48 protein-coding genes (1 of these 48 only partly in view) are annotated in these 56,607 nt (G+C 71.4%); 25 read left to right on the plus strand and 23 right to left on the minus strand.

Annotated elements, in window-relative coordinates; all coding sequences use genetic code 11:
• Window positions 1-151: 151 nt before the first annotated feature.
• Window positions 152-970: a phosphatase PAP2 family protein gene (locus tag ASG87_RS01225; RefSeq protein ID WP_082582674.1), complete on the minus strand. Its 819-nt coding sequence runs from the start codon at window positions 968-970 to the stop codon at window positions 152-154.
• Between the two features lie 152 nt (window positions 971-1,122).
• Here ASG87_RS01225 and ASG87_RS01230 point away from each other — a divergent pair, with 152 nt between their 5' ends.
• From ASG87_RS01230 to ASG87_RS01255, 6 genes are all read left to right on the plus strand, one after another.
• A complete protein-coding gene (locus ASG87_RS01230; protein WP_055999570.1) occupies window positions 1,123-2,211 on the plus strand; it encodes an AraC family transcriptional regulator in 1,089 nt (362 codons plus the stop codon).
• 149 nt (window positions 2,212-2,360) lie between these two features.
• Window positions 2,361-3,602, plus strand: coding sequence for a parallel beta-helix domain-containing protein (locus ASG87_RS01235; RefSeq protein ID WP_055999573.1), 1,242 nt, complete (start codon window positions 2,361-2,363; stop codon window positions 3,600-3,602).
• A gap of 5 nt (window positions 3,603-3,607) precedes the next feature.
• On the plus strand, window positions 3,608-4,759 hold the full coding sequence (locus ASG87_RS01240; RefSeq protein WP_055999576.1) for an SO2930 family diheme c-type cytochrome: 1,152 nt from the start codon (window positions 3,608-3,610) through the stop codon (window positions 4,757-4,759).
• A 72-nt stretch (window positions 4,760-4,831) separates the two neighbouring features.
• Window positions 4,832-7,297, plus strand: coding sequence for a TonB-dependent receptor (locus ASG87_RS01245; protein ID WP_055999579.1), 2,466 nt, complete (start codon window positions 4,832-4,834; stop codon window positions 7,295-7,297).
• Between the two features lie 3 nt (window positions 7,298-7,300).
• Window positions 7,301-8,710, plus strand: coding sequence for a coniferyl aldehyde dehydrogenase (locus tag ASG87_RS01250; protein ID WP_055999583.1), 1,410 nt, complete (start codon window positions 7,301-7,303; stop codon window positions 8,708-8,710).
• A gap of 453 nt (window positions 8,711-9,163) precedes the next feature.
• Window positions 9,164-9,613, plus strand: a complete 450-nt coding sequence (locus ASG87_RS01255) for a hypothetical protein (RefSeq protein ID WP_157510821.1) — start codon at window positions 9,164-9,166, stop codon at window positions 9,611-9,613.
• A 180-nt stretch (window positions 9,614-9,793) separates the two neighbouring features.
• Here the strand turns inward: ASG87_RS01255 and ASG87_RS01260 are convergent, their stop codons facing one another.
• A complete protein-coding gene (locus tag ASG87_RS01260) occupies window positions 9,794-11,218 on the minus strand; it encodes an outer membrane protein transport protein (protein ID WP_055999587.1) in 1,425 nt (474 codons plus the stop codon).
• A 243-nt stretch (window positions 11,219-11,461) separates the two neighbouring features.
• On the opposite strand from ASG87_RS01260, the gene ASG87_RS01265 reads away from it, so the two are divergent.
• Both ASG87_RS01265 and ASG87_RS01270 read left to right on the plus strand, forming a co-directional pair.
• Complete coding sequence (locus ASG87_RS01265) at window positions 11,462-11,755, plus strand: YcgL domain-containing protein (RefSeq protein WP_055999589.1); 294 nt, start codon at window positions 11,462-11,464, stop codon at window positions 11,753-11,755.
• A 68-nt stretch (window positions 11,756-11,823) separates the two neighbouring features.
• A complete protein-coding gene (locus ASG87_RS01270; protein WP_055999592.1) occupies window positions 11,824-15,285 on the plus strand; it encodes an ankyrin repeat domain-containing protein in 3,462 nt (1,153 codons plus the stop codon).
• Between the two features lie 66 nt (window positions 15,286-15,351).
• Here the strand turns inward: ASG87_RS01270 and ASG87_RS01275 are convergent, their stop codons facing one another.
• Entirely contained in the window at window positions 15,352-17,184 is a 1,833-nt protein-coding gene (locus ASG87_RS01275) for a monovalent cation:proton antiporter-2 (CPA2) family protein (RefSeq protein WP_056000237.1), read from the minus strand.
• Between the two features lie 248 nt (window positions 17,185-17,432).
• Window positions 17,433-18,314 carry a LysR substrate-binding domain-containing protein gene (locus tag ASG87_RS01280; RefSeq protein ID WP_055999595.1) on the minus strand — a complete coding sequence of 294 codons (882 nt, stop codon included), beginning with the start codon at window positions 18,312-18,314 and terminating at the stop codon, window positions 17,433-17,435.
• Between the two features lie 105 nt (window positions 18,315-18,419).
• On the opposite strand from ASG87_RS01280, the gene ASG87_RS01285 reads away from it, so the two are divergent.
• The 3 genes from ASG87_RS01285 (at window position 18,420) to ASG87_RS01295 (ending at window position 19,900) form a co-directional block, all read left to right on the plus strand.
• Window positions 18,420-18,749, plus strand: coding sequence for a carboxymuconolactone decarboxylase family protein (locus tag ASG87_RS01285; protein WP_056000240.1), 330 nt, complete (start codon window positions 18,420-18,422; stop codon window positions 18,747-18,749).
• The gene (locus tag ASG87_RS01290; RefSeq protein ID WP_055999598.1) at window positions 18,746-19,321 is read left to right on the plus strand and encodes a DUF4865 family protein; all 576 of its coding nucleotides are present in this window, start codon (window positions 18,746-18,748) and stop codon (window positions 19,319-19,321) included. Before ASG87_RS01285 ends, ASG87_RS01290 begins: the two co-directional genes overlap by 4 nt.
• Window positions 19,322-19,519: 198 nt before the next feature.
• Window positions 19,520-19,900: a tautomerase family protein gene (locus ASG87_RS01295; protein ID WP_055999601.1), complete on the plus strand. Its 381-nt coding sequence runs from the start codon at window positions 19,520-19,522 to the stop codon at window positions 19,898-19,900.
• A gap of 192 nt (window positions 19,901-20,092) precedes the next feature.
• On the opposite strand, the gene ASG87_RS01300 is transcribed toward ASG87_RS01295, so the two are convergent.
• Entirely contained in the window at window positions 20,093-21,010 is a 918-nt protein-coding gene (locus ASG87_RS01300; RefSeq protein WP_055999604.1) for a cyclase family protein, read from the minus strand.
• Window positions 21,011-21,102: 92 nt separating this feature from the next.
• On the opposite strand from ASG87_RS01300, the gene ASG87_RS01305 reads away from it, so the two are divergent.
• On the plus strand, window positions 21,103-21,960 hold the full coding sequence (locus ASG87_RS01305) for a LysR family transcriptional regulator (protein ID WP_055999607.1): 858 nt from the start codon (window positions 21,103-21,105) through the stop codon (window positions 21,958-21,960).
• Window positions 21,961-21,963: 3 nt separating this feature from the next.
• Here the strand turns inward: ASG87_RS01305 and ASG87_RS01310 are convergent, their stop codons facing one another.
• The 11 genes from ASG87_RS01310 to ASG87_RS01360 form a co-directional block, all read right to left on the minus strand.
• A complete protein-coding gene (locus ASG87_RS01310; protein ID WP_055999610.1) occupies window positions 21,964-22,902 on the minus strand; it encodes an alpha/beta hydrolase in 939 nt (312 codons plus the stop codon).
• 137 nt (window positions 22,903-23,039) lie between these two features.
• Window positions 23,040-24,032, minus strand: coding sequence for a porphobilinogen synthase (gene hemB / locus ASG87_RS01315; protein ID WP_055999613.1), 993 nt, complete (start codon window positions 24,030-24,032; stop codon window positions 23,040-23,042).
• A gap of 357 nt (window positions 24,033-24,389) precedes the next feature.
• Window positions 24,390-25,211 (minus strand): heme ABC transporter ATP-binding protein, encoded by an 822-nt coding sequence (locus ASG87_RS01320; protein ID WP_082582675.1) that lies wholly within the window; start codon window positions 25,209-25,211, stop codon window positions 24,390-24,392.
• Window positions 25,208-26,269 (minus strand): iron ABC transporter permease, encoded by a 1,062-nt coding sequence (locus ASG87_RS01325; protein WP_055999616.1) that lies wholly within the window; start codon window positions 26,267-26,269, stop codon window positions 25,208-25,210. The genes ASG87_RS01320 and ASG87_RS01325 overlap by 4 nt, the downstream gene beginning before the upstream one ends.
• Complete coding sequence (locus ASG87_RS01330; RefSeq protein ID WP_162258288.1) at window positions 26,266-27,135, minus strand: ABC transporter substrate-binding protein; 870 nt, start codon at window positions 27,133-27,135, stop codon at window positions 26,266-26,268. Before ASG87_RS01330 ends, ASG87_RS01325 begins: the two co-directional genes overlap by 4 nt.
• A gap of 169 nt (window positions 27,136-27,304) precedes the next feature.
• On the minus strand, window positions 27,305-28,387 hold the full coding sequence (locus ASG87_RS01335) for a ChuX/HutX family heme-like substrate-binding protein (RefSeq protein WP_200948961.1): 1,083 nt from the start codon (window positions 28,385-28,387) through the stop codon (window positions 27,305-27,307).
• Between the two features lie 14 nt (window positions 28,388-28,401).
• Entirely contained in the window at window positions 28,402-30,726 is a 2,325-nt protein-coding gene (locus ASG87_RS01340; protein ID WP_055999621.1) for a TonB-dependent hemoglobin/transferrin/lactoferrin family receptor, read from the minus strand.
• A 179-nt stretch (window positions 30,727-30,905) separates the two neighbouring features.
• A complete protein-coding gene (locus tag ASG87_RS01345) occupies window positions 30,906-32,138 on the minus strand; it encodes an ABC transporter permease (protein WP_055999623.1) in 1,233 nt (410 codons plus the stop codon).
• On the minus strand, window positions 32,135-33,367 hold the full coding sequence (locus tag ASG87_RS01350) for an efflux RND transporter periplasmic adaptor subunit (RefSeq protein WP_055999627.1): 1,233 nt from the start codon (window positions 33,365-33,367) through the stop codon (window positions 32,135-32,137). Before ASG87_RS01350 ends, ASG87_RS01345 begins: the two co-directional genes overlap by 4 nt.
• Window positions 33,364-35,256 (minus strand): HlyD family efflux transporter periplasmic adaptor subunit, encoded by a 1,893-nt coding sequence (locus tag ASG87_RS01355; protein WP_055999630.1) that lies wholly within the window; start codon window positions 35,254-35,256, stop codon window positions 33,364-33,366. The genes ASG87_RS01350 and ASG87_RS01355 overlap by 4 nt, the downstream gene beginning before the upstream one ends.
• Window positions 35,243-35,908 (minus strand): ABC transporter ATP-binding protein, encoded by a 666-nt coding sequence (locus ASG87_RS01360; RefSeq protein WP_235499535.1) that lies wholly within the window; start codon window positions 35,906-35,908, stop codon window positions 35,243-35,245. Before ASG87_RS01360 ends, ASG87_RS01355 begins: the two co-directional genes overlap by 14 nt.
• A 147-nt stretch (window positions 35,909-36,055) precedes the next feature.
• On the opposite strand from ASG87_RS01360, the gene glk reads away from it, so the two are divergent.
• The 4 genes from glk to ASG87_RS01380 all read left to right on the plus strand — a co-directional run bounded on the left by glk (window position 36,056) and on the right by ASG87_RS01380 (window position 39,248).
• Window positions 36,056-37,078, plus strand: coding sequence for a glucokinase (gene glk / locus ASG87_RS01365; RefSeq protein WP_055999636.1), 1,023 nt, complete (start codon window positions 36,056-36,058; stop codon window positions 37,076-37,078).
• A gap of 69 nt (window positions 37,079-37,147) precedes the next feature.
• Window positions 37,148-37,831 carry an HAD family hydrolase gene (locus ASG87_RS01370; protein ID WP_056000249.1) on the plus strand — a complete coding sequence of 228 codons (684 nt, stop codon included), beginning with the start codon at window positions 37,148-37,150 and terminating at the stop codon, window positions 37,829-37,831.
• A 129-nt stretch (window positions 37,832-37,960) separates the two neighbouring features.
• The gene (locus tag ASG87_RS01375) at window positions 37,961-38,293 is read left to right on the plus strand and encodes a hypothetical protein (RefSeq protein ID WP_055999639.1); all 333 of its coding nucleotides are present in this window, start codon (window positions 37,961-37,963) and stop codon (window positions 38,291-38,293) included.
• A 202-nt stretch (window positions 38,294-38,495) separates the two neighbouring features.
• A complete protein-coding gene (locus ASG87_RS01380) occupies window positions 38,496-39,248 on the plus strand; it encodes a hypothetical protein (protein ID WP_157510823.1) in 753 nt (250 codons plus the stop codon).
• A gap of 44 nt (window positions 39,249-39,292) precedes the next feature.
• On the opposite strand, the gene ASG87_RS01385 is transcribed toward ASG87_RS01380, so the two are convergent.
• The 3 genes from ASG87_RS01385 to secB all read right to left on the minus strand — a co-directional run bounded on the left by ASG87_RS01385 (window position 39,293) and on the right by secB (window position 44,001).
• Window positions 39,293-42,319: a DEAD/DEAH box helicase gene (locus ASG87_RS01385; RefSeq protein WP_056000252.1), complete on the minus strand. Its 3,027-nt coding sequence runs from the start codon at window positions 42,317-42,319 to the stop codon at window positions 39,293-39,295.
• A gap of 128 nt (window positions 42,320-42,447) precedes the next feature.
• Window positions 42,448-43,482 (minus strand): NAD(P)H-dependent glycerol-3-phosphate dehydrogenase, encoded by a 1,035-nt coding sequence (locus ASG87_RS01390; RefSeq protein ID WP_055999645.1) that lies wholly within the window; start codon window positions 43,480-43,482, stop codon window positions 42,448-42,450.
• A gap of 9 nt (window positions 43,483-43,491) precedes the next feature.
• A complete protein-coding gene (gene secB, locus ASG87_RS01395; protein ID WP_055999649.1) occupies window positions 43,492-44,001 on the minus strand; it encodes a protein-export chaperone SecB in 510 nt (169 codons plus the stop codon).
• A gap of 319 nt (window positions 44,002-44,320) precedes the next feature.
• On the opposite strand from secB, the gene rpmB reads away from it, so the two are divergent.
• The 3 genes from rpmB (at window position 44,321) to ASG87_RS01410 (ending at window position 45,995) form a co-directional block, all read left to right on the plus strand.
• Window positions 44,321-44,557 (plus strand): 50S ribosomal protein L28, encoded by a 237-nt coding sequence (rpmB, locus tag ASG87_RS01400; protein WP_055999652.1) that lies wholly within the window; start codon window positions 44,321-44,323, stop codon window positions 44,555-44,557.
• A 10-nt stretch (window positions 44,558-44,567) separates the two neighbouring features.
• On the plus strand, window positions 44,568-44,735 hold the full coding sequence (gene rpmG, locus ASG87_RS01405; protein WP_017463578.1) for a 50S ribosomal protein L33: 168 nt from the start codon (window positions 44,568-44,570) through the stop codon (window positions 44,733-44,735).
• A 327-nt stretch (window positions 44,736-45,062) separates the two neighbouring features.
• Window positions 45,063-45,995: an NAD(P)/FAD-dependent oxidoreductase gene (locus ASG87_RS01410; protein ID WP_055999655.1), complete on the plus strand. Its 933-nt coding sequence runs from the start codon at window positions 45,063-45,065 to the stop codon at window positions 45,993-45,995.
• 130 nt (window positions 45,996-46,125) lie between these two features.
• On the opposite strand, the gene ASG87_RS01415 is transcribed toward ASG87_RS01410, so the two are convergent.
• Entirely contained in the window at window positions 46,126-47,322 is a 1,197-nt protein-coding gene (locus ASG87_RS01415; protein WP_055999658.1) for a fatty acid desaturase, read from the minus strand.
• A 163-nt stretch (window positions 47,323-47,485) separates the two neighbouring features.
• On the opposite strand from ASG87_RS01415, the gene ASG87_RS01420 reads away from it, so the two are divergent.
• From ASG87_RS01420 to mutM, 6 genes are all read left to right on the plus strand, one after another.
• A complete protein-coding gene (locus ASG87_RS01420; protein ID WP_055999662.1) occupies window positions 47,486-48,229 on the plus strand; it encodes an ABC transporter ATP-binding protein in 744 nt (247 codons plus the stop codon).
• Window positions 48,226-49,011: an ABC transporter permease subunit gene (locus ASG87_RS01425; protein ID WP_055999665.1), complete on the plus strand. Its 786-nt coding sequence runs from the start codon at window positions 48,226-48,228 to the stop codon at window positions 49,009-49,011. The genes ASG87_RS01420 and ASG87_RS01425 overlap by 4 nt, the downstream gene beginning before the upstream one ends.
• The gene (locus ASG87_RS01430) at window positions 49,011-50,366 is read left to right on the plus strand and encodes a Gldg family protein (RefSeq protein ID WP_055999668.1); all 1,356 of its coding nucleotides are present in this window, start codon (window positions 49,011-49,013) and stop codon (window positions 50,364-50,366) included. The genes ASG87_RS01425 and ASG87_RS01430 overlap by 1 nt, the downstream gene beginning before the upstream one ends.
• On the plus strand, window positions 50,366-50,857 hold the full coding sequence (locus ASG87_RS01435) for a hypothetical protein (protein WP_056000254.1): 492 nt from the start codon (window positions 50,366-50,368) through the stop codon (window positions 50,855-50,857). The genes ASG87_RS01430 and ASG87_RS01435 overlap by 1 nt, the downstream gene beginning before the upstream one ends.
• A gap of 66 nt (window positions 50,858-50,923) precedes the next feature.
• Complete coding sequence (gndA, locus tag ASG87_RS01440) at window positions 50,924-52,333, plus strand: NADP-dependent phosphogluconate dehydrogenase (protein ID WP_056000257.1); 1,410 nt, start codon at window positions 50,924-50,926, stop codon at window positions 52,331-52,333.
• A 155-nt stretch (window positions 52,334-52,488) separates the two neighbouring features.
• Window positions 52,489-53,316, plus strand: a complete 828-nt coding sequence (gene mutM, locus ASG87_RS01445; protein ID WP_055999671.1) for a bifunctional DNA-formamidopyrimidine glycosylase/DNA-(apurinic or apyrimidinic site) lyase — start codon at window positions 52,489-52,491, stop codon at window positions 53,314-53,316.
• A gap of 30 nt (window positions 53,317-53,346) precedes the next feature.
• On the opposite strand, the gene ASG87_RS01450 is transcribed toward mutM, so the two are convergent.
• From ASG87_RS01450 to ASG87_RS01460, 3 genes are all read right to left on the minus strand, one after another.
• The gene (locus ASG87_RS01450) at window positions 53,347-55,038 is read right to left on the minus strand and encodes a sulfatase-like hydrolase/transferase (RefSeq protein WP_235499550.1); all 1,692 of its coding nucleotides are present in this window, start codon (window positions 55,036-55,038) and stop codon (window positions 53,347-53,349) included.
• 343 nt (window positions 55,039-55,381) lie between these two features.
• The gene (locus ASG87_RS01455; protein ID WP_055999678.1) at window positions 55,382-56,152 is read right to left on the minus strand and encodes a hypothetical protein; all 771 of its coding nucleotides are present in this window, start codon (window positions 56,150-56,152) and stop codon (window positions 55,382-55,384) included.
• A 60-nt stretch (window positions 56,153-56,212) separates the two neighbouring features.
• Window positions 56,213-56,607, minus strand: partial view of a thymidine kinase gene (locus tag ASG87_RS01460; RefSeq protein ID WP_055999682.1) — the 3' portion only. It continues 235 nt past the right edge of the window; the window shows 395 of its 630 coding nt (coding positions 236-630); its start codon lies beyond the right edge, outside the window — the gene reads right to left on this strand; the stop codon is at window positions 56,213-56,215.

The following is a 56,607-nucleotide window of genomic DNA, read 5'->3' on the forward strand; positions in this document are numbered from 1 at the left end:
GGAGGCAGCGCGTTTCCATGCCGTGGTCGAAGCGTCGGCACCGCAGTTGCGTCGCGTGCATCCGTGCGCTCGGTAGCACGAATGGGTCGCCCGGTTTCCGAGGTGGCAGCGCGAATGTAGTCATCCGCCGCGCTCCTGCCGGAGCAGCGCGTCAGTAAGGCGCCCGGACGATCAACGCCTTCTCCGCCGCACACTTCGCGCCATCCATCGGCGGTGCCGACCGGCGATACGCCGCCAGCTCGTCGCGGGCCGACTCGACGTCGCGCTCGAACGCCGGCTCGCCGTGCAGGGTCGCCACGATGGTCGCCGCGTTCATCGCGCCGGCCTCGATCGCGCTGAAGTTGTGTGCGCCGCAGACCACCCGGCTGTCGGCGAAGGCGCGGGCGCGCAGGGCGACGTCGGTGGCGCGGTCGGGCGCCAGCTCGGCGAGGATCAGGCCGACGGTCCAGCCCCAGGTGGCATGGCCCGAGGGGTAGTCGAAGCTGTGCGCCAGCTTGTCCTTCGGCTGGCACACCGCGCCGTCGTCGATCTGGAACGGCCGCAATCGATGATTGGCCCGCTTCGCCGGCGCGGTGGCGCGATCCGCGTCCTCGCCGGCCCGTTCGAGCAGGCCGGCCAGCCGCGGCAGCTTCGCCGCGTCCAGCGGCACGCCGACGGCGCAACTGAAGTGGCGCAGCATGGCCGGCGTGCCGCCTTCCACGTCGCCGGTCGCCAGCGCCCAGCGCGGCGTGCCCTCCAGCCGGCGGGTATCCCTGAAGATCCGCCGGTCCGCCTCGTAGCGGGCGGAACCCGCCTGCGGCGCCTGCGGAAGCACGTCGACCACCCGCGGCAACGCTGCCGGCGCCAGATAGCCCGCCGGCTCGCCGGAAGCGGCAGGCGCCGATGCGACGGGTTGACCGGCGGTCGAGCAACCGGCGAGGAGCGCCCCTGCCAGCAGCAGGACCGGACAAGTCAGGAATGCGTGGCGCATGTGATTCGGCATGACCGTTTCTCCCGGGGCATCGGCGGCTCGGAACGCGAGCGGTGTTGTGCAGCGCGCAAACGGCGCGGCGCCTACGCATGCTATAGAAACTCCCTCGCCGCCGGCCCGTGCCGGTCGGCCCACGTTGGAGCGTTCGCAGCATGGCACGTCCCGCCGGCATGATCGGCCTGTCACACGGCGTCGGCCCGTCGCTGGCCTGCGCCGACGATCCGCGCTACACCGCGGCGGAGTTCCCCTCGAACAAGCTGTTGTACCTGATGCAGCTCGCCGATGCGCGCGGCATCGACGCGCGCGCATGGTTCGCCGGCCTGGCGCTGTCCCGCGCGCAGATCGCCGACCCGGCGCTGCGCGTGTCCTACCGCCAGGCCAGCACCTTCGTGCGCCGCGCGCTGGCCGCGCTGGACGTGCCCGACGCCGGCCTGCGCATCGGCAGCGAGGGCACCATCGGCGGCTTCGGCCTGCTCGGCCTGGCGATGATGACCTCGCGCAGCTTCGGCGAGGCGATGCAATCGGGCATCCGCTACCACAAGATCTGCGGCTGCCTGCTCGACCTATCCTTCGAGGTGGTCGACGCGCACGCCGTGGCGCTGGTCGCCTCGCCGCAGTTCGGCGACACCGCGCTGCTGCCGTTCTTCTGCGAGGAGCTGTTCGCCAGCTCGCTGATGATCTCGCGCGAGCTGGTCGGCCCCGAGCTGCGGCCGCTGCGGGTCGAGCTGAGCTACCCGCGGCCGGACTACGCCGACGCCTACGCCGGGCTGTTCCAGTGCGAGCTGCGCTTCGGGATGCCGCAGAACCGCCTGCTGATCGATGCCCGCTGGCTGGCGCATCCGCTGCCCGGCTACAACCCGCTCACCGCGAAGCAGGCGCTGGCGCTGTGCGCGCAGCAGCGCACCCCGGACGGCGGCGAGCCGCACCAGGAGATCGTCGCCGCGGTGGAGCGCCTGCTGCGCAGCCAGTTGCGCCAGCAGCCCAAGCTCAACGACGTGGCGCGCACGCTCAACCTCAGCGAACGCTCGCTGCGCCGCAAGCTGGCCGAGAGCGGGCGCATCTTCCGCGAGATCCACGACCGCGTGCGCGCCGAGCGCGCGCTGCAGCTGCTGCAGGCCGGCACGCTGAGCGTGGCCGAGATCGGCAGCGAGGTCGGCTTCAGCGACCCGCGCGAGTTCCGCCGCGCGTTCAAGCGCTGGACCGGCATGCCGCCGCAGGATGCCCGCCGCGCGGCCACCTGAGCGGCCGGCGGCAGCCATGCTGGCCGCGCTGCCCCCCGTCGGGTGGCCGTTCTGCCCTCCCCAGCCGCGGCGGTTTGCGTGACAGTCCCATCCAGGCCGCGCCATGCGCGGCATCCGCAGATTCCGTTCGAATGGGGAGTTCAACGATCATGCGCAAACTCGTTCTCGCCGCCGCGCTGGGCGCGGCCCTCGCCGGTTGCGGCAAATCCGAAGCGCCGCCGCAGAATGCCGCCGACGCCAGCTTCGAGGCCAAGCTGCAGGAGCAGTTGCTGGACGCCAAGCCCGGCAGCGTGATCGATATCCCGGTCGGCCACTACACGCTCAAGCGCGGCCTCAGCCTGCGCACCGACGGCGTCACCCTCAAGGGCGCCGGCATGGACAAGACCGTGCTGTCGTTCAAGGGCCAGGTCGTCGGCCCCGAGGGGCTGCTGGTGAACGCCAGCGACTTCACCATCGAGAACCTCGCGCTGGAAGACACCAAGGGCGACGCGCTGAAGATCAACCAGGGCAGGAACATCACCATCCGCGGCGTGCGCGTGGAATGGACCGGCGGCCCGAAGACCACCAACGGCGCCTACGGCCTGTACCCGGTGAAGACGCAGAACGTGCTGATCGAGAACTCGGTGGTGATCGGCGCCTCCGACGCGGGCATCTACGTGGGCCAGTCGGACAACATCGTGGTGCGCAACAACCGCGCCGAGCACAACGTGGCCGGCATCGAGATCGAGAACTCGACCCGCGCCGACGTCTACGGCAACACCGCCACGCAGAACACCGGCGGCATCCTGGTGTTCAACATGCCCAACCTGTCCAAGGCCGGGCACAGCACGCGCGTGTTCAAGAACAAGGTGTTCGACAACAACCTGGGCAACTTCGCCGCCAAGGGCGCGGCGGTGGCCAGCGTGCCGGCCGGCTCGGGCGTGGTGGTGAACTCCAACGACAAGGTGGAGATCTTCGACAACGACATCGCCGACCACAAGACCACCAACATCATCATCTCCAGCTACTTCTCGACCAACTACTACAACACCCGCGGCGTGGCGGCCGACTACAACCCGTACCCGAAGGGCATCTTCGTCTACGGCAACCGCCTCAAGGGCGGCGGCGACTCGCCCGACGGGGTCGACTTCAAGATGCTCAAGACCGCCGTGTACGGCCTCACCGGCCACTTCCCCGACGTGCTGTGGGACGGCTACTTCGACGCCAAGGACATCGTCGGCGGCCTGCCGCCGCCGGCCGACCGCATCTGCATCCACGACGTCAGCGGCGTACTGAACGCGGACGGCCCGCACGGCTACAAGAACCCCAGCACCGACACCAAGCCGTACGACTGCACGCTGCCGAAGCTGCCGCCGGTCGTGCTGGACCCCGAGCCCAAGGCGCAGGGCTGAGATCGATGACGTTCGCGAAACACGCATGGCCGGCGCTGGCCCTGTTGCTGCTGGCCGGCTGCCATCGCGGCATGGAGCCGGTGGCGTTCCACGCCGAGGGCCGCCCGACCACGCTCGCCGAATGGCACGTGGTCGAAGCGCGCGGCGGCAAGCTAGAGCTCAACGACGGCGTGGTGCCGTACGACCTCAACACGCCGCTGTTCACCGACTACGCGCACAAGCTGCGCACGATCTGGATGCCCAAGGGCACCACGGCGAAATACCACCCCACCGACACCTTCGACTTTCCGGTCGGCACGGTGATCAGCAAGACCTTCTATTACCCGCGCGCCTCCGGCGGCCAGCCCGGCGACGTGATGCGCACCGGCGACTACTCGCACGACTTCGCCGGCGAGGGCCTGGACCTGTCGAAGGTGCACCTGGTCGAGACGCGCATCCTGGTGCACCGCCAGGACGGCTGGGCGGCGATCCCCTACGTGTGGAACGAGGCGCAGACCGAGGCCACCCTGGCGCGCACCGGCGCCGTGCTGCCGCTGACCCTGGTCGACGACGCTTCCGGACAACCCGCCCGCGAGGACTTCAACTACGTGGTGCCCGACGAGAGCCAGTGCCAGAGCTGCCACGCGCAGGACTGGATCGACCGCAGGGTGCACCCGATCGGCCCGAAGGCGCGCCACCTCAACAAGGACTACCACTACGCCGGCGGCGACGAGAACCAGCTCGCCCACCTGGCGAAGCTCGGCTACCTCGGCGGCCTGCCCGCACCGGCCGAGATCCCGCGCGACGCGAACTGGGAAGACCCGCACGCGCCGCTCGACGCGCGCGCGCGCGCCTACCTCGACATCAACTGCGGGCATTGCCACAACGCCAACGGCGCGGCCAACACCACCGGCCTCACGCTCGACTACGGCACGCCGGAAGACCGCCACCTGGGCATCTGCAAGCCGCCGACCGCGGCCGGCCAGGGCACCGGCGACCACTTCTTCGACATCGTGCCGGGCCAGCCGGACGAATCGATCCTGCCCTACCGGCTCGCCTCGAAGGAGCCGGGCGTGATGATGCCGGAGATCGGCCGCAGCACCGTGCACCGCGAGGGCGTGGCGCTGATCAAGGCATGGATCGCGGCGCAGTCGGGGAGCTGCACGACGATCCACTGAGGCAACCGTTACCGCGACACGACCTGCGTGCGGCCACGGCCGCACGATCCGATGCAAGGGGAGAGCAACGGCATGAGCATGCGTCAACGTCCATTATCGATCAGCCTGCGCCGGTTGCTGTTCGGCGGCAGCGCGCTGCTGCTGTGCGCGCCGGCCGCCTTCGCCGCCGCGCCGCAGGAGGCCGCCGGCAGCCAGGCCGACGCCGCCGACCCGGCCAAGGCCAAGCTGCTGGGCAACATCGTGGTCACCGCGCAGAGCCGCTCGCAGGAAATGCAGGAGGTGCCGATCCCGCTGCAGATCGTCACCGCCAAGCAGGTGGACACGCTGGCCGCCACCGACCTGAGCCGGATGGACATCTTCGTGCCGGGCCTGGTGGTCAGCGGCGACCAGCCCACCCAGCCGAGCTACCAGTTGCGCGGCATCCAGACCAGCGACTTCGGCGTCGGCACCGAATCGGCGGTGGGCGTATACATCGACGGCGTCTACGCGGCGCGCTCCGGCGGCGCCCTGCTGGCGTTCAACGACATCGCACGGATCGAGGTGCTGAAGGGCCCGCAAGGCACGCTGTTCGGCCGCAACGCGGCGGCCGGCGCGATCTCGATCGTCACCAACGAGCCCTCCGACCGCTTCGAGGGCAAGGCGCGGCTGCGTTTCGGCAATTACGGCCGCCGCTACGGCGACGCCCTGCTCAACCTGCCGGTCAACAAGGACATGGCGCTGCGCGTGAGCGTGCTGGACAACCAGAGCGACGGCTGGATCAAGGACGCGGCCAGCGGCAAGCGCTACGGCAAGGACGACGACTGGGGCAGCCGCGTGGCCTGGCGCTGGAACGTCACCAGCAATACCCGCGTGCTGCTGTCGTGGGACCACGAGCGGCTCAAGCAGCCGCCGAAGCCGGCGATCGGGCTGATCCCGCTGGACGCCGACTCCAACCAGCGGCCGCCGTTCCCCGACGATCCCGCGGGCTTCCTCAACCCGCTGCACGCGCGGCTCTACAACGACACGGTGGACGCCGCCGAGACGCGCCGCTTCGACGGCGCCACGCTGAGCATCGACCATTCGTTCGACTGGGGCAGCCTCACCTCGACCACCGCATGGCGCCACTTCAACACGCTCAACCGCGGCGACTACGACGGCACCAACCACATCGTCAGCTACCTCGACACCGCCAACATCGAGCGCAACACCAGTTGGTACCAGGAGTTCAAGCTGGCCGGCAGCAACGACCTGGCCGACTGGGTGGCCGGCGCGAGCTGGTACGACGAGCGCGCGCGGCAGACCAGCCAGACCAACATCTTCACCGACAGCCTCGACACGCTGGTGCGGAACGTGATGGGCCTGGGCACGCCGCTCACCGACATCAGCAACGGCCTGGCCGCGATGGACGTGCCCTACACCCTGCTGGGCGACCCGTGGCACGAGGCGATCAGCAACGTCGGCCGTTTCAAGGCGTACGCCGGCTACGGCGACGTGATCTGGCACCTCACCGACCGCCTCAACATCACCACCGGCATCCGTTACACGCGCGACCAGAAGAGCTTCTCCTGGTACAACATGCCGCGCCGCGCGGACGAGTTCGACGCCACCGTGGGTGCCCTGCGGCAGGCCGGCGTGATCGACATGCTGCCGCCGGAGGCGCAGTTCGCGCTGGCCGCGTTCGGCAGCAACGTGATCTTCAACGACGGCAGCGGCGCGCCGATCGGCGTGCTGGCGAAGCGCAGCGACCGCTGGAGCAACCTCAGCCCCCGCGTCGTGCTGGACTACAAGTTCACCCCCGACGTGATGGGCTACGCCTCGGTCACCAAGGGCTACAAGGCCGGCGGCTACAACAGCGTGCAGATCGGCTCGCGCTTCGCGCCGGAGAAGGTGATCAACTACGAGGCCGGCCTGAAGACGGTGTTCCCCGACCAGCACCTGCTGCTCAACGGCTCGGCGTACTACTACCGCTACGACAACAAGCAGTCGCTCACGCTCGATCCCAACAGCGCCGGCTCCGGCGTGCCGCGCTACCTGGTCAGCAGCACCGACCAGCAGGCCAAGGGGCTGGAGCTGGAGGCGCAGTGGCAGCCGGTGGACGCGTTCCGGCTCAGCTTCACCGGCGCCTGGATCGACGCCACCTACCGCCACGCCGTCGCGGCCTCCGGCGTGGACCTGAGCGACCAGCCGACCGGCGAGCCGAAGGTCTCGTTCGCCGCCGGGCTGTCCTATACCTGGCGCAACGTGGCCGGCGGCGCGCTGCAGTTCGACCTGTCCCACGCCTACCGCGGCAAGTCGCGCTGCAACCGCGATTCGCAGCTCCAGGGCGAGTGCCAGATCAGCCCGAACTTCGACAACGGCGCCGCCCAGCAGCGGACCGACGCGCGGCTGGACTGGAGCTCGGCCGGCGACCACTGGGGCGTCGCGCTGTACGCCAACAACGTGTTCGACAAGCGCTACGTCACCGGGGTCAGCAACATCACCAGCAGCGTATTCGGCACGCCGTATGCCACTATCACGCCGCCACGCATGTGGGGCGTGGAGCTGCGCGCGAAGTTCTGACCTATGACCGACGCCATCGACCTGAGCGCCACCCTGCAACGCCTGCGCGACGCGCAGGCGCGCGAGCCGCGGCCCGCGTGGCCGGTCCGCGCGCGGCGGCTGCGCACGCTGGAGACCATGCTGCGCGAGCAGCGCACCGCGTTCGCCGCGGCGATCTCGGCCGATTTCGGCCAGCGCCCGGTGCAGGAAACCGACCTGCTGGAGATCTTCCCCAGCCTGTCGGCGGTGCGCCACGCGCTGCGCCACGGCCGCCGCTGGATGAGGCCGAGGCATGCGCTGGCCGACCTGCTGTTCCTGCCCGCACGCACCCTCACCCTGCCGCAGCCGCGCGGCGTGGTCGGCATCATCGTGCCGTGGAACTACCCGCTCTACCTCGCCGTCGGCCCGCTGATCGACGCGCTCGCCGCCGGCAACCGCGTGATGCTGAAGATGAGCGAGCACACGCCGCGCTTCTCGGCGCTGTTCTCCGAGCAGGTGGCGGCGTATTTCGCGCCGGACGAAGTGGTCGTGGCGACCGGCGACTCCGCGGTGGCGCAGGCGTTCGCCGCGCTGCCGCTCGACCACCTGCTGTTCACCGGATCCACCGCGATCGGCCACCAGGTGATGCGCGCGGCCGCGGCCAACCTCACCCCGGTGACGCTGGAGCTGGGCGGCAAGTCGCCGGCCCTGATCGGCCCCGGCGCGCGCTTCGGGCACGCGGTGGAACGCATCCTGTTCGGCAAGCTGGTCAATGCCGGGCAGACCTGCATCGCGCCCGACTACGTGCTGCTGCCGCGCGCGCGCGTGGACGACTTCGTGGCCGCCGCGCGCGCCGCCGCCGCGCAGATGTATCCCGACCTGGCGCGCAACGACCAGTACGCCAGCATCGCCACCGACCACCACTACCAGCGCCTGGCCGGCCTGCGCGACAGCGCCGTGGGCGACGGCGCGCGCAGCGAGACGCTCAGCGACGCCTCGCCCGATCCCGCCCGCCGCCTGCTGCCGCCGCTGCTGCTGGCCGGGGTGCACGACGGCATGCGCGTGATGCAGGAGGAAATCTTCGGCCCGCTGCTGCCGCTGGTGCCCTACGACAGCCTCGACGAGGCGATCGCCTACATCAACGCCCGCCCGCACCCGCTCGCGCTGTACCTGTTCGAGCAGGACCAGGCCCGCATCGACCAGGTGCTCCTGCGCACCCAGGCCGGCGGCGTCACGGTCAACGACACGCTCTACCACATCGCCCAGCACGGCCTGCCGTTCGGCGGCGTCGGCGCCTCGGGCATCGGCGGCTACCACGGCGAAGCCGGCTTCCGCACGTTCTCGCACATGAAGCCGGTGTTCCGGCAGGCCCGCTTCAACGGCGCCGGCCTGCTCAACCCGCCGTACGGCGCACGCTTCCGGCACATGCTGGAGTGGCTGCTCAAGCGCGGATGACACACGCCTGCGGCGCCGCCGCAGGCTGACCGAGCGCTCCGTTCCCCGCTTTTCGGCGCGCTGGCGTCCGCTGTCCGCGCAACGCTATCGTGCCCGCCGCATCCCGGGCGGGCACGTAAGCTGCGCCGCGCGATCCAGGCACCAGCCGAAAAGGAACCCTATGGATTTTGCAGTGAAGTCCGCCATCGCCCTCCTGCTGGCCGCCGGCCTGGCGAACGGCGTCGCCGCATTGCCGGCCGAGGCCGCGACCGGACCCGGCACCGCGAGGGACCCGCCCGCAGCGGCGCCGGACCGTGACGTCACGCGCAAGGATTTCTTCGTCGGAAGCGCGCCGGGAACGCGCATCTTCGTACGCGAAGTACTAACGGCATCGGCATCGGCCACCTCGTCACCCTCAACAGCCTGTATCCGGTCGACGCGGGCTGGCCGTTGCGGGGGGCCGGCGCGGGGCCGGTGGACGCGTACCGCCTGGTCGGCGAGGACGGCTTCCTGAGAAGGTGGACCCAGTCCATCCCGCTGCCGGACAAGACGCAGTGGCGCGATCCGGACATGGCCAGTACGTATGCCCTCATGGGCCTTGCCAGCGATCCGGAGAGCTATCTTCGCCGGCCGGTCGAGGCAAGGATTCCGTTGTGCTACTGGCCCGAGAGCCTTCGCCTCAGCCACGGCGAACGGCTCTGGGATCCCGCGGCCGTCCGCGTGCCGGTGCTGGCGATTCGCGGGGCGCGCGATTTCTGGTCCCGCCCGGAAGGCCTCGCGTTCGTGAAGCACGCGTACGTGAATGCCCCGAGGGTCGATACGCTCACCATCCCCGATGGGACGCATCTGCTGTTCCTGGACCGCCCGGAGCGCGGGCGCACGCGCTTCATCCAGGGCGTGCTTTCGTTCCTGGCCGACGAGTGATCGCGCAAGCCGGCACTTTCCCGCCCTGGGTCGCCGGATGCGCCGTACGAGTCCGGAGATCCGGCGACTTCAGGCCGGCACCGCACGACCCGGGCTGCCGCCTCGCTGAGGATCCTCCATGAAAAAAGCCTCCCCGCTGCCGGGGAGGCTTTTGCCTGACCATCGCTCCCGCCGGAGCGATCAGAACTTGTACTGCGCCGACAGGCTCAGCAGGTTGCCGTAGTCGTCCGACTCGCCGGTCAGCACGTCGCCGGTGGCGCTGCGCGCGCCGTTCAGGTGGGCCTTGTTGACGAAGATGTGCGCGTACGAGGCGTTCAGCTCGAAATGCTCGCTGGCCTTGTAGCCGATGCCCACCGTGGCGAACTTGCGGGTGGAGTCGGGCACGCGCGGGCTGCGGGTGGCGGCATAGGTCGGCGTGGTGTCGACCGAGACGCCGGCGCGCAGGGTCACCTTGTCGTTGAGGTAGTAGTCGCCGCCCACCGCCGCATACCACGTGTTGCGCCAGTTGTAGGTCTCCACGCTGTCAGGCTGCGCCGGGTTGCCGTACTTCACGCGCAGTTCCTTGAACACGTCCCACTTGGTCCAGGCCAGGTCGATGCCGAGGCCGAACTTCTCGGCCTGGTGCCAGTAGCTGGCGCTGGCGATCGCCGGGGTGGTGAAGTTGGCCTTGCCGGTGGTGTGCGTGAACGGCACGCCGCCGGCCAGCAGCGGCGCCACGGCCGGGTTGGACAGCAGGGCGGTGACGTTGGCCGGCATCTGGAAGTTGCCGGTGCCCGACAGCTTGTGGTCGATCTTGGAGTGGTAGTTCAGTGCCAGCCGGTCGTTCGGGGTGAGCTTCCAGTAGCCGCCGAGCTGCCACCCGTAGCCCCAGTCGTCGCCCTTGATCTTGGCGCGGCCGTCGCTGCCCGGCGGCACCACGATGCCCACCTGCTGCAGGAAGGACGGCGGCAGCGCGCCGGCCGAGACGCCCTGCTGCGCCAGGCCCAGCGCCACCATGTTGAAGTTGACCGCCGAGGTCAGCTCGGCCGAGGTCTTCTGCGCGATCACGCTGGCGCCCAGCGAGAACGTGTCGCTGACGTCGAACGAGCCGGACAGGGTGGCGTCGAACGACTGGAACTTCGACTTGATGGCGTTGTAGCGGCCCATCCAGTCGTTGTCGTATTCGGTCTGGAAGCCGAACGGCACCGACAGGCCGAAGCCCAGGTGCGCGCGGTCGGAAAGCTTGGTGGCGAAGAACAGCGCCGGCACCGGCAGCGTGGTGCCGGCATCGCCGCCCTTGCCGCCGCTGATCGGGCGGCCCAGCGCGTCGTGGGCGCTGCCGCTGAACTTGGTGCTGAAGTTGATCGCGGTGACGTCGGCCTGCAGGTAGGTGCCGTCGAGGTCGGTCATCGCGGCCGGATTGTTCGCCACGACCGAGACGTCGCCGCCGGCGGTGGCGGAGCCGGCATAGGCGCGGCCCATGCCCTTGGCGCTGTTCTCCTTGAGCTGGAACGCGCTGGCGCTCGCGTCCTGCGGCACGGCCAGAGCGCCGACGACGGCGAGGCTCAGCGCGGCGAGCGCGAGCGGGCGGGCTGCGCCCGAAAGGGAACGGAAAGAGATCTGCATCGCTTGCTCCTGCTTATCGTTGGGTCCGGCACGGGGTCATGGCGGGAAGGCCAGGCTCTCGAAATATTTTCATACGCCCGTTTGACATTCCCGCGCGACACTCTGCCCAGCCGTCCCGAGCCTTGCAAGTGCGACCGCAACAATCGGCGCCGGCCGCCGCCGCCGCGCCGGGCCAGCGCGCTCCGGCGCTGCTACTCTTCACGATCCGCCATCCGCCATCCGCAGCCGCCGCCGGAGAGCCCCATGCACTGTTTCGTCTACGCCAGCCGGCGCAAGCCCGACAGCTACCTCTGGCTGGCCGCCCGCGACCAGTTCGGCGTGCTGCCCGAATCGCTGGCGCTGCTGCTCGGCGACCTGCGCTTCGTGCTGGAGGTGCACCTGGACGAGCAGCGCAAGCTGCCGCACGAGGACACGCTCGCGGTGCTCGAACACCTGCGCACCCAGGGCTGGCACCTGCAACTGCCGCCGCAGGAGACGCTGGCCGTCGCCAACCACCCGCCCTACCAGCGCACGCCGCCGGACCCGCGCGACAGTTGAACCGTCCGTGCCGTCCCGGTTAACGCCGGGTTACCGTCTGCGCTGCCAACGATTTCTATACTCGTCCCATGAATCTGCCCAAATCGCGTCGCCGCCCGCCTCCCTTCCTGCAATCGCTCGCCTGGTTCGTACCCGGATTGGCCGCGGTGGCGCTCGCGGCCCTGGGCACGCACCCCCTGGTGCTGGTGCCGCTGCTGGCGGCCAACGCGCTGACCATGGCCGCGGTATGCCACGCGATCGGCTTCGACCCCGAGCCCAGCTTCGTCCGCACCGTGCTGCGCCGGGGCGCGGCGCACCTGGTGATGTTCACCGGCTACGTCGCGCTGGTGTTCCTGCTGATCGCCTGGCCGATGCTGATGCTCAACCAGGCGCCCAGCCTGGGCGCGGCGCTGGGCCTGTCGGCGGCGCTGGTGATCGCGCTGGTCGCGCTGTGGCGGATCTGGCCGGCGTTCGGCCTGGTGTTCGTGTGGGACGACGCCTATCCCGCGCAAAGCGACGGTTCGTGGATCTTCACCGCTACCGCGCGCAGCCTGTCGTTCGGCCGCCACCTGTCGCGCGAGGAACGCTTCTTCACCCACTTCCTGCCCGCCGCGCTGGCCCTGCTCGCGCTGGCCTTCGTCGCGATCGCGCTGACCGGCCTGTACGGCCTGCTGCCGTCCGAGCTGCGCATCGCCGCGCTGGCCGTGTACGGCGTGGTGCTGCTGCCGCTGGGCTGCCTGGTGATCGCCAACCGCACCCTGCGCGCCCTGCTGTGCGAGCGCCGGCATCCGCGCCAGCCCGGCGACGGCGCGCCGCTGTCCGCCCCGGCGCCGGTGCGCGCACCGCCCGTGCTGAGCGAGCAGGAGCGCATCGCCGGCACGCCGGAGCAGTCCCTCGCCCTGCTCGCCGCCACCCGCGACGGCGACATCGAGCGCGCGCTGGCGCTGGTCGAGGCCGGCGCCGACCCGAACACCGTCCCCGCCGAGGGCGACCGCGACCAACGCCCGGTGCTCACCCTCGCCGCGCTGCTGCCGGACACCCGCCTGCTGCGCGCGCTGATCGCCAAGGGCGCCGACGTGAACCGCGCCAGCGGCGGCCTCACGCCGCTGCTGGCCGCCACCCGCGACAGCTGGCACGGCCGCGCCGAAGCGGTGATGACCCTGCTCGCCAACGGCGCCAGCCCGCTCGCCACCGATGCCGAGGGCAACACCGCGCTGCACGGCGCGGTGCTCAGCGGCGAGCCGATCGTGGCGGCGATGCTGCTGGACGCCGCCGCGCCGGTGAACGCGCTCAACCGCGCCGGCATCGGCCCGCTCACCGCCGCCTGCCGCGCGGCGAACTGGCCGCTGGCGAAATTCCTGCTCGAGCGCGGCGCCAAGCCGACCCCGCCGGACGGCGAGCCGGCCCTGGTCGCCGCCGCCGGCATCGCCGACGACGACGCCGAGGGCGTCAAGCTGCTGCTCAAGCACCGCGCCGCGGTCAACGCCACCGACGCGCACCACCGCAGCGCGTTGATGGCCGCCGCCGCCGAAGGCCACGAACAGATCGCGCGCGCCCTGCGCGCCGCCGGCGCCGACGTCTCCCTCGCCGACCGCCACGGCAGCACCGCCCTGATGGAAGCCGCGCGCGCCGGCGCCAGCGCGATCGTGCAGTTGCTGGCCGAGGCCGAGCCCGACGCGCGCGTGCGTGACAGCCACGGCCGCGACGCGCTCACCCTGGCATGCCAGTCGCCGCACGCCCACGCCGACACCGTGCGCGCCCTGCTCGCGCTGGGCGCCGAGCCGAAGGCCAGCGGCGGCGACGGGCGCAGCGCGCTCGACCACGCCGCGGCCGCGGGCCGCTGGGACCTGGTCGCCCTGCTCGACCCGGACACCCCGCTGCCGGCCAGCCTCGGTCTGAACGTGCTGCCCGAGGGCGCCGACACGCCGGCGCACCTGCTCGATGCGCTGCGCTTCGGCCACTGGGCCATCGTTTCCGGCTTCGACGAGCGTGTGCGCGGCTGGCCGCAGGCGCAACTGGCCCAGCTCTACCTGGACCTGGCGGCGCCGGGCCTCGGCGCCGCGCGCCGCTGGCTGCTCGAACACGGCCTGGACGCCGAGGCGCGGCTGCAACCGCAACTGATCGACGACGCCGAAACCGCGCAGGGCGAAGACCCCGCCCTGCCCGCGCTCGGCCGCCGCCTGTTCGACGCCCTGCTGCAACGCCTGCCCGGCTCGACCGAGGCCATCGAGGACCTGCTGCAGGCCGGCGCCAGCCCGGCCGGCGCCGGCCTGCTCGCGCAGGCGCTGCAGCGGCTGGACGACAGCGCGCAGGGCGCGGCGCTGCCGCTGGCCCTGCTCGAGCGCGGCGCCGATCCGTTCGGCGCCGACGCACGCGAGCGCACCCCGCTGCACCTGGCCGCCGCGCACCGGCAGCACAGCCTGCTGGAGGCGCTGCTGCAACGCGGCTGCAACCCGAACGCGCGCGACCACGCCGGCCGCACGCCGCTGTTCGCCGCGCTCGAGCACGGTGCGGCGGCGCTGCCGCTGGTGCGCTCGCTGGTCGCCTACGGCGCCGATGCCGAGGCGGTGGACGCCAACGGCGAGACGCCGCTCGGGCTCGCGCTGGAGCATCCCGAGATCGAACGCTGGCTCAACTGGGGCGAGTGGCCGCGCCCGCGCCGCCCGCTGCGCGCGGAAGACCTTCCCGCCGCGGCCAGGGCCGGCGCCGCCGTTGCCGTGCAGCGCCTGCTCGAACTCGGCCATGCCGTCGATACCCGCGACGCCCAGGGCGCCACCGCGCTGCTGCACGCCTGCGGCGCCGGCCACCGCGACGTGGCCGCGCACCTGCTCGCCGCCGGCGCCGATGCCGGCCTGGCCGCGCAGAACGGGGTCACTCCGCTCGCCGCGGCCACCGCCGCGCGGCGCGAGGCGCTGGTCGCCCTGCTGCTGCAGCACCGGGTGCCGGTCGACCAGCGCCTGCCCGGCGAGGGCACCGCGCTGATGGTGGCCGCCGGCATGGGCTACCCGGAAATCGTCGAGCAACTGCTCGAGGGCGGCGCCGACCTCGCCGCCGCCGATGCGCAGGGCCGCACCGCCCTGCACGCGGCGGCGCAGTTCGGCTTCGAGCACAACGACAGCCTGCGCGCGCGCCGCCTGCTCGACGTGCTGCTCAAGCGCGGCGCCGACGTGAACGGCGCCGACGGCGAAGGCAAGACGCCGCTGCTGCTGCTGCTCGGCGCCCACCTGCGCCCGGGCGGCGCTTGCGACGCCACCCACATCGGCGCGCTGGTGCCGGTGCTGCTGGAAGCCGGTGCGAAGCTGGAGCACGCCGACCAGCGCGGTGTCACCGCGCTGCACGCCTGCGCTATGCACGCGCTGCTGCCGCCGGCGCGGGTGCTGCTGTCGCGCGGCGCCGACCGCAACAGCGCCGACGCCTTCGGCCGCACCGCGGCGGACGTCGCCCGCCAGCTCGGCCTCGTCGACATCGCGCACGAACTGGCCGCGCGCAGCGGCGGCGCGATGCCCAGCGTGCGCCAGACCCTGCGCCAGCCGGCACAGCCGGCGGAGTGAACGCCCGCGCCCGGCGCCGCGGCGCCGGGCGTCATGGCGGCGGCCACCGCGGCAGGGCGGCGGCCGTCACTCCCCGGTCAGCGGAGTGCCCGCATCGCGCTCGCGCACACGCTCGGCCTGCGGCGAGGCGTCGGCCTCGAACAGCTTCTCCAGGTCGCTGAGCGCCTCGCGGGTGGTCTGCACCAGCTTGGTCTCGTCGTCGTAGACCAGGTACTGCGCCTTGATCAGCTCGGCGTCCTGGCGGCGGAAGCGCTCCACCTGGTCGGCCGCCTGCTCCGGCGACAGGCCCAGCGCCTCCAGCGTCTTGCGGCTCATCTTCAGGCTGGAGTACAGCGTCTCGCGCACCGGCTCCTCCACGCCCAGGTCCATCAGCCGCCATACGTGCTGGCGGTTGCGCGCGCGCGCGACGATCTTCAGGTGCGGATACTGCCGGTGCACCACGCGCGCCACGCGCAGGCTCGATTCGGGATCGTCGCTGGCCAGCACGAACACCTCGGCCTTGTCCGCCTGCGCGGCGCGCAGCAGTTCCGGCCGCGCGGGATCGCCGTAGAAGATGTCGGTGACGTTGCCGAACCGCTGCACCAGGTCGAGCTGCTCCACCGAATGGTCCAGCGCCACGAACGGGATGCCCTGCGCGCGCAGGATGCGCGCGACGATCTGGCCCATGCGGCCGTAGCCGGCGATGATCACCCGCGGCACGTGGGTGTCGATGGTGTCGTAGGCGCGCGCGGGCTTCTTCGCCTTGCCGCCGAGCAGCTTCGCCAGCAGGGCCACCAGCAGCGGCGTCAGCGCCATCGACAGTGAGATCGCCAGCACCAGCAGGTTCTGCTGGCGGCCGCTGATCAGGCGCTGCTCGGTCGCCAGCTTCAGCACCACGAAGGCGAACTCGCCGCCGCAGGCCAGCAGCACCGCCAGGCGCAATGCCTCGGCGCGTTCGAGCTGGCCGACGATCCGCCCCAGCGGCCACAGCAGCAGGCCCTTCAGCAGCAGCAGGCCGCCCACCAGGGCCAGCACGTTCAAGGGCTGGCGCAGCAGCAGCGACAGGTCCATCGACATGCCGACGCTGATGAAGAACAGCCCGAGCAGCAGGCCCTTGAACGGCTCGATGTGCGATTCCAGGTCGTGCCGGTATTCCGAATCGGCCAGCAGCACGCCGGCGAGGAAGGCGCCGAGCGTGGACGACACGCCGGCCAGCTCCATCAGCCAGGCGGTGCCCATCACCACCAGCAGCGCGGTGGCGGTGGAGACCTCCACCGCGTCGGCCTTCGCCACGAAGCGGAACACCGGGCGCAACAGGTAGCGGCCGCCGACCACCACCGCCAGGATCATCCCGACCGTGCGCAGCGTGCCCATCAGGTCGACCCCGTGCTTGGCCGACGAACTGGCCAGCAGCGGCACCATCGCGATCAGCGGGATCGCCGCCAGGTCCTGGAACAGCAGGATCGCGAACGCCTGCCGCCCGTAGGCCGAGCCGACCTCCTTGCGCTCGGCCAGGATCTGCAGGCCGAACGCGGTGGACGACAGCGCCAGGCTGCCGCCAATGATGGTCGCCGCCTTGCCGGTGAGGCCGAACAGGAAATACGCCAGCGCGCCGATCGCCAGGCTGCTCGCCAGCACCTGCAGCAGGCCGGTGCCGAACACCGCGCGGCGCATCACCCACAGCCGCTGCGGCGACAGCTCCAGGCCGATCACGAACAGCATCAGCACGACGCCGAACTCGGAGATCGTCGCCACGCCTCCGGTATCGCTGACCAGTCCCAGCTCCTGCGGGCCGATCACCACGCCCGCCACCAGGTAGCCCAGCACCGAGCCGAGGCGGAAGCGCTTGGTCAGCGGCACCGCGATCACCGTGGCGAGCAGGAACACCAGCGCGGTCTGCAGGAAATGATGGCCGTCCACGGGGTACTCCACTCGGGGAACCGTGATTATTCCATGTCCGGCCGCGCCGCCGCCGGGCAAGCACGCGCCGTGGGTCGCATCTCCGCGCTGCGCGTACGGCAGAGGAGATATGCGACGCCGTCCGGGATGCATCGGGCTACGCGGCTCGCGCGGCGCGGCAGGCCACACGCAACGAACCCGCAGCCGGCCCGACGGGGGACGACGATGCAATCCCGCGATGAAAGGCCGCGGCGCGCGGCGGGCGGTGCTCACGCCATGCCTTGCAGCCCCTGCACCAGTATCCCGGCCAGTCGCGCCACCGCCGGCGGCGGTTCCGCCTCGGCCCGGTGCAGCGCGAGGCCCAGCACCGGCAGCGCGGGCAGGCCGGCTTCCTTCGGCGTCAGCGCGCGCACGCTGCCCGGCAGCCCCAGCGGAGTGCGCACGCTCACGCCCAGCCCTGCCGTCACCGCCGCCCAGGTGCCGGCGAGGCTGGCGCTGGTGAACGCGATGCGCCACGCGATGCCGGCGCGGTCGAGCGCGTCGATCGCCGCGCTGCGCAGCAGGCACGGCGACTCCAGCACCACCAGCGGCAGCGGCTCGCCGCGCGGCCGGCGCAGCGGCGCTTCCCCGGCCGGGCCGATCCAGCGCACCGGCTGGCGCCCCACGCGCTCGGCATGCGGGCTGCCGCCCGCGCCGGTTTCCCAGGCCAGCGCCAGGTCCAGCCGGCCCTTGTGCACGCCTTCCAGCAGCTCCGCGTTGCGCGCGATGCGCACCTCGATGCGCAGCTTCGGGTGCGCCCGCGCGAAGCGTCCCAGCACGGCGGGCAGCAGGCTCTCGCCGAAATCCTCCTGCAGCCCAAGCCGTACGCGCCCTTCCAGTGCCACGCCGCGCACCGCGGCGGCGGCCTCGTCATTGAGCTCAAGCAGGCGCCGCGCGTAGCCGAGCATCGCCTCGCCGGTCTCGGTCAACGCCAGGCCGCGGCCGGACTTGCGCAGCAGCGGCGTGCCCGCCTGCCGTTCCAGCTTCTTCAACTGCGCGCTCACCGCCGAGGTGGAGCGGCCCAGCCGGTCCGCCGCCTGCGCGAAGCTGCCCAGCTCGACGCCGGTGGCGAAGCTGCGCAGCACGTCGATGTCGAAGTCGATGCGGGGCATTCGAATAATCCTCTTTTTCGGGATCATTGATTCGATATTTCCCGATTTTCAGGATTACCTTGGCGCGCTAACGTGGCCGCCGTCAAGCAAACCAAGGAGCACACGATGAATCCCACGGCTTCCGACGTCGGCCAGCGTACGATGGGCGGGATCGCCCCGAAGCTGGCCGAGCTCACCGACCGCGTCCTGTTCGACGATGTCTGGCACCGGCCCCTCCTCGGCCCGCGCGAGCGCAGCCTCATCACGGTGGCCGCGCTGGTCGCGCTCAACCGCACGGAGCAGTTGCCGTTCCACCTGCGCCGCGCGCTCGACAACGGCCTCGTCCGCGACGAGCTGGCCGAACTGGTCACCCACCTGGCCTTCTACGCCGGCTGGCCCTGCGCCGCCTCCGCCGTCTCCGCGCTGCGCGCGCTCGACGGGGAGCCGCAGCCATGATCGCGATGCAGTACGGCTTCACCCTGCCGGCCGACTACGACATGGCGATCATCCGCCGCCGCATCGCCGACAAGGGCCACCTGCTGGACGACTTTGCCGGCCTCGCCTTCAAGGCCTACCTGCACGCCGCGCGCGACGACCGCGAACTGCCCAGCCGCGACAATCTCTATGCCCCGTTCTACCTGTGGCGCGACGGCGACGGCATGAACGCCTTCCTCGGCGGCGCCGGCTTCGCCGCGCTGGCGCGCGATTTCGGGCGCCCGGCCGTACGCACGTGGCTGCCGTGGCAGGCGGAGCTGGCCGAAGACCTGCGCGATGCCGCCAGCGCCACGCGCGAGCGGATCGCCGTCCCCGCGCACGCCGACCTGGGCGAACTGCGCCGCACCGAAGCCGCCGCCGCGCGGCAGGACCGCGCGGACGGCGCGCTGGCCGCGATCGCCGCCTACGATCCCGCCCGCTGGACCCTGCTGCGCTTCCGCCTGTGGCCGACCCTGCGCCCCGACCTCGCCCGCGAAGGCCGGCAGCTCTACCGCGTCGGCCACGTCTCGCAACCCATCGCACCGCACCGATAACCGGCCAACCGCTCCACGCCATCATGCCCTCGCCCTCATGCCCCTCACCGTCATTCCGGCGAAGGCCGGAATCCAGTGAAACATTCCGTGCGAAGCACTCGAAACAGGTTTTGCGTGCTTCGCACGAGTTGCTCGACTGGATTCCGGCCTTCGCCGGAATGACGGCGGTGGGGCCGGCACCTTCCAAGGAGAACCTCCATGCCTCTCGTCCGCCTCTCCCTGCGCCGCGGCAAGTCCGCCGCCCACCTCGCCGCCCTGCGCAACGGCGTCTACGAAGCCATGCGCGAAACCTTCGACGTGCCGGAGAACGACCGCTTCATCCTGGTCCACCAGCACGACGCCGACGAGTTCGACTGCGACCCGCACTACCTAGGCATCGACCGCAGCGACGACCTGGTGATCGTGCAGATTGCCTGCCGCGATTCGCGCAGCGTGGCGCAGAAGCAGGCGTTCTACCGCCGCGTCGCCGAGAAGCTCGCCGCCGATCCCGGCCTGCGCCCCGAGGACGTGTTCATCAACCTGCTGGAAACGCGGGCGGAGAACTGGTCGTTCGGCAACGGCGTGGCGCAGTACGTCTAGTGGCTGTTCGCGATCCGCCCATCGGTCCGTCTGTTTTCCCGTCATTTCCTGTTCGCCGCCGTTTCCCATCCTCCCGTCATTCCTCACTCCCCGTCATTCCTGCGGCCGTTGAGAGCCGCTGGGATGACGGCTCGCATGGGGATTCGACGGCACCTCACGTGGAGTACTTGGAGATCGGGACGGGCACCCGGTTCACCCCAGCCGCGCCCACGCGCGCACCGGGAAACTGCCCATGCCCTGCGCGCGCATGGGCACGGCCGAGAAGCGCAACCCTTCGGCCGGCAGGGCGGCGAGCGAGGCCAGGTTCTCCACGATCGGGATGCCGGCGGCCAGCAGGATCGAGTGCGCGGGGCGCCGCAGATCGTCGGTATCGTCGATGTTGAGCGCGTCGATCCCGACCAGCCGCGCACCTCGGTCGCGCAGGAAGGCCGCGGCGTCGCCGGCCAGGAACGGGCCGCCCTGCGCGTAGGCCGGCGTCCCCCAGTGCGCGCTCCAGCCCGTATCCAGCAGCACCGCACGCCCGGCCACGTCGACCGCGCCCAGCGCATGACGGTCGATGGCGCGGCCGCGCATGCCGTGCAGACGCACCACCACGGCCGCCACGTCGGCGATGGCCGACAGCGGCAACACGGACACGTCCGGCTGCCCCGGATAGCGGTGGAACGGCGCGTCGATCGCGGTACCCGAATTGGCCACCATCTCGATCCGCCCGATCTGGAAGCTCACGCCCGGCGCATAGCGCCCAGCGCTGGCCGCATGGCCGAGATGATCGGCGATGCGCGGCGCCGGCAGCCCGGGATACGCACCCTCGCCGTCGCGCACCACGTGGGAGAGGTCGAACAGGTCGCCGCGCGCCGCATCGCCGCCCGCAGCGGCCGGCGCCCCGGCGCGACGCTTGTGCGGCTCGGCGACGATCCGCTTGTCGAGGATGCGTACCGCCCCGACCATCAGCAGGCGCAGGTCGCGCACGATGAAATCGGCCAGTTCGTCCTCGCCGATGTCGTCGCCGTCGATGTCGAGGCGGAAGCCCTGGCCCTGGATGCCGCCGCCGTTGGAAAAGTCGACCTCGAAGTCGAAGCACACCCGCCGTTCGTCGCCTGCCGCCCGCATGGATTCGTCCCGTTGCCGTGGTTGCGCCCATCCTGGCCTTGCGCCACGATCAAGCAAAACGAATTTTTCTTTCCATTGTCATAAGAAAAACGATGATCAGCGACCTGGACCTGGTGCGCACGTTTCTGGCCGTCGTCGAGGCCGGCTCGTTCAGCGCGGCGGCGCCGGGCGTGTACCGCTCGCAGGCCGCGGTGAGCCAGCAGGTGCGCCGGCTGGAAACGCAACTCGGCATGACGCTGTTCGAGCGCGGCCACCGCGAAGTGGCCTTGAGCGAGGCCGGGCGGCGCTTCCTGCCGCACGCGCGCCGCCTGCTCCAGGCGGGCGAACAGGCGCATCTCGCCGCCCGCGGCATCGAGCGGCGCACGATCCGGATCGGCGTGGCCGACGACCTGGCCGCTCCCCTGGCGATGCCCGCGCTGGCCGCGCTGCTCGCGCAGGACGCCGCACTCGCGTTCGAGGTCGTCACCGGCGCCACGCGCACCCTGCACGCACAACTCCCCGCTCAACTGGACGCGGTGGTGGGCCTGGCGATTCCGCGGCTGGCGGAAGGCGGCGAGCTGGCGCGATTGCGACTGGGATGGTTCGGCCGCTGGCACGGCAGCGGCAGCCTTCCGCTGGCGCTTTGCGGCGAAGGCTGCCTGCTGCGGCGGCAGGCGCTGGCCGCGCTCGACCGCGCCGGCCGACCATGGGAGCTGCGCGTGGCCGCCTCGAACATGGGCGTGGTGGAGGCCGCGGCCGCGACGGGCATGGCGGTCGGTCCGCTGCTCGAAGCCGCCGCGCCGGAGGGCCTGCCTCGCGTGGCCGGCCTGCCCTCGCCCGGCGACATCGGCCTGCGCCTCTACGCCTCGCGGCGCATGGACGAGCGCCTGCTCGAGCGGCTTGCCGCAGCCATCCGCCGGCAGGCCAGGACCCGTGCGCGACGCGCGCGGAAGCCGGGCGCAACCGGATAGCGCTCAGTGCGGCAACATGCCGATCGTGCGCATCCAGTCCTCGGCCAGGGCGGGCCAGCCGGTGATCGGCTGCGCCGTGCGCCGCAGGCCGAACGCATGGCCGCCGTGCGCGTACAGGTGCATTTCCGCCGGCACGCGCGCCTTCGCCAGCGCGGCGTAGTAGACCAGCGACTGGTTCACGCCATCGACGTAGTCGTCTTCCGCCTGCACCAGGAACGTGGGCGGGGTCGCGCCGGTAACCGGCACGTTGGGGTTGAACCTGCCGTCGTCGAACGCGAGGTGGCCGGGGTAGATCGCCATGGCGAAATCCGGCCGGGCGCTTTCGCGGTCGGCCGCATCCACCGCCCCGTACAGCCGGCGCTTGAACTGCGTGCTGGTTTCGGCCACCAGGAAACCGCCCGCGGAGAAGCCGATCACGCCGATGCGGTGCGGGTCGACATGCCATTCGGCGGCATGGAAACGCACCAGTCGGATCGTCCTCTGCGCGTCTTCCAGCGACGGCATCGACAGATCGTGGTTGTGGGGACGGCAATCGCAGTGCCAGTCGTAGGGCGCGCTCGGCACGCGGTACTTCAGCAGTACGCAGGTGATGCCCTTCGAGGTGAGCCAGTCGCACGCCTCGGTGCCTTCGAGGTCGATGGCCAGCCCCGCGAAACCGCCGCCCGGGAACACCACGACCGCCGTCCCGCGGTTCTGCCCCGCGGGCGCGTACACCGTCATCGTGGGGCGCGACACGTTGTAGACGCCCGTCACCGTCTTGCCGCCGAGCAGCTTGGTGCCCGTCCTCACCGATTCCGGTCCCGGCAACGGTTGCGCATCGGGCACGGCACCCGGCCACAACGCGATCTGCGTGTGCCCGGCGGCGGGCTGCCAGACATCGTTCTTCGCCTGCGCGCCGGCGCATGCCAGCAGCAGGCACAACCCTGCGATCCACGGTTTCATTGGCGCTCTCCGCCCCGGCGCGCGGCCGGGTTGCACGATCCGACCGGAAAAATCGGGAATCCCCTGTTTCTCCATCGTGCACGCGGCGACGGGCCTTCAGCCGTCGCTTTCGTGGATTTTCCCGGGCAGCGGCGCGGTTACTCGCCGCGCAGCCAGCGCGCGGCATCCACCGCGTAATAGGTGAGGATCGCATCCGCGCCGGCGCGCTTGAACGCGGTGAGCGCCTCGAGCACCACCGCCTTCTCGTCCAGCCAGCCGTTCTGCGCGGCCGCCTTCAGCATCGCGTACTCGCCGCTCACCTGGTAGACGAAGGTGGGCATGCCGAAGGTGTCCTTCACCCGGCGCAGCACGTCCAGATACGGCAGGCCCGGCTTCACCATCACCGCGTCGGCGCCCTCGGCGATGTCCAGCTCGACCTCGCGCAGCGCCTCGTCGGAGTTGCCCACGTCCATCTGGTAGGTGTGCTTGTTGCCCTTGCCGAGGTTGGCCGAGGAACCCACCGCGTCGCGGAACGGGCCGTAGAACGCCGAGGCGTACTTGGCCGAGTAGGCGAGGATGCGCGTGTGGACGTGGCCGGCTTCCTCCAGCGCGTCGCGGATGGAGCCGATGCGGCCGTCCATCATGTCCGACGGCGCCACGAAATCCATGCCGGCCTCGGCCTGCGCCAGCGACATCCTGATCAGCGCCTCGACGGTGGGCTCGTTCATCACGTAGCCGTCCGCGTCGATCAGGCCGTCCTGGCCGTGGGTGGTGTAGGGGTCGAGCGCGACGTCGCCGATCAGGCCCAGCTCCGGGTACTTCGCCTTCAGCGCGCGGGTAGCGCGGTGCATCAGGTTGCCGGGGTTCCACGCTTCGCGTGCGTCCTCGCTCTTCACGTCCTGTCCCGGCGACGGGAACAGCGCCAGCGCCGGGATGCCCAGCCGCACGCATTCGCCGGCCAGCTTGAGCAGTTCGTCGATGGACAGGCGATCCACGCCCGGCATCGACGGCACCGGCTCGCGCCGGCCTTCGCCCTCGATCACGAAGGCGACCATGATCAGGTCGGACGGCAGTACGGTGTGCTCGCGCATGAGTGCGCGGGAGAAGGCGTCGCGGCGCATGCGGCGCATGCGGATGGCGGGGAAGCTCATGGCGGGGACTCGTCGAACGGTATCCGCCCATTCTAGCGCCGACTGCCGGGGCGCCGCCGCGGACAGTTTGCCGCGCCGGGGGTTCGCTGTACCCGCTATACACATGCCCGTCATTCCTGCGAAAGCAGGAAACCAGTGCCTTTGGGTCTTCGAAGGGACTCCAAGTCGCTGGATTCCTGCTTTCGCAGGAATGACGGGAAAGGGGGAGTGATCGGTAACGACGGGAAGGAGCCGCAGCGGGCAATGACGAGAATCGCATGCGATGACGCGCGGGAAGGAGCGAGCCACCTCCCGCCACCGTGCCCCGTCTCATACTGGCGTCCCGCGCCTCTCGCCTCTCGCCTCTCGCCTCTCGCCTCACGCCGGCGCCAGCATCCATCCATGCCCGTCCACCGCCACGCGCCGCAGCGGCAGCCCGTACACCTCCGACAGCACGCGCGGTTTCAGCGCGTCGGCCGGCGGCCCGTGGTGCAGCAGCCGGCCGCGTTCCAGCAGGGCCACCTCGTCGGCGTAGCGCGCGGCGAGGTTGAGATCGTGCAGCACCGCGATCACGCCGTAGCCCTGCTGCGCCAGCACGCGCGCATGGCGCAGCACGTGGTGCTGGTGGGCGATGTCGAGGCTGGCTTCGGGTTCGTCCAGCAGCAGCCAGGCCGGGCCGTCGGTGCGCTCCCATACCTGCGCCAGCACGCGCGCCAGTTGCACGCGCTGCTGCTCGCCGCCGGACAGTTCCAGGTAGTTGCGCCCGCGCAGGTGCGCCGCCTGCACCGCCCGCAGCGCGGCGTCGACGATGCGCCGGTCGGCCGCGTCCATGGCGCGGTCGCCGTGCGGGCTGCGGCCCAGTTGCACCACTTCCTCCACACGGAAGGCGAAACCGAGCCGCACATTCTGCGACAGCATCGCGCGGCGGCGCGCCAGCGCCGCCAGCGGCCACTCCGCCAGCGGGCGGCCGTCCAGCGCGACCTCGCCCCGCGACGGCCGGCCCAGGCCGGCCAGCAGGTTGAGCAGGCTGCTCTTGCCGGCGCCGTTCGGGCCGACCAGCGCGAGCAGCCGCCCCGGATGCGCGCGCAGGCTGATGTCCCGCAGGATGGGGCGGCCGCCGGCGTCCAGGTGCACCTCGCGCGCGTCGAGCACGCCGCCGTCCGCGGCCGGTGCCTGGCGCCAGTCGAAGGGCAGGCTCATGCCGCCGCCTCGGCGATCCGCAGGCGCAGCAGCAGCCACAGGAAGAACGGCCCGCCGAGCAGCGCGGTGATCACGCCGATCGGCAGCTCCGCCGGCGCCACCACCACGCGCGCCACCGCATCGGCGGCGATCAGCAGCGTGGCGCCGGCCAAGGCGGAGGCCGGCAGCAGCAGGCGGTGGTCCGGCCCCCACGCCATGCGCAGCACGTGCGGCACCAGCAGGCCGACGAAGCCGATCACCCCGCACATCGCCACCGCCGCGCTGGTCGCCAGCGCCACCAGCGCGATCAGCCGCCGGCGCAGGCGCTCGGGCTGGAAGCCGAGCAGCGACGCCTCGCGCTCGCCCAGCAGCAGCGCGTTGAGCGCGCGCGCGTCGCGCGGCAACAGCAGCACCGGCAGCAGCATCAGCGGCGCCACCGCGGCCAGCCGGACCCAGTCGGTGCCGCCGAGGCTGCCCAGGGTCCAGAAGCTGAGGTCGCGCAACTGGTGCTCGTTGGCGAGGTAGGTGAGCAGGCCCACGCCGGCCATCGCGATCGCATTGATCGCCACGCCGGCCAGCAGCAGCGTCGCCACGCCGGGTCGGCGGCGCCCGAACAGGTACACCAGCACCGTCGCCAGCAGGCCGCCGGCGAACGCAGCGAAGGCGACGCCGAACGAGCCGAGCACGCCCGGCGCGGTGGCGAGCAGGCCGCCGCCGAGCACGATCATCGCGATCGCGCCGAGCGCCGCGCCGGCCGAGATGCCGACCAGGCCCGGCTCCACCAGCGGGTTGCGGAACAGCCCCTGCATGGTCGCGCCGCTGCACGCCAGCGCGGCGCCGACCAGGCTCGCCATCAGCACGCGCGGCAGGCGCAGCATCAGCACGACCTGGTCGTCGCCCTGCGCCGGCTGGCCGGCCAGCCAGCGCGCCAGCGCGCCGACCACCTCGCTGGCGTCCAGGCGCATCGCGCCGCTCGCCATGCCGACCACCGCGCTCGCCAGCAGCAGCAGCGCGAGGCCGCCGAGGATGAGGCCGCGGCGGGTCCAGCCGCGCCAGCGCGGCAGCGCGATGGCGTTCATCGCCGCATGGCCGCCAGTTCGCGCTGCAGGGCCAGCTCGCGGTCGGCGTTGCGCGGCCCGAAGCCGAGCAGGGCCTGGCCGTCGACGAACACGATGCGCCGCGCGCGGCCGGCCGGCGTCTGCGCCACGCCGGGCAGCTTCAGCACGCCTTCGATGCCGCCCAGCGCCTCGGCCCGCTCGCGCATCAGCACGATCGCCTCGGGTGCCAGCGCCACCAGCGCCTCGGCCGAGACCGGCTTGTAGCCGGCGAAGCCGTCCGCCGCGTTGACCCCGCCGGCCAGCGCGATCGCATGCGCGGCCGCGGTATCCCGCCCGGCCGCCATCGGGCTGCCGGAACCGGCCGAGAGCAGGAACACCACGCGTGGATGCTCCGTCATGCCCGCGACGACCGCCGCCAGCGCGGCGTACTCGCTTTCCAGCTTGCCCGCCAGTTGCTCCGCGGCGCCTTGCCGGCCGAGCAGCGCGCCGATGCGGCGCACCTTGGCTATCACTTCCGGCGGCGTATGCGTCACCGGCATCTTCTCGATGCGCACGCCGGCGGCCTGCAGTTGCGCGATCACCTGCGGCGGCCCGGCGTCGGCGGTGGCCAGGATCAACTGCGGGCGCAATGCCAGCACGCCTTCGGCGGCGAGCTGGCGCACGTAGCCGACGTCGGGCAACTTGCGCGCGGCCTCCGGCCACAGGCTGGTGCTGTCCACGCCGACCAGCGCCTGCCCCGCGCCCAGTTCGTAGACGGTCTCGGTGATGTCGCCGCCCAGGGCGACCACGCGCTGCGGCTGTGGCGCAGCGGTTTCCGGCGAGGTGGCGTGCAGCACGGGCACGCAGAGCAGCGCGAGGGCTGCGAGGAAGGCATGGCGAAGGCCCACGACACGCTTCGGCCGGACCCTCATCCGCCCTTCGGGCACCTTCTCCCGGAGGGAGAAGGAAAAGCCGGCGCGATGCCAGGGGACGAATCCCTCTCCCTCCGGGAGAGGGTGCCGGCAGGCGGGTGAGGGTCCGGCCGAAGCGCGATGCTTGCCGCCAACAATCGCCCAGTCACGCATGGCCCACCTCCTCCAGCCCGCTGACCAGCCCGCGCCACGCCTCCAGCTCCGGCACGCCCGGCTTGCGCTTGCCGAACAACTGCACGATCTGGCCGCCGCGGGCGTCGTAAAGCTCCAGCGAGGTGACCGGCCCCTCCGGCGTGGGCTTGCGCACCACCCAGCTCTCCACGATGTGGTCCTCGCGCAGGTGCAGGTTGAAGTCCTCGTCGAGCACGTTGAGCCACGGCCCGACCGTCTTGATGTTGCGCACCGGCCCGGTGTGGATCTGCACTACGCCGGGCGAGCCGACGAACACCATGATCGGCAATCCGCTGGACGCCGCCGCGTCGAGCACGGTGCGGATCGAGGCGTTGCCGACCCGCCGCGCGAATTCCTGGCCGACCAGGCGCAGCGCCTGCGTGCGGGTGACACGGTGTCGCCTGAGCAGGGCGAAGAAGTCGTGCGGGTCGCGCAGCGCGCGCCAGCCCTCGCGCAGCGAGGCCACGTCCACCGCCTCGTCGCGCAGCAGGTGCGGCAGCGGATCGGCCACCGTGCGCCGTTCCAGCAGCGGCGACTGCACGCCGGCGGCGTGCCGGCCCAGCAGGCTGCGCCAGCCGTCGAGGCTGCTGTCGTCGGTGAGATAGACCTTGTGCACCGCGCGGCCGTCGCCGTCGAAGAACTGCAGGCTCTTCAGGGTGCGTCCGCGCGACGCCTCGCGCACCGCGAAGCCGTGCTTCCAGTGGGCGAGGAACAGCCGCAGGTCGATCGCCTCGTCCAGCACCACGCCCATCGCGCCGCCGATCTCGATGTTGGCGAACGTGCCCTTCTTCTCGTGCACGCAACTGTCGTTGCGGGTCAGCACCATCACCCGGCCCAGCGCGGGCAGCGCACGGATCACTTCCGCCCACGGCCCGTCCAGGCGGGTGACGCCGTCGCCGCAGCGGCTGGCGACCAGCTCGCCTTCGCTCACGCCGAGCCGCTCGGCGAGGTCGCGCGCGCGCAGGCCCGGCTCGCGCTCGCGCAATTGCTGCCAGGCGGCCTGCAACTGCGGCGGCGGCATGGGGTTGTCGGTCATGGTCGCGGATTCGTTCAACATGGACAGGGCTCCGTTCAGAAGGCGATGCGCGCGGCCACGCTGAAGCTGCGGCCGGGCATGCCGAGGCGGTCGGCGGGAAGGCCGCCGGTGCCGGCGTCGTTGATGCCGTTGCCGCTGGTCAGGTTGCCCAGGGTCCCGCCGTTCAGGCTGCCCCAGTCCCAGTACTTGCGGTCGGCGAGGTTGCTGACGCCGGCATACAGTTCGAGGTTCTCGACCGGCGCGTAGTGCGCGTACAGATCCAGCGTGGCGTAGCCCGGCGGCCGGAACGCATCGGGCACGGACAGCCGCGGATGGCGCCGCACCGCGGTGCCGACCAGTTCGGCGCCCCATCGCTCGGCCTCGTAGCCGATGCCGAGCACCAGCTTGGCCGGATCGACCGTATTGAGCGGGCTGTAGCCGCCGGCGCCGGGTTCGATCAGCCGCCCGCTGGCCAGCGCGGCGCTGCCCTTCAGCTCCCAGCCCTGCAACGCGTCGCCGAAGGCGCCCAGGCGCAGCGCGCCGCTGGCCTCGGCGCCCTTGATGGTGGCGCGGCGCGCGTTCACCGCCTGGTAGTAGAAGGCCATCCGCGCGCCGGGCGCGATCTGGCCGGCCCAGTCCGGCACCTGGCCGGGCTTGAGCTGGTAGCCGGACCAGATGAAGTCGCGGTAGCGGTTGTAGTAGGCCGCGAGATTGAACCAGCCGGCCTCGCCGTTGCCGCGCAGGCCCAGCTCGACGCCCTTGCTGGTCTCCGCCTTGAGCCGGTCGTTGGGCAGGAAGGCGATGTTGAAGCCCGGCGCCGGCTGCTCGTTCCAGGCGCCGGCGATCTCGCTGTACAGCGGCGGGCGGAAACCCTGCGCGTAGTTGGCGTACGCGGCGAGCGCGTCGCCGAAGCGCCAGATCACGCCGAGCTTGGGCGAAGCGTGCGTCTTCGTGTAGTCCCTGCTCACGTAGCCGCGGTTGTACTTCAGGTACAGCGCATCGTTCTCCGGCTTGTAGGCGTAGCGGTCCACGCGCACGCCGGGGGTGACGTCCAGGCGGCCGTCGAGCAGTCCGATGCCGTCCTCGGCGAACACGGCGTAGCGGTCGGTGTCGCTTTCCGGGATCAGGTGCAGCGGGTAGTTGCCGGGCATGAACGGCTTGCCGCTGCTGCGTGCGCCGGTGAGCTTGTCCACGCCGTAGCCGCCGGCATCGGAATCGACCTTGGTGCGCGAGACCTCCGCGCCATAGCGGATCGTCTGCGCCACCGCGCCGCCCTCGCCCAGCCGCCGGGTCAAGAGCAGCTTGCCGCCGGCGACGCGCTCGCGCAGCGGCATGCTGTCGAAGTAGCGCAGCACGCTCGCCGTTTCCGTCTGGGTGCGCGTGGTGCTGCGGCTCTGCTGCCCGTAGAGGTTCCATTCCAGCGTGTCGGCCAGCGCCGCGCCCAGCCGCGGGAACTCCTGGCCGATGCTGGCGCGCACCCGCGTGCTGGCGTCCTGCGAACGGTAGAAGCCCACGCCCTTGGCCGGGTCGAGGCTGGACAGGCCGTCGCTGCGCGTGCGCCGCTGCGAGCCGTCCAGGATCAGCCGGTCGATGCGGCCGCTGCCGGCGGTGTGCACGTACTTGCCGAGGAAGCTGTCCAGGCCGTAGCGCAGCGGGTCGGGCCGCGTGCGGGTGGCGCCGATCGTGTCCACGTCGCCGCGGTTGGCGGTCTGCCGGCCTTCGCGGTGGCCGAACACGAACAGGATGCCGTTGCGCGCGTCGCCGCCGGCCAGGGTCGCGGTGGAGGCCATGCTGCGGTCGCTGCTGTCGTACTGCTCCTTCAGCGAGACGTAGACGTCGCGGCCGGCGCGCAGGTAGTCGGCCGGGTCCTTGGTGCGCAGGCTGACCATGCCGCCGAGCGAGTCGGACGGATAGACGGCCGAGGCCGGCCCGCGCACGATCTCGACCTGCTTCACGCTGTCCAGGTCGATGAAATCGCGCCCGGCGCGGAAACTGCCGCCCCCGACCGCGGCGCCGAACGAGGCCGGCATGGTCACGCCGTCGATCTCGATCCGCGTGCGGTTGCCCGACAGGCCGCGGATGCTGAAGCTGTCCAGGCCGAAGCGGCCGGCGCCGCCGACCGCCGACACGCCCGGCTCGTAGCGCACCAGGTCGCGGATGGTGCCGACCAGGTGCCGGTCCATCTGCTGGCGGCCGATCACCGAGACGGTGCCCGGCGCGTTCAACTGGATCGACGAGCTCAGCGCGGTGACCTGCACGCGCGGCAGGTCGGTGGCGCTGTCGGCGGCCGGGGCGGGGGCCGGCAGCGATGATTCGGCGGCCGGCGCCGGCGAAGCCAGCAGGACGCCGATCACGGCGGCCAACGGGGTGATGCGCAACATGGGGTTTCCTTTGCCTTGCGTGGATTGCACGCGGCTTGCTGGCAAAGGAGGCGAGTCACTCGCCGGTGCTGGCGGCCGGGGTGGAACAGCGGACGACGGCACCCGGGGAGAAAGGCGCCGCCATCCACAAATGAGAATCTATCTCATTTGCAACGACGAATCCAGCGGCGCGCGCGGGCTCATTCGTCGCGGATCGCCGCGATCGGATCCAGCGCCGCCGCCTGGCGCGCCGGGTAGATGCTGAAGGCCAAGCCGATCAGCAGGCAGGCGAGCACCGAGGCGGCGATGCCGAACGGCTCCCACGCCACCTGCCAGCCCGCGAACGCGGCGATCGCGTAGGCGAGCAGCGCGCCGAACAGCAGGCCGATGGCCGCGCCGGACGCGCAGATCACCACCGCCTCGCGCAGGAAGCGGTGGACGATGTCCTGCCGCCGCGCGCCGATCGCCCGCAGCAGGCCGATCTCGCGCCGGCGCTCCAGCACGTTGGCGAGCATGATGTTCATGATGCCGATGCCGCCGACCAGCAGGCTGACCCCGGCGATCGATCCCATCACGATCGAGAAGATGCGCTGGGTCTTCTGGTTCTGCCGGTACAACTGCTGCGGCACCACCAGGCGGTAGTCGCCGACGCCGGCATGGCGCTGGTCGAGCACGCGGGTGAGCACCTGCGCGCCGGCCGCCAGCCCGTCGGCATCGCGCAGGCGAAGCAGGAAGCGGTCGATCTCGTCCTCCATCGGCTGGAAACGGAAGCGCGCCCGCGCGCTGGCCAGCGGCACGAAGACGCGGTTGCTGTCGGCGCCCAGCGCGACGCCCTCGAACTTGTCCTGGCCGAGGTCGCGGTCGGCCAGCACGCCGACCACGCGCAGCCACGCCTGGTTGACCTTGAGCAGCCGCCCCAAGGGCTTGCCGTCGGGAAACAGCTCGTGCGCGGCCTGCGCGCCGAGCACGGCGACCGCGGCGAGGCTGTCGTCGTCGTGCACGTCGAGCGCGCGGCCTTCGGCCATGCGCAGCGAGGCCAGCGCGAAATAGTCCGGGCCGATCCCGCTCACCTCCGCGTCGCTGCGCCCGGCGTCGCTGAAGACGTCCCAGCGGCGCACGCGCTTTTCCGCCGCGTAGCGATCGGCGCCCGGCACCACGTCCAGCGCGGCGCGCGCGTCGGCGACGGTGAGGCCGATGCTGCGCGCGCGGGCTTCCTTCAGGGCGTCGCCGTCCTGGCTCTTCGCCTCCACGATCAGGTTGTGCAGGCCCAGGCTCTCCACCAGCTTGAGCGCCTCGCGCCGGCTGCCCTCGCCGATACCCTGCATGGCGACGATCGCGCCGACGCCGAAGATCATGCCGAGCAGGGTCAGCAGGGTGCGCAGCTTGCGCCGGGACAGCGCCTCGACCGCCTCGCGCCAGGCCGGCGACATCATGGCGCCGCTCCCGCCGGCGATGCCGAGGCGGCGGCCGGCGCGGCCTTGCCGCCGTCGAGCACCACCTGGTCGCCCTCGCGCAGGCCATCCAGCACCTGGCTGCGCGTGGCGCCGCGCACGCCGATGCGCAGCGTGCGCCGCTGCAGCTTGCCGTCGGCGAGTACCTGCACGCTGGCGTCGTCGCCGCTGCTGCTCAATGCCACGTTCGGCACGCTCAGGCCCTTGTCCACGCGCAGCAGGACGACCTTGCCGACGAAGCGCTGTCCCGGCATCCAGCCGTAGCGGCGCGCCACGTCGGCCGGCACGCCGGCCTTCATCGACAGGTATTTCACCGGATTGTCGCGGCTGCGCGGCTGCGCCGCGGAGGCGACCCAGGTCAGCCGCGCGGCGACCGCCTGCGCGGGCAGGCCCCATGGATGCAGTTCCACCGCATCGCCGACCTGGATGCCCTGCGCCTCGATCTGCGGCACCGCCAGCTGCACCTCCAGCGCGGACATGTCCGGCAGGCTGGCGAAACTGTTGCCGGCCCACAGGCTGCTGCCGACGTGCGGCACCTGGTCGGACCAGTCCTTTTCCAGCACCAGCACGCCGTCGTGCGGAGCGCGCAGCTCCAGCGCGTCCAGGTCGCCGCGCTTCTGCGCCGCGACGGTGTCGTAGGTGCTGTGCTGCGCATCCAGCACCGCCATCTCGGCCTTGCCGCGCTGTGCCGACTGCCGCTCGCGCGACTGCAGGATCTGCTGGCGCACGTCCAGGTAACGCTCGTCCTGCACGGCGTCGAGGATGTCGTTGCGCGCCACCGCCAGTTCGCCGGCGTTGGCGTAGCGGTGCGCGATCACCAGTTGCCCGGCCACCTGCGAGAGGTCGACGCCGAGCTGGCCGCGCTTGTCGTCCAGCTCGGCCTGCTTGGTCGCGCGCGCCAGCAGGTTGCGCTCCAGGTCGATCTGCGCCTGCGCCAGGTCCTGCCGGCTCTGCTCGGCGGAGAAGCGCGCCACCAGTTCGCCCTTGGTCACCGGGCTGCCGTCGGGCAGCATCCAGTTGAGCTGGCGCGGCGTCCATTGCCGGCCGGGCACCAGCAGCGGCGTGGCGCGGACCGAGCGCAGCTCGCCCTCGCCCTGCACGCTGAATTCCAGCGGCCCGGCATGCACCCGCTCCAGCACCGGACGATCGCGCTCGCCGCTGCCACAGCCAGCCAGCCAGGGCAGCAGCAGGAAACAGGCAAGCCGCCTCATGGCGCGGTTTCCACCGCGGGAATCTCCACCCGCACCGATTGGCCGGGCTTGAGCGCGAGCCTGCTGCCGTCCAATTGCACGACCAGGTCGACCACCGGCACGGCTTCCACCCGCGACTTGCTGTGCACGTTGCCGCCGATCTCCGCGATGCGGCCGCCGAGGCTGCGGTCGCCGCCGCCGGCGATCACCACGCGCACGCGCTGGCCGGCATGCACGCGGGCAAGGTCGCGCTCGGGCAGCGCGGCGCGTACCGCCAGCGAAGACAGCTCCGGCATCTGCGCCACCGATTGCCCGCGCCAGATCTGCGAACCGGTGTCGATCTTGTCGCCGCTCCAGCTGTTCTGGTGCAGCACGATGCCGTCGCGCGGCGCCTTCACCGTGAGCGCGGCCAGCGACGCCTGCAGCTTGCCCACCTCGCGCTGCAACTGCTCCACGTCGGCATCGGCCATGTGCTGTTCGGCCCGGCGCGCCTCGGCCGCCACCCTGCCGCGCTCGCGAGTCAGTTGCAGCCGGCGCCCGGCCTTGACCCGCGCGATCACCAGCTTCTGGTAGTCGACCCGGGCGATGAATTCCTGCGGCTGGCCGGCCTTGCGCTGCGCCTTCTCGAAATCGGCCTGCGCCTGCGCGGTGGCCAGTTCCGCCTCGCTGGCGCGGTCGGCCAGGTCCAGCTTCAGCTGTTCCTGCTTGCGCTGCTTCTCGGTGAGTTCGCTGCGCTTGGCGGTGAGGTTCTTCGTCACTTCGCTGCCGTCGAACACCACCACCATGTCGCCCTTCTTCACCGACTCGCCGTCGCCGGCCATCTGCGTCACCGTGAGCTGCCACAGGCCTTCCACCGCCGGCGGCGAGATCGCCAGGCTGCGCTCGGCGAAGACCTCGCCCTCGGCCTGCAGCCGGCCCGACGGACGGACGGACGGCGCATCGCGGTCGGCGGCATCGCCCAGGTCGGTGTCGACGCGCACGCTCATGCCCGGGCGCAGCGGCAGTTCCTGGTCCGGCGGCAACGCGATGTCCATCTCGAAGTAGCGCCCGTCGCCCCATTCGTTCTTGGTGGTGGAGGCACCGGCGATCGCCTGGATGCGCCCCTGCAACGCCTGTCCCGGCAGGGCGTCGATATGCAGGCGCACCGGCTGGCCGGCCTTCAGCCCGCGCCGGTCCGGCTCCAGCACCCAGGCATGCACGAGGTAGCCGCGGTTGCTGCCGATCACTTCGCCGACCTTGGTGCCGGGATAGCTGGACGAGCCTTCCTCGAAGCGGCCGCCCGTGCCGAACACGTTGTCGAAGCCGTGGATCACCGTGCCGCCGGTCGTCGCGCGCACCACCGCCTGGGCCACCTGGTCGTGGAAGAAGGCCAGCGACAGGCGCTGCTTCTTCAGCTCCAGCGCGCTGTCCTGCTGCCGGCGTGCCACCGCGGCCGCGGCCTGGGCCGCTTCCTGCTTCTTCAGCGCGAGCGCCCGTTCGGTGCGCTCCATCTCGCCCTGGTAGCGGTCGTAGTTGAGGGCCGAGACCAGCCGCCTGGGAATCGCCGCGTCCACCGCGGCCGTGTCGCGCTCGGCCTGGGCATCGGCCAGCGCGAGATCCGCGTCGGACTGCTTGAGCTGCAGCTCGGCGATCTCCTTGGCGTTCTTGGCGGTCATCTGCTCCAGCTCGGCCTGCAGCTTGCCGAGCTGGGTCTCGGCCGGGCCGGCGTCGATGCGCAGCAGCACGTCGCCGCGCTTCACCCGGCTGCCGTCGGGCACGTAGTAGCGCAGCACCACCGGCGAGCTCATCGAGGGCGGCGTGTAGATCGATTGCGCGTCGGCCACCTGCACCTCGCCGCTGAACACGGTGGCGCCGAGCGGCGCGGAGAATGCCAGCAGCGCCAACAGCGCCGCACGCTCAGGCCGCCGCATCGAACTCGATCCTGCCGTCGCGGATGCCGATCTGCCGCTGCGCCTGCGCCGCCACGTCGGGATCGTGGGTCACCAGCACCACGGTCTGGCCGGCGGCGTGCACCTCGGCCAGCAGGGCCAGCACGTCGGCGGCGCTCTTCGAATCGAGGTTGCCGGTGGGTTCGTCGGCGAGCAGCAGCGCCGGGCGCATCAGCAGCGCGCGGGCGATCGCCACGCGCTGCATCTGTCCGCCGGAGAGCTGGCCCGGGCGATGCAGCAAATGCCGCTGCAGGCCCATCCGTTCCAGCAGCTCGTGCGCGCGCCGCTCCAGCCCCTCGTCCGGTCCGCGCAGGAAGCGCCGCGGCAGCAGCGCGTTTTCCAGCACGCTCAGCCGCGGCAGCAGGTGGAACGACTGGAACACGAAGCCGATGCGCCGGTTGCGGAAATCGCTGGCGCGCTCGTCGTCGAAGGTGGACACGTCCACCCCGTCGAGCAGGTAGCGGCCGCTGTCGGGCCGGTCGAGGCAGCCGAGCATGTTGAGCAGGGTGGACTTGCCCGAGCCGGACGGCCCCACGATGGCCGTGAACTGGCCCTGCGGCACCGTGAAGCTGACCCCGTCCAGCGCGGCGATGACTTGTCCGCCGACCCGGTAGCGGCGCGTGATGGCTTCCATGCAGACCATGTGACGTGCGATCCCCTCCCCGCGTTTCCCTGGCCGTTGTGCCGCAGAAAAGCTGCTTTGACAAGCATTCCGCCAGGAACGCTGGACGAATGCCGGCGCGCGCGGCAGGCTTGGGACTTCGCGCCGCCTGGAAGGTTCATGAGTTCCGATCGCCCCGCCCCCGCCACCCTGCTCGCCGACCTCGGCGGCACCAACGTGCGTTTCGCGCTGGCCGACCCCGCCCGGCCGCAGCCCCTGCTGATGGACAGCGTGAAGCGCTACCGGGTGAAGGATTTCGCCACGCTGGCCGACACCATCCGCCAGTACTTCGCCGACACCGGCAACACCGCGCAGCAGGCGATCATCGCCGCGGCGGGGCGCATCGCCGATGGCGAGACGGTGCAGATCACCAACAATCCGTGGGCCGTGGCGGCGCACGCGCTGCAGGCCGAGCTGGGCATGCGCGCTGTGCATCTGGTCAACGACTTCGCCGCGCAGAGCATGGCCGTGCCGCTGCTGGCGGCCGGGCACCTCACGCCGGTGGGCAGGCTGCCGCTGCCGCGGCTCGGCCACCGCCCGTCGCAGACCTTCGTGGTGATGGGCCCGGGCACCGGCCTGGGCGTCGGCGGCCTGCTGCTGCGCGACGGCCACTGCAGCGTGCTGGAGAGCGAGGGCGGCCATGCCGGCTTCGCCGCGCACACCGCCGAGGACGTGGAGATCCTGCACCGGCTCAACGCGCGCTTCGGCCGCGTCTCCAACGAGCGGATGATCTGCGGCAACGGCATCGTGAACCTCTACCTGGCGCTGGCCGACATCGCCGGCCAGCCCGCCGAGGAATTCACCCCCGAGGACATCACCGCACGCGCCGTCGCCGGCAGCGATGCCCTGTGCGTCCGCACGGTGGAGACCCTGGCCGGCATCTTCGGCAGCGTCGCCGGCGACCTGGTGCTGACCATGGGCGGCTGGGACGGCGTCTACCTCACCGGCGGCGTGCTGCCGATCCTGCTGCCCTGGCTGCAGCGCGGCGGCTTCCGCGAACGCTTCGAGGCGAAGGGCCGCTTCCGCGAAGCGATGGAGCAGGTGCCCACCGTGGCGATCGTCCATCCGGAACCGGGCCTGCTCGGCGCCGCCGCGCTGGCGGTGCTGGAATCGGGCCGGCCGCTGCTGCCGCGCCAGGGATAGGCCCCGCGCAGCGCAAGGCCGGCGCGGATCGGCGACACTGTCGCCTCCCCGACGATGGAGGTCCCCGCCATGCCCCGCAGCGATACCGCCTTCCTGTTCGACCTCGACGGCACCCTCGTGGACAGCGTCTACCAGCACGTGCTGGCGTGGAAGGAGGCGCTGGACAAGGAGGGCGTGGAGCTTTCGGTGTGGCGCATCCACCGCAAGATCGGCATGAGCGGCGGCCTGTTCGCCAACATCCTGCTGCGCGAGACCGGGCTGGAGATCACCGAGGACCGCCTCGCGCGGCTGCGCACCTGGCATGCAGAGGCGTACAACCGGCAGGCCGCGCAGGGCTCGGTGCGGCCGCTGCCCGGCGCGCGCGAGCTGCTCGCCTATCTCACGGAACAGCAGATCCCATGGGCGATCGCCACCAGCGGGCGCATGCAGACCGCCGCGCACAACCTGGAGGCGCTCGGCGTCGATCCGGACAAGGTGCCGGTGGTGACCCGCGACCAGGTGCGCCACGCCAAGCCCGACCCGGACCTCTTCCTCGCCGCCGCGGCACGCCTCGGCGTGGACATCCACCAGTCGCTGGTGATCGGCGACAGCATCTGGGACATGCTCGCCGCGCAGCGCGCCCGCGCGCTCGGCGTCGGCTTGCTGTCGGGCGGCTACGGCCGGGCCGAGCTGGAGCAGGCCGGCGCGTTCCGCGTGTACGACGACCCGGCGGACCTGCTGCGCCACATCGACGAGGTGGCGGCGCGCGACTGAACGGATTTTTCGCGTCGCGCCGACCGCGCCTGTACGGATGCCGGCGACGGGCCGCGCATGTCAGGCCGCGTTCATCGCCCTGCGCACGACAGCCGCTACGCTCGACCTCATTCGACCGCGGAGCCTTCCATGCGCCAACGCCTTGCCGGCCTCTCCCTCGTCGCCCTGCTCGCCGCCTGCTCGCCCTCCCAGCCACCGCAGGCGCAGGACCCGCCGCAGCCGCAGGCGGGCCAGTCCGCACCCGCCAACGCCGTGCTCGGCTCGGCGGAATGGTATGCCTGGGTCGACCACACGCTGGGCATCAGCGACGACGGTCACGGGCCGGACCACGGCTCGGCGGAATGGAACGCCGCCGTGCAGCGCAAGCTCGGCCAGGAAGCGCCACAGGCGCAGCCCGGCTCGCCCGACTGGCAGCAGGCGGTGGACGCACTGCTGCGTACGCGGACAGTCGAGTTGAAATAACCCTGCGGCGCGCCACGTTCGATTCACCTTGAAGCCATCAACTTGAAGCCATGCGACGCGATGTCGTCGTCGACATCGCTCACCCCGGATCATCGGAGCGGCCGTATCAGCAACTGGCTGCCAGGTCCGGACCCGGAGTATCGTTGTCTGCAGTACCACTTCAGTCAGGCCAAGCGATACCTCGGCGTCGCAAGGAGGCACGGTGAAAAAGGTATGGTCCGGTGTGTTTGCCATGGCGGCAATCGTGCTCGTTCCGCTCGTCGGGCAAAGCACGGACGCGACATCCGATGCAGCAACCAGTGTGGCGAAAACCGGCAAGGCCAAGGATCAGCGCATCTATTGCGCGGATGGCTGGGAACGGCTCCTTCCGGGAGACTATTACGCCTGTCGCGCACGCTACCACCTGCAGCGCCAGCACCCCTCGCAAGCCATCGAGATGCTCAAGGAAGCGGCCTACTGGGCGAACAAGGACGCGCAGCATGTACTCGGCCTGGCTTACGTCAACGGCGACATTCCCGGCATCCCGGCCAATCGCCCCCTGGGCATCGCGTGGCTGGCGCTGGCCGCGGAGCGCAAGAATGCCGACTACGTGCGCGATTACTCGGCCGTCGTCCTCGGGAGCTCGCCGGGCGACGTCTCGACGGCGTCGCGGATGTACGTGGCGCTGAAAAAGACCTATGGCGACCACGTCGCCGGGCGGCGGGCGACGCAACGCTTCGTCCGCGAGATCAAGTTCCTTGACGACGCCGCCGCCATGGGCGGCAATTTTGCGTACATCAGCGGACTGACGCCTTACCCGCAATCGGCGCTTGCCTTGTCCCAAAAGCTGCATCGGCAGGCCGAAAAGGACTTCGATGGCCTGCAGGGCACGGTGACCGTCGGCGTGCTCGAGCGCGTCGCCGCACCCAGTCCGGCCTTGCACGACAAATACAAAAGTCAGTCGCCCGAAAAGTAATGCAGTCACGGCCGACCACAGGTTGATCTCACATCCGGGCCAGTTCAGCCCGGCGCCAGCAGCGCGTCCAGGTCGCCCTGGTCGAAGCTGAGCCGTTCGCGCGTACCGCCGCCTTCGAGCACCGCCTCGGCCAGTTCCGCCTTGCGCGCCTTCAGTTCCTCGATGCGCTCCTCCACCGTGCCGGCGGTGATCAGGCGGAACACGAACACCGGCTTGTCCTGGCCGATGCGGTGCGCGCGGTCGCTGGCCTGCGCCTCGGCGGCGGGATTCCACCACGGGTCGTAGTGGATCACGGTGTCGGCGGCGGTGAGGTTGAGGCCCACGCCGCCGGCCTTCAGCGACAGCAGGAACAGCGGCACGTCGCCGTCCTGGAAGCGCTGCACCGGCTCGGCGCGGTCGCGCGTCTCGCCGGTGAGCATCACGTAGCGGATGCGGTGGCGCTCCAGCTCGCCGGCGATCAGCTTGAGCATCTCGGTGAACTGCGAGAACAGCAGCACCTTGCGGCCCTCGGCGAGCAGCGCCGGCAGCATGTCCATCAGCAGCTCGAACTTGGCCGAGTCGCGCACGCCGCGCGCCGCCTCCAGCTTCACCAGGCGCGGGTCGCAGCAGACCTGGCGCAGCTTGAGCAGGGCGTCGAGCACCACGATGCCGGAATGCGCGATGCCGCGCTGCGCGATCACCTCGCGCAGTTCGTCGGCCAGCGACAGGCGCAGGCTTTCGTACAGCTCGCGCTGGCGGCCGTCGAGCACCACGCGGCGGGTGATCTCAGTCTTCGGCGGCAGCTCGGCCGCCACCTGCGACTTGGTCCGGCGCAGGATGAACGGCGCGAGGCGGCGGTTGAGCCGCTGCTGGCACTCCTCGTCGTGCTGCTTCTCGATCGGCACGCGGTAGTGGCGGCGGAACGCGCCCTCGTCGCCGAGCAGGCCGGGCACGGCCAGGTCCACCTGCGACCACAGCTCGCCCAGGTGGTTCTCCAGCGGCGTGCCGGTGAGGCAGATGCAGCGAGGCGCGCGCAGGCTGAGCACGGCGCGGCGAGCCTGCGTGCGCGGATTCTTCACCTGCTGCGCCTCGTCCAGCGCGATCAGCGCGAACGGCTGCTTCCTCAGCGTGACCACGTCGCGCGGCAGCAGCGCGTAGCTGGTCAGCACGATGTCCTGCGCGCCGAGCTGGGAGAAGTCGCCGCTGCGCTGCGGCCCGTGCAGGGCGAGCACCTTCAGCGCCGGCGCGAAGCGTGCGATCTCGGCCTGCCAGTTCGGGATCAGGCTGGTCGGCACCACGATCAGCGCCGGCTGGGACAGCGCGCCGCGCTCCTTCAGCGCGAGCAGATGGGTGATCAGTTGCAGCGTTTTCCCCAGGCCCATGTCGTCGGCGAGCACGCCGCCGACGCCGGCCTCGGCCAGCGCGTTGAGCCAGCGCAGGCCCTCGCGCTGGTACGGCCGCAGCTCCACGGCGAGCCCTTCGGGGATCGCGTCGCTGGCGCGCTCGGCGGCGTCGCGCAGACGCGCGGTGAAGCCGCGCAGCGGCTCGGGCGCCTGCAATTCGCCGCCGGCGGGCAGCGCCTCGACGAGCTCCTCCAGACGGCCGGCCTGCACGCGCGGCAGGTGCAGCTTCTTCTTCGGCTTTTCCAGGTACTCGGCCAGCGGCGCGAGCAGCCCGCGCAGTTCCTTCAGCCGCACCGGCACGCGGCGGCGCTCGTCCACCGGCGCGTACCACACCGCGTCCTCCGGCTCGTTCGCCGCCGGGCTGAGGTTCAACTGGTGCTCGGCCTGCGCCTGCGCCACCGCGGGCAACAGGTTGTGGCGCCTGCCCTCCACCTCGATGCCGATCTCCAGGTCGAAGGCGTGGTCGTCGGTGTCCTCGGTGGCGTTGCCGTACCAGCGCACCGGGCCATCCAGCACCTCGAACGGAAAGCTCGGCGCGTAGTCGAGCTGGAAGCCCTCGGCCTCCAGCTTGCCGCGCAGCGCCAGCCAGCGCGCCGGCGTGTTCACTTCCAGCGCGCCCGCGTAGCCCTTGCCGGGAAACAGCCAGGCGTCGTCGGGCAAGGTGTCGGCCAGGTCCCAGGGCAGGCCCTCGGTGTCCACGCCCGGGGTGAGGCCGACGCGCTCCAGTTGCTCCATCGCCGACAGCTCTTCCGCGCGGCGTCGCGCGATCTCGACCAGTTGGCCGTTGCGCACGCGGCGCACCAGCGGCTCGCCGCCGCGGCCGGGCAGGCGCTCGCCGGCGTAGTCGAAGGCCAGCCGCGCATAGGCCAGCGGCGGCGTGCCGGCGGCGAGGCGGGCGTGGCGGGTGAGCGCGTGCAGGGTCAGCACCGGCTTGGGTGCCAGCTCGGCGCGGCGCATCTCGCCGAACACGTGCGGCAGCGGCACGCGCTGGGCCAACCGGCTGCCTGGCAGCGCGCGGCGCAGGCGCTGGCTGTAGTCGTGCTTCAGCGGCGGCAGGTCGAGCCAGTGGGTTTCCTCGGCCGGCGCCTCGAGGTGGCCCAGCTCGGCGCGCTCCGGGTCGAGGTACCACAGCCCGTCGATGCGCAGCAGGCGCTGGCTGTTCGGCAGCGCCGGCAGCAGCCGCTGGCTGCCGTCCTGCTCCAGTTGCCAGTGCCAGTTGAGCTGGTGCGACTTGCCGCGCGACAGCCGCAGTCCGGCCAGGCCGCCGAGGAAGCACGGCGCGGTGTCGAGGATCTCCGCCAGCAGCACGTCGCCGACGTGCCCGCTGAGCCGCGCATAGCTGCGGCTCTTGCGCAGCGTCTGCGGCAGGCCAAGCACGGTGGCGGCCAGGCGCTGCTCGTGCGGCTGCAGCGCCGCGTGCGCCAGGTGCTTGCTGTCCAGCGGCACCGGGCGGGCGAAGCGGCCATGCTCGGCGATCGCCAGGATCGCCGGGGCGACGTCCACCCGCGCGAACGGCGCGCCCTCCTCCGGCATCACGTCCAGGAAGAAGCCCAGCACGCCGCGCTCGTGGCCGGGCGCCGCAACCGGCGGCGCCAGCAGGCGGCGCCAGACGGCCGGCAGCGTCTCCGCGGCGCCGTCGCCGGGCGCGGGGAGTCGATCGCCGTGCTGTTTCTCGTCCGGTTGCTGCATGCGCATGCGTCCGCGGGAGCGACCAAAACGCCGAGCTTAGCAAGGCCGGTGCATGGATGTGCAACGGCACGCCGGATCCCCCGCGATGCGGCGATCCGGCGTGCGCGAAGCGTTCAGGAGGGCGACGCTCAGAACGGGCCGAACAGCCCCTGCGGGTATTCCGGCTTCTGCTCGCGCGACATCAGCATGCGCACGCCGTCGACCGGGGTGACCTCGCCGTGCAGCACGGCGCGCACGCCGCTGGAAATGGGCAGGTCCAGGCCGTGCTGGTCGGCCAGCCGCGCCACCTCGTCGGCGGTGAGCACGCTCTCCACCACCTGGCCGATCTGCCGCACCGCCTCGTCGATGCCGACGCCCCGCCCCAGGGCCAGGCCCAGGCGACGGTTGCGCGACAGGTCGCCGGTGCAGGTGAGCACCAGGTCGCCGAGGCCGGACAGGCCCATCAGCGTCTCCGGCCGCGCGCCCAGGGCCATGCCCAGGCGCAGCATCTCGTTCATGCCGCGGGTGATCAGGCCGGCGCGCGCATTCAGGCCCAACTGCATGCCGTCGGCGACGCCGGTGGCGACCGCCAGCACGTTCTTCATCGCGCCGCCCAACTCGGCGCCGAGCACGTCGCCGCCGGAGTACGCGCGGAAGTTAGGCGCGTGCAGCAGCGAGGCCACCTGCTGCGCGAAGGCGTCGTCGTCCGAGTGCACGGTGACCGCGCTGGGCAGGCCCAGCGCGACTTCCTTGGCGAACGACGGCCCGGTGACCACCGCCGCGGCGCGGCCCGGCAGCTTCTCGGCCACCAGCTCGTGCAGGAAGCGGCCGGTGCCCGGCTCGAAGCCCTTGGTCGCCCAGGCGATCGCGGCGTCCGCGTCGAGCAGCGGCGCCAGTTGGTCCAGCATCGCCGCGAAGGCGTGGCTGGGCACCACGATCAGCACGATGCCGGCGCCGCGCACGGCGGCGGCGAGGTCGCCCTCGTAGGCCAGCTCCGCCGGCAGCTCGACGTCCGGCAGGTAGCGCTGGTTGCGGCGGCTTGCCGCCATCTCGGCCAGCGCCTCGCCGTCGCGCCCCCACAGCCGGGTCGGCACGCCGTTGCGCGCGGCCAGCGCGGCCAGCGCGGTGCCCCACGAGCCGGCGCCGAGCACCGCGAGGGTCGGAAGGATCGGCTGCTCAGCCATGCCGCTGGCTCAGCTGTTGAGTACCGGGGCCTCGTTGCCGCCCTCGGCCATGCGGCGCTGCTGCTCGGCGAACAGCGCGTCGAAATTGATCGGCTGCAGCAGGAACGGCGGGAAGCCGCCTTCCAGCACGAGCGAGGAGATCACCTGGCGCGCGTACGGGAACAGCAGGTTCGGGCAGTAGCTGCCGATGATGCCGGCGTGGTCCAGCTCGCTGAAGCCGGCGATGCCGAACAGGCCGGCCTGCTGCACTTCGGCGAGGTAGGCGGTGCGCTCGCCCAGCGTGCAGGTCAGGGTCAGGCTCAGCACCACTTCGTACAGGTCGTTGCCCAGCTCCGTGGCGCGCTGGCCGAGGTTCAGCTGCACCTGCGGCTGCTGCGTGTCGTTCTCGCCGATCTCCTGGAAGACCTGCGGCGCGTTCGGCGCCTCGAAGGACACGTCCTTCACGTAGATCTTCTGCAGCACCAGCTGCGGCTGGCTGGACTGGCCGTTGGCCTGACCGTTGGTGATGACTTCCGCCATGGCGATCCCCTCGATAGATGTGCGCTCGTAGCGAGCAAAGAGGCCGATTGTTCCATACATCCCCGCACGCCGCCATGCCGCACTCGCCCCGCCGGATGCGCAAAGATTGCGCAGCGCCCTGTTTTTCCGGGATAATGCACGGCTCGACTATGCCGACCCGGGGTTCCGGGCCCGTCCGCCACGCGATGCGGACCTCACGGCGCCCTCGAAAAGCGGCAACCTCCAGCCATCGCGTGGCGCCCCGTGCGCCGCTGGGCCGATGCCGCCCTGGCCAACGGGCGGTCCATGACGATTACGTCACCAAGATTACGGAGGCCTCATGGCCCGTGTATGTCAAGTCACCGGAAAGGGTGTGCAGACCGGCAACAACGTCTCGCACGCCAACAACAAGACCCGTCGCCGCTGGTTGCCCAACCTGCACGAGCGCCGCTTCTGGGTCGCCAGCGAGAACCGCTGGGTGAAGCTGCGCGTCTCCAACGCCGCGCTGCGCACCATCGACAAGAATGGCATCGAGGCCGTGATCGCCGAGCTGCGTGCCCGCGGCGAGAAGGTCTGAGGACTGAACCATGGCTAACAAGACCCAAGACAAGATCCGCCTGATCTCCTCGGCCGGTACCGGCCACTTCTACACCACGCAGAAGAACAAGAAGAACACGCCGGAAAAGTTCGAGTTCAAGAAGTACGATCCGGTCGTGCGCAAGCACGTGATCTACAAGGAAGGCAAGATCAAGTGACCAACGGTCCACGCGCAAAGCGCGTGGTCAACCGTTGGTCATCCCGGCGAAAGCCGGGATCCAGCGCCTCACCCGAAAAGCCCGCCGCAAGGCGGGTTTTTCGTTCTTCCCCTCCCACGCGGCGGACACACGTGCGCGGCAACGAGCCACGGCGCATCAGCGCCATTGCACGATCAGCGTTCCAGAGCCGCCCCAGGCACGCACCATCCGATGCCTCTTTCCGGGTCGCCTATGCGACAGCCATCTCCGATTGACTTCATGTCGACCTGAAGTCCTAGGCTGCGCGCCCATGCCAGCCAGGCGCTACGCGACGCGAGAGGAGACCCGATGAAAAACCAGCATCCGCCCTACGACGTCGCCGTGGTCGGCGCCGGCGCCGCCGGGCTGCAGGCGGCGCAGACCCTTGGCCGGATGGGACAGTCGGCGGCCGTGTTCGACGCCGGCCATTACCGCAACGATCCGGCCAGCCGCATGCACAACTTCCTGGGCCACGACGGAACCCCGCCTGCCGGGCTGCGCTCGGCGGCACGCGCCGATGCCATGCGCTACGGCACGGTGCGCTTCCTCGACTGCGCCGTCGCCCGGATCTCGGGAGATGCCGGCGACTTCCGGCTGGACCTCGAGGACGGCCCGCCGGTGGCGGCGCGGCGCGTCCTGCTGGCGACCGGCGTGACCGATCGCCTGCCGGACGTGCCCGGGCTGGCCCCGCTGTTCGGCGACGTCGTGGCGCACTGCCCGTTCTGCCACGGGTACGAGTTCTCGGGCACGCCGGTCGGCCTGCTCGGGGCCGCGCCGCACCTCGCCCAACTGGCCGCGACCGTCGCGCGGATGGCGAGCCGGGTGATCGTCCTGCCCGATGCCGACACGCCCGCGCCGGAACTGCTCGCCAGCCTGGCCGGAATGGGCGTGGACCTGCGTTCGGGCCGCATACGCGGGGTCCGCCGCGGCGGACCCGGCCTCGTCGTCGACTTCGCGGACGGCGCCTCGCTGGACCTCGGCGGCCTGTTCGTGAAGACCGACTGGCGGCAGGCCGCCCCGTTCGCCGCGCACCTCGGGCTCGAACTCGCACCCAGCGGCGCCGTCGCGGTCGATGTGCTCGGCCGCAGCAGCCGTGCCGGCGTCTATGCGGCAGGCGACATGGCGCAAGGCCCCGGCCTGCCGATGCCGATGGCCTCGGTGCTGACGGCCGCCGCCGCCGGCCTCGTCGCCGCGGCCGCCTGCGTGCAGGACGCCGCGGCCGAACGGATCGGCCGGGCATAGCGGTTTCGCCGTGCGATGGGCAGCCACCGGACCCGCGGCGGCGCGTCCCGCAACCCCGGACGAAGCATCCGCCGCCGCATAAAAAAAGCCCGCCGTACGGCGAGCTTTTCCGGTCAGGTCATGGAGGGGCTCAGGCGGCGTTCGCCACCGCGTAGCCCTTCAGCCGCGCGGCGAACTCCTGCAGGGCGCGGATGCCGCTCTGCTCGGCCTCGTGGATCCACTGCTGCAGCCCGCTCAGCGCCTGCTCGGCGCCGCGCTGCTCCAGCAGCGCCGCGAGGCGACTGCGGAAATCGCACACCGTCCGCAGCGTCGGCCGCTTGGCCAGCACGGCCTGCAGCCTGGCGTTGCCTTCGTTGTCCAGCCAGCGGCCACCGTCGGCCAGCGCACGCCGCATGCGGCGCGGCACCGCCTTGATGCTCTCGCCGGCATGCTGCGCCTCGTCGCGCAGGGTCGGCACGATCACGTTGCGGTAGTAGTCGGTCATCGCCTGGAAGCGGTGGGTCAGCACCGCCTTGAGCGTCTCGGCGTCGGGCAGGTGCACGTTCGGGCGCACGTCCAGCGACGGCGCGACGCGCAGCACCTTGGCCAGGCCCACCGCGCGCAGCGCGCAGATCACCGCCCAGCCGATGTCGAACTCCCACTTGCGCAGGGCGAACTTGGCCGAGCTGGGAAACGCGTGGTGGTTGTTGTGCAGCTCTTCGCCGCCGATCCAGAAGCCCCACGGGATCAGGTTGCGCGCGGTGTCGGCGCTCTCGAAGTTGCGGTAGCCCCACCAGTGGCCGATGCCGTTGACGAAGCCGGCGGCCCAGAACGGGATCCAGATCATCTGCACCGCCCACAGCGCGACGCCGATCACGCCGAACAGCGCGAAGCTGACCACCAGCATCAGCGCCGGCCCCCAGTACGGATGGCCGGTGTAGAGCTTGCGCTCGATCCAGTCGTCCGGGGTGCCGCGGCCGTACTTCTCCAGGTCTTCCTTCACTTCGCTGGCGTCGCGGTACAGCGAGACGCCGTCCCAGAACACCTTCTTGATGCCGTAGATCTGCGGGCTGTGCGGATCTTCCTCGGTCTCGACCTTGGCGTGGTGCTTGCGGTGCACCGCCACCCACTCCTTGGTGACCATGCCGGTGGTGAGCCAGCCCCAGAAGCGGAAGAAGTGCTGGATCAGCGGGTGCAGGTCCACCCCGCGGTGCGTCTGGCAGCGGTGGTAGTAGATCGTCACCGTGAAGATGGTGAGCTGGGTCATCACCAGCATGTAGATCACGATGCCGAGCCAGCTTGCGCCGGTCACGCCGTTGATCAGGAAGTTGAGCACTGCATCGAGCATGGGTAACCACTCAGGTGATTGAAATGTCAGTCTAATCGAGGGTTTCCGTACCCGCCAGCATGGATCGGCGCCGCCCTCGGGCACCACGCTGGAACGTGTTGCAGGGCGCGGTTGCGGCTCCCGCCAGTTGTCTAATCCATGGGGGCGCCGTGACAATCAAGCAATGACTTTGCCACAACCGCTGTTAAAGCTTGATTCGGTGAGCCGTCGCCGCGCCGGCCGGGCCGCCGTGCGGGACCTCGACCTGGAACTGCGACGCGGCCAGGTGCTTGGCCTGCTGGGCGTCAACGGGGCCGGCAAATCGACCACCCTGTCGATGATCGCCGGAGCCCTGCGCCCCGACAGCGGCCGCATCGCCCTGGATGGCCACGACTTCCTGGAACGCCCGGAACTGGCCGGCCGGCTGCTGGGCTGGCTGCCCGAACGTGCCCCGCTGTGGCAGGAACTGACCGTGGGCGAACACCTGGACACCCATGGGCGCCTGCGCGGGCTGGCCGGGAACGCACTGCGCCAGGCGCGCGAGGCCGTCATCGAGCGGCTGGAGCTGCAGCCGCTGGTACGCCGGCTGGCGGGCGTATTGTCGCAGGGCCAGCGCCAGCGCCTAGGGCTGGCCTGCGCCCTGCTGCACCGGCCGGCCCTGCTGGTGCTGGACGAGCCGGCCAACGCGCTCGACCCGGTGCAGGTCGCGGCATTGCGCGCGCTAATCCGCGAGCAGGCCGCCGCCGGCACCGCGGTGATCCTGTCCACCCACCTGCTGGCCGAGGTCACCGCGGTGTGCGACCGCGTGGCGATCCTGCACGAAGGCACGCTGCGCCACGACGGCCCGGTGGCGAACGACGACCACGCCGCGCTGGAGCGCCGCTTCTTCGAGATCGCGATGAACGGCGCGCAGGCGCGCGCCGCATGAGCACGCTCGCGGTGGCGCGGCTGGAACTGCGCCGGCTCTCCGTGCGCCCGCTGGCCTGGGTGCTCGGCGCGCTGACCCTGGCCGAGCTGGCCTGGCGCTTCACCCTGCTGCTCGGCGGCTTCCTCGCCGGCCAGGTCAAGCTGGCCGCGATGCCGGGCGGCCCCGGCTATACCGACCTGGTCGCGGTGCCGCTGCTCAGCAGCATGCTGACCGGCGGCTTCCTGCCGTTCGGGCTGGCCGAGCTGGCCCTGGTGATCGTGCCGCTGCTGACCATGTCGACGTTGGCCGGCGAGCGCGGCAACGGCACCCTGCCGCTGCTGTTCGCCACCGGCACGCCGGCCTGGCAGATCGTGCTGGGCAAGTACCTGGCCGTGCTCGGCTGGCTGCTGCTGTGGCTGCTGCTGACCCTGGCGATGCCGTTGAGCGTGGCGCACGGCACCCACCTGGACTGGGGCAAGCTGGCCGCCGCGACGCTGGGCAGCGCCGCGATGCTGGCCGCGCTGGCCGCCGTGGGCCTGGCCTGCTCGGCGTACGCCTCGCACCCGGCGATCGCTGCGGCGGCCAGCCTGATGCTGGCGCTGGCGCTGTGGATCGTGAACCTGGGCGCGCAGGTCGCCGGCATCGACAACGGCGTACTCAACTGGCTGGCGCTGGGCACCCACCTGGAAACCCTGCTGCGCGGACTGGTCTCCAGCGCGGACCTGCTCTGGTTCGTGCTGGTGGCGGCGGTGGCGCTGGTGCTGGCGGCGCACCGCCTCGCCGGCGACCGGGAGCGCAACTGATGGGCCGCCGCTTCGCGCGCCTGGACGGCTGGCTGCTCGCGCTGGCGCTGCTGCTCGGCGCCGCCGCGATCGGCTACCTGGGCAGCCGCCACGCGGTGGTCGCCGACTGGACCGCCGGCGGCCGCGCCAGCCTGTCCGCGGAAACCCGCGCGGTGCTGGCGAAGCTCGACGGCCCGGTGGAGATCGTCAGCTACGCCAGCCCGCAGGGCCGGCTGCGCCAGACCGTGGCCGCCTTCGTGCAGCGCTACACCCGGCTCAAGCCCGACCTCGGCCTGCGCTTCGTCGATCCCGAGCGGGACCCGGCGGCGATGCGCGAGCTGGGTATCACCGTCGACGGCGCGCTGATCGTGCACTACAAGGGCCGCGAGCAGCACCTGGACGAGTTGTCCGAGCGCAGCCTGAGCAATGCGCTGGAACGCCTCGCCCGCGGCGGCGAGCGGATCGTCGCGTTCGTCGCCGGCGACGGCGAGCGCCAGCCCGACGGCAAGGCGAACGCCGACCTGGGCACGTTCATGGCCCAGTTGGAAAGCCGCGGCATGCGCGCGGTGCCGCTGAACTTCTCGCAGGTGACGGCGGTGCCGCAGCACACCGACCTGGTGGTGCTGGCCAGCCCGACCCTGCCGCTGCCGGCCGGCGCCGTGCGCGCGCTCACCGACTACCTCGCCCGAGGCGGCAACCTGCTGTGGCTGACCGAGCCGGGCAACGAGGACCTGGGCCTGCGCCCGCTGGCCGACGCGCTCGGCGTGCGGGTGCTGCCGGGCGTGCTGGTGGACGGCGGCGGCAGCGCGCTGGGGCTGCAGGATCCGCGCATGATCGCGCTCGGCGACTACCCGTTCCACGCGGTCACCGCCGGCTTCCGCATGACCACGCTGTTCCCGCAGGCGTCGGCGCTGGCGCAGGTCAGCAAGACCGCCTGGGCCGTCGTGCCGTTCCTGCGCTCCGGGCCGCAGAGCTGGACCGAGTTCCAGCCGATTGCCAACGACGCCGGCTCGACCATCCGCTACGACGCCGACGCCGACGAGCTGAAGGGGCCGCTGGACTTCGGCTTCGCGCTGAGCCGGCTGTCGCCCAGCCCGGACAAGAGCGTGCAGCGCGCGGCGGTGGTCGGCGACGGCGACTTCCTCTCCAACACCTTCCTCGGCAACGGCGGCAACCGCGCGCTGGGCGAGCGGCTGTTCGACTGGCTGCTCGGCGACGACGCCCTGGTGAACATGCCGCCGCGCGGCGCGCCGGACCGGCTGCTGCGGATCTCGCAGGGCGGGCTCAACACCGCCAGCCTCGGCTTCCTGATCGTGCTGCCGCTGCTGTTGCTGATTGCCGGCGGCCTGATCGCGTGGCGCCGGCGGCGGCGCTGATGACGCGCAGCGGACGCCGGCGGCTGGTCGCCCTGCTGGCCGTGGCCGCGCTGCTGGCGGCGGCCGGCTGGCAATGGCGGCAGGACCGGCACGCCGCCGACGGCACCCTGCTGGCGCGCGACCCCGCCTCGATCGACGCGATCGCGCTGCGCCTGGCCGGCGCGCCCGTCGAGCACTACGCCAGGCGCGACGGCCACTGGTGGCGGACCGACGCCGGCACGCCCGTCCGCGCCGACGACGGCCGCCTCGGCGAACTGGCCGAGGTCGCCGCCGCGCCCGTGCTGGGCTGGCGCGAGGCCGACGCGTTCGAGCCGGGCCGGATCGGCCTGTCGCACCCGCTGGCCGTGCTGACCCTGGACGGCCAGGCGCTGGAATTCGGCGAGAGCATGGCGACCGGCCCCCTGCGCTACGTGCGGGTCGGCCGGCGGATCGCCCTGGTGCCGCTGCGCTATACGCCGCGACCGGTGCAGGGCGTCCGCGCCACGCCGTAGCGGACACTTGCGCCGCCACGGCCTCGCCCCATATCGACGGGAATGATCCCGAGCTGGAGCACCGCGATGACCAGGCAACCGATTGGCGTGTACGGCATGGGCGTGATGGGCCGCAACCTCGCGCTGAACATCGAGAGCCGCGGCCACGCCGTGTCGATCCACAACCGCGGGCGCGCGCTCACCGACGAAGTGCTCGCGGCGCATCCCGGCCGCCGACTGGTGCCGACCTATTCGCTGCAGGAGTTCGTCGACTCGCTGCAACAGCCGCGGCGAATCCTGCTGATGATCAAGGCCGGCGCCCCGGTCGACGAGACGCTGGCCGCGCTCAAGCCCCTGCTGAACCCCGGCGACGTGGTGATCGACGGCGGCAACAGCTTCTTCGAGGACACCATCCGGCGCGAACGCGAGATGCGCGAGGCCGGGCTGCACTTCATCGGCAGCGGCGTCTCGGGCGGCGAGGAAGGCGCCCTGCACGGTCCCTCGATCATGCCCGGCGGCCCGCGCGAAGCCTACGAGCTGGTCGCGCCGATCCTCACCGCGATCGCCGCCCGCGCGCCGGACGGCGAGCCGTGCGTGGCGTGGATGGGCCCGGACGGCGCCGGCCACTACGTGAAGATGGTGCACAACGGCATCGAGTACGGCGACATGCAGTTGATCGCCGAGAGCTACGCCGTGCTGAAGCGGGTGCTCGGGCTGGGCAATGCCGAACTGGCGTCGATCTACGACACCTGGAACCGGGGCGAGCTGGACAGCTACCTGATCGAGATCACCGCCAGGATCTTCCGCCAGAAGGACCCGGAAAGCGGCAAGGACCTCGTCGACGTGATCCTCGACCGCGCCGCGCAGAAGGGCACCGGCAAGTGGACCAGCCAGAGCGCGCTGGACCTCGGCGTGCCGCTGCCGCTGATCACCGAGTCGGTGTTCGCGCGCGTGCTGTCGTCGCTGAAGGACGAGCGCGTCGCCGCCAGCACGCAGTTGCAGGGGCCGCCGTCCGTGCCCTTCACCGGCGACCGCGACGCCTTCATCGAGGCGGTGCGGCGCGCGCTGTACCTGAGCAAGTTGGTGTCCTACGCGCAGGGCTTCGCGCAGTTGCGCGCCGCCTCCGCCGAGTACGGCTGGAAGCTGGACTACGGCACCATCGCGAAGATCTGGCGCGGCGGCTGCATCATCCGCGCCCGCTTCCTGCAGGACATCGCCAGCGCCTACGCGCACGACGGGCAGCTGGCCAACCTGCTGCTGGCGCCGGGCCTGCGCGAGACCGCGGTGGATTACCAGGCGGCGCTGCGCGAGGTGGTCGCCACCGCCGTGCGCGCCGGCGTGCCGGTGCCGGGCTTCGCCTCGGCGATCGCCTACTACGACGGCTACCGCTCCGCGCAGTTGCCGGCCAACCTGATCCAGGCGCAGCGCGACTTCTTCGGCGCCCACACGTTCGAACGCGTCGATCGCGGAGGCAGTTTCCACGCCGACTGGAGCTGAGGCTTAGGAGTGAGCGAAGAGGAATGAGAAGCGAGAGTGCGGTTCGCGGTGACCCGCACGGCTTTGCCCTGTCGACCACATTCGTGCAACACGGCCCTTGATCGCCACAGCCTCTCTCTCACTTCTCACTCCTCTTTATCTCACTTCTCGCCCCCATGCCCGAACTACCCGAAGTCGAAACCACCCGCCGCGGCATCGAGCCGCACCTGCTCGGCCGCCGCGTCGCCGCGGTGACGCTGCGCCGGCCCGACCTGCGCTGGCCGATCCCGCGCGAGATCGCCGAACTGCTGCCCGGCCAGCGCATCGACGCGGTGGAGCGGCGCGCCAAATACCTGCTGCTGCACACCCGGGCGGGCAGCGCGCTGCTGCACCTGGGCATGAGCGGCATGCTGCGCGTGCTGCCGCCGGACGCGCTGCCCGGCAGGCACGACCACGTCGACATCGCGCTCGAACCGACCGCGGCCGAGGGCGCGCGCGTGCTGCGTTTCACCGACCCGCGCCGCTTCGGCTGCCTGCTGTGGCAGGCGCCGGGCGAAACCCACGAGCTGCTCGCGAGCCTCGGCCCGGAGCCGCTGACCGACGCCTTCGACGGCGACCTCTTGTGGCACCTATCGCGCGGCCGCAGCGCGGCGGTGAAGCTGTTCCTGATGGACAACGCGGTGGTGGTCGGCGTGGGCAACATCTACGCCAGCGAGGCGCTGTACGCCGCCGGCATCGACCCGCGCCGCGCCGCCGGCTCGGTCTCGCGCGCACGCTACGCGCGGCTCGCCGCGGAAGTGAAGCGCATCCTGGCCTGGGCGATCGAACGCGGCGGCACCACCCTGCGCGACTTCCTCAACCCCGACGGCGCGCCGGGCTATTTCTTCCGCGAGCTCAACGTCTACGGCCGCGCCGGCGAGCCCTGCCACGCCTGCGCCACGCCGGTGCGGCAGGCCGTGCTCGGCCAGCGCTCCACCTTCTGGTGCCCGCGCTGCCAGCGCTGATGCGCCCGCGACGGCGATGGCCCGCGGGCGCTACCGGTAGACGTGCAGGTGGTCGAAGATCCACGCGTGGTAGGAATGCAGCAGGGACTTGTCCGGGCATTCCTCGTACAGGCCCCCGCACCGGGTCTCCAGGCTTTCCAACGCCGAGAAATAGGGGTCCGCGGGCAGGCCGGCGGTCCGCAGCACCATGCTCGGCAGGTAGGCGATGTCGACCATCGGGTAGTTGGGCAGCGTAGGGCCGGCGAAATTGCTCTTGAGCATGAAGTACGTGAGGCTGTCCCGGTAGGGCTCCAGGCCCGCCGGCACGGTGCGCGGCATCTCGCGGATCACACCGCTGAAGGACGGCTGGTGGTCGCCGAAGTGCATGATCACGGTGGGCTCCGGGCGATGCAGGAAATCCCGCTCCAACTGGCTCATGCCCTTGTCCGACTCCTGCAGTTGCGCGAGGTAAGCGCTCAGGTTCAGTTCCTGCGCCTGGGGAAGGTCCGGCAGCAGGCCCTGGTCGAACGGTGCGGGCAGTTCCTTCAGCGGATGCTTGTCGTGGGGGCCGTGCTGCGCCATCGTCAGGACCATCATGAAGATCGGCCGGCCGGCCTTTCGGTTCTCGTCGTAGATCTTCTTGGCCGCGGCGAACATCTGCTCGTCGTTGGCATGCCACATCTTCATGCCGAGGTCGTCGATGTCGTAGAACTTGTCGAAGCCGTAGGCCTGGTAGGCGTTGCGCGCGTTGATGAAGCCACCGTTGGCGGGATAGACCGCAATGGTGAGGTAGCCCATGCGGCCGAGCTGCATCGGCAGGCTGTCGTGCATCCGCGGCGCCAGCACGAACGGCGCATACGCACCGGCCGGCCCGAAGATGCTCTGCGGCATCCCGGTGATCGAGGCGAATTCGCTGACCCAGGTGCCGCCGCCGAAGGTATGCGTGCGCAGCGGGCCGTGGGCGCGGGTGTACTCGTCGGGCTGGAACATCTGCACGCGGCACTGCGCGATGGTGCAGCCGGCGAAGCCGGAAGGATCGAACGTGCTTTCCTCCAGCACCTGGATGATGTCGGGGCGCGCATCGGGCGGTGCACCGGCCGGCGCACGCCCCTGGGCGGTGTCGCCCCAGTCACGCTCGGCCGTCGCCGCATCGCTCATGGGAGGCAAGGTGGGGCGCATGTCGTGCGCCGTGACGAAGAAGTTGGTCATGTGCGCATCGTCGGAGAGCTTGCTCCAGAGATCGGCGCGATAGACACCCGCGAAGACGCCATCGGGCCGCAGGCACAACCAGGCAAGCATTGCGCAGGCCGCCACGCCCGCGACCCGTGCCCCCAGGCGAAGTCCGGTGCTGCGCATGCGCCCAAACAGCGGGCGGTCGTTGCGCCATACGAGCCACAGAAGCAAGGGCACGATCACCACGGTGTATATCGCCGAGCGCCACAGGTGGGGGTACTGCCCCAGGGTCTGGACCAGGCTGCCGCGGACGAAGTAGACGAAATCGGACAGCATCAGCGGCGATTCCAGATAGCGGAACTTCACCGCCGCGATGAACGCCAGTTCGTAGAACAGCGCACCACCGACGACCAGGGCGAAAGCCAGGCGTCCCGTCGCGAACGCCAGCATGCCGACCGTGCAAAGCATGAGGGCCAGGATGTAGTTGCGCTGGATCTGCTCCGGCTGCAGCCAGGCGCTCTTGGCGACGCAGAGGGCGAAGACGACGACGGCAAGCAGGAGCACGAACATCCGTGTACCGCGCCTTGGGCTTTGTCGCATGCATGGCTCCTTCAAACCGTTCCCCTCTGTGCAGGGAATCCTCGTTCTCGAAAAACGCCTTCCAGCGCCCGAACCCGTTCGCGAACGCGCCCGGCGCAAAGCCGCGGCCGATGCATCGGGAAGGCAGCGCATACGAAAGGAGGCGCCCCTGTTCGCAGAACCTCGCCTGCCGCCGGTGCAGGCACGACGCGCCGGCTCCGGGCAGCCCGCATGGCTCCGGGCAGTTGCGCATCATAATCGATGACAAGGGTGTTACAGGCGCCATGCCATTGCACCCGAGCGCGGCGGCGTCATCCCGCGCGCCCCGCGGCGTTCACACCGGCCAGCGGAACGCCACGTGGGTATTGCTGAACCGCGGGTCGTCCATGCTGCCGCCCGGCTGCGCGACGAGCCCGCCCGGCACGCCGTCGACGTCGAGCGGCTGGCCTTGCGCGAACTGCGCGCCGAGCGCCTGCAGCTCGACCAGGCGCTCGCACAGCAGGCCGGCGCGGTCGATCTCGGCATCGGGGATGTTGCGCAGCTCCAGGTCCGGCCGGCCGAACTTGCGCATGCCGCGCGTATGCACGCGCGAGCGGTCCGCGCCCTCGTCGGCGCTGCGCAGGATCAGCACGTGGTTGCGCGGCGGCGCGCCGCCCGGCACCAGGTAGTGGCGGCGCCAGGCGGCGGCGTCGAACAGGGTGAGGATCTGCGGGTCGAGCACGCTCTTGCCGCCGATGTCCAGCAGCGCCGCGAGCACGCCCATGGTGTCGCGCAGGTAGTCGAGCGAATCGCGGTCCTTGAGGGTGCCGCGCACCACCAGCACGTCGGGCTCGATGCGCGCCTGCTCGTAGGTCTCCGGCGCGTCCTCCTTCAGCAGGGCGCCCAGCGCGCCGGCCAGCGGGTAGCCGTCCCAGTGGCGCAGCACGGCGTTCTGGAAGCGCTGCAGCTCGACGCCCTCGGGCAGGCCGTTGCTGCCGTGGCGCGCGGCCGGGATCGCCAGGTCCGGCGCGAACTGGCCGAACACGAAGAACTGCAGCACCGCTTCCTCGTCGCCGGGCTGCCAGTACGGGCGCGGCCAGGCGCCGGTGGAGGTGGGTTCGGCCATGTCGTTTCCTTGTTGGTGATGCGCCGCGGGGCGATGCTCATGGGGTACCTCGCCGGATGGCTACCGCTCGCCCAGCGGCAGGACCGGCTGCTGCAGCTCGATGCGGCCCCGACCCTCGGTGATGTGCTTGAACTCGGCGCGGCTCACCGAGACATAGCGGTCGTTGCCGCCGATCTCAACCTGCGGCCCCTCGGTGACGGCGCGGCCGTGCTCGTCCACGCGCACCACCATGGTCGCCTTGCGGCCGGTGTGGCAGATCGTCTTGATCTCTTCCAGGTTGTCGGCCCAGGCCAGCAGGTAGCGGCTGCCCTCGAACAGCTCGCCGCGGAAATCCGTGCGCAGGCCGTAGGCCAGCACCGGGATGCCGAGCCTGTCGACCACGTCGCTGAGCTGCCACACCTGCGCCTTGGCGAGGAACTGCGCCTCGTCCACGAACACGCAGTGCAGCGGCCCGT

The sequence above is a fragment of the Frateuria sp. Soil773 genome (genome assembly GCF_001428405.1).
Taxonomy (GTDB): Bacteria; Pseudomonadota; Gammaproteobacteria; order Xanthomonadales; family Rhodanobacteraceae; genus LMSL01.

Bases quoted from the DNA above. Each gene is read 5' to 3' on its own strand.
- ASG87_RS01335 (WP_200948961.1), bottom strand. From the start codon at position 28,387: ATGTTGAACGAATCCGCGACCATGACCGACAACCCCATGCCGCCGCCG.
- ASG87_RS01235 (WP_055999573.1), top strand. From the start codon at position 2,361: ATGCGCAAACTCGTTCTCGCCGCCGCGCTGGGCGCGGCCCTCGCCGGT.
- glk (WP_055999636.1), top strand. From the start codon at position 36,056: ATGAGTTCCGATCGCCCCGCCCCCGCCACCCTGCTCGCCGACCTCGGC.
- ASG87_RS01230 (WP_055999570.1), top strand. From the start codon at position 1,123: ATGGCACGTCCCGCCGGCATGATCGGCCTGTCACACGGCGTCGGCCCG.
- ASG87_RS01420 (WP_055999662.1), top strand. From the start codon at position 47,486: ATGACTTTGCCACAACCGCTGTTAAAGCTTGATTCGGTGAGCCGTCGC.
- ASG87_RS01370 (WP_056000249.1), top strand. From the start codon at position 37,148: ATGCCCCGCAGCGATACCGCCTTCCTGTTCGACCTCGACGGCACCCTC.
- ASG87_RS01340 (WP_055999621.1), bottom strand. From the start codon at position 30,726: ATGTTGCGCATCACCCCGTTGGCCGCCGTGATCGGCGTCCTGCTGGCT.
- ASG87_RS01225 (WP_082582674.1), bottom strand. From the start codon at position 970: ATGCGCCACGCATTCCTGACTTGTCCGGTCCTGCTGCTGGCAGGGGCG.
- gndA (WP_056000257.1), top strand. From the start codon at position 50,924: ATGACCAGGCAACCGATTGGCGTGTACGGCATGGGCGTGATGGGCCGC.
- ASG87_RS01310 (WP_055999610.1), bottom strand. From the start codon at position 22,902: ATGAAACCGTGGATCGCAGGGTTGTGCCTGCTGCTGGCATGCGCCGGC.
- ASG87_RS01345 (WP_055999623.1), bottom strand. From the start codon at position 32,138: ATGATGTCGCCGGCCTGGCGCGAGGCGGTCGAGGCGCTGTCCCGGCGC.
- ASG87_RS01280 (WP_055999595.1), bottom strand. From the start codon at position 18,314: ATGCCCCGCATCGACTTCGACATCGACGTGCTGCGCAGCTTCGCCACC.
- ASG87_RS01425 (WP_055999665.1), top strand. From the start codon at position 48,226: ATGAGCACGCTCGCGGTGGCGCGGCTGGAACTGCGCCGGCTCTCCGTG.
- ASG87_RS01435 (WP_056000254.1), top strand. From the start codon at position 50,366: ATGACGCGCAGCGGACGCCGGCGGCTGGTCGCCCTGCTGGCCGTGGCC.
- mutM (WP_055999671.1), top strand. From the start codon at position 52,489: ATGCCCGAACTACCCGAAGTCGAAACCACCCGCCGCGGCATCGAGCCG.
- ASG87_RS01450 (WP_235499550.1), bottom strand. From the start codon at position 55,038: ATGTTCGTGCTCCTGCTTGCCGTCGTCGTCTTCGCCCTCTGCGTCGCC.
- ASG87_RS01295 (WP_055999601.1), top strand. From the start codon at position 19,520: ATGCCTCTCGTCCGCCTCTCCCTGCGCCGCGGCAAGTCCGCCGCCCAC.
- ASG87_RS01265 (WP_055999589.1), top strand. From the start codon at position 11,462: ATGCACTGTTTCGTCTACGCCAGCCGGCGCAAGCCCGACAGCTACCTC.
- ASG87_RS01300 (WP_055999604.1), bottom strand. From the start codon at position 21,010: ATGCGGGCGGCAGGCGACGAACGGCGGGTGTGCTTCGACTTCGAGGTC.
- ASG87_RS01385 (WP_056000252.1), bottom strand. From the start codon at position 42,319: ATGCAGCAACCGGACGAGAAACAGCACGGCGATCGACTCCCCGCGCCC.
- ASG87_RS01240 (WP_055999576.1), top strand. From the start codon at position 3,608: ATGACGTTCGCGAAACACGCATGGCCGGCGCTGGCCCTGTTGCTGCTG.
- ASG87_RS01360 (WP_235499535.1), bottom strand. From the start codon at position 35,908: ATGGAAGCCATCACGCGCCGCTACCGGGTCGGCGGACAAGTCATCGCC.
- ASG87_RS01245 (WP_055999579.1), top strand. From the start codon at position 4,832: ATGAGCATGCGTCAACGTCCATTATCGATCAGCCTGCGCCGGTTGCTG.
- ASG87_RS01355 (WP_055999630.1), bottom strand. From the start codon at position 35,256: ATGCGGCGGCCTGAGCGTGCGGCGCTGTTGGCGCTGCTGGCATTCTCC.
- ASG87_RS01410 (WP_055999655.1), top strand. From the start codon at position 45,063: ATGAAAAACCAGCATCCGCCCTACGACGTCGCCGTGGTCGGCGCCGGC.
- rpmB (WP_055999652.1), top strand. From the start codon at position 44,321: ATGGCCCGTGTATGTCAAGTCACCGGAAAGGGTGTGCAGACCGGCAAC.
- rpmG (WP_017463578.1), top strand. From the start codon at position 44,568: ATGGCTAACAAGACCCAAGACAAGATCCGCCTGATCTCCTCGGCCGGT.
- ASG87_RS01260 (WP_055999587.1), bottom strand. From the start codon at position 11,218: ATGCAGATCTCTTTCCGTTCCCTTTCGGGCGCAGCCCGCCCGCTCGCG.
- ASG87_RS01320 (WP_082582675.1), bottom strand. From the start codon at position 25,211: ATGAGCCTGCCCTTCGACTGGCGCCAGGCACCGGCCGCGGACGGCGGC.
- ASG87_RS01430 (WP_055999668.1), top strand. From the start codon at position 49,011: ATGGGCCGCCGCTTCGCGCGCCTGGACGGCTGGCTGCTCGCGCTGGCG.
- ASG87_RS01415 (WP_055999658.1), bottom strand. From the start codon at position 47,322: ATGCTCGATGCAGTGCTCAACTTCCTGATCAACGGCGTGACCGGCGCA.
- ASG87_RS01325 (WP_055999616.1), bottom strand. From the start codon at position 26,269: ATGAACGCCATCGCGCTGCCGCGCTGGCGCGGCTGGACCCGCCGCGGC.
- ASG87_RS01455 (WP_055999678.1), bottom strand. From the start codon at position 56,152: ATGGCCGAACCCACCTCCACCGGCGCCTGGCCGCGCCCGTACTGGCAG.
- ASG87_RS01285 (WP_056000240.1), top strand. From the start codon at position 18,420: ATGAATCCCACGGCTTCCGACGTCGGCCAGCGTACGATGGGCGGGATC.
- ASG87_RS01305 (WP_055999607.1), top strand. From the start codon at position 21,103: ATGATCAGCGACCTGGACCTGGTGCGCACGTTTCTGGCCGTCGTCGAG.
- ASG87_RS01390 (WP_055999645.1), bottom strand. From the start codon at position 43,482: ATGGCTGAGCAGCCGATCCTTCCGACCCTCGCGGTGCTCGGCGCCGGC.
- ASG87_RS01270 (WP_055999592.1), top strand. From the start codon at position 11,824: ATGAATCTGCCCAAATCGCGTCGCCGCCCGCCTCCCTTCCTGCAATCG.
- ASG87_RS01250 (WP_055999583.1), top strand. From the start codon at position 7,301: ATGACCGACGCCATCGACCTGAGCGCCACCCTGCAACGCCTGCGCGAC.
- ASG87_RS01290 (WP_055999598.1), top strand. From the start codon at position 18,746: ATGATCGCGATGCAGTACGGCTTCACCCTGCCGGCCGACTACGACATG.
- ASG87_RS01375 (WP_055999639.1), top strand. From the start codon at position 37,961: ATGCGCCAACGCCTTGCCGGCCTCTCCCTCGTCGCCCTGCTCGCCGCC.
- ASG87_RS01350 (WP_055999627.1), bottom strand. From the start codon at position 33,367: ATGAGGCGGCTTGCCTGTTTCCTGCTGCTGCCCTGGCTGGCTGGCTGT.
- secB (WP_055999649.1), bottom strand. From the start codon at position 44,001: ATGGCGGAAGTCATCACCAACGGTCAGGCCAACGGCCAGTCCAGCCAG.
- hemB (WP_055999613.1), bottom strand. From the start codon at position 24,032: ATGAGCTTCCCCGCCATCCGCATGCGCCGCATGCGCCGCGACGCCTTC.